At 44.6% G+C, this 57671-nt stretch carries 49 protein-coding genes and 1 tRNA gene (2 of these 50 cut by a window edge); 25 read left to right on the plus strand and 25 right to left on the minus strand.

All coding sequences use genetic code 11. The annotated features are described in order from the left end of the window. Window positions 1-194: the 5' end (the start) of a tRNA (adenosine(37)-N6)-threonylcarbamoyltransferase complex transferase subunit TsaD gene (tsaD, locus tag AB4329_RS05810; protein WP_372137808.1), read on the minus strand. It extends 823 nt beyond the left edge of the window; the window shows 194 of its 1017 coding nt (coding positions 1-194); its start codon is at window positions 192-194; its stop codon lies beyond the left edge, outside the window. 258 nt (window positions 195-452) lie between these two features. Here tsaD and rpsU point away from each other — a divergent pair, with 258 nt between their 5' ends. The 6 genes from rpsU to AB4329_RS05840 all read left to right on the plus strand — a co-directional run bounded on the left by rpsU (window position 453) and on the right by AB4329_RS05840 (window position 6664). After that, window positions 453-668 (plus strand): 30S ribosomal protein S21, encoded by a 216-nt coding sequence (rpsU, locus tag AB4329_RS05815; protein WP_004396009.1) that lies wholly within the window; start codon window positions 453-455, stop codon window positions 666-668. A 25-nt stretch (window positions 669-693) separates the two neighbouring features. Further along, window positions 694-1137 carry a GatB/YqeY domain-containing protein gene (locus AB4329_RS05820; protein ID WP_017069475.1) on the plus strand — a complete coding sequence of 148 codons (444 nt, stop codon included), beginning with the start codon at window positions 694-696 and terminating at the stop codon, window positions 1135-1137. Window positions 1138-1256: 119 nt separating this feature from the next. After that, the gene (gene dnaG, locus AB4329_RS05825) at window positions 1257-3008 is read left to right on the plus strand and encodes a DNA primase (protein ID WP_372054842.1); all 1752 of its coding nucleotides are present in this window, start codon (window positions 1257-1259) and stop codon (window positions 3006-3008) included. Between the two features lie 99 nt (window positions 3009-3107). Continuing rightward, on the plus strand, window positions 3108-4952 hold the full coding sequence (rpoD, locus tag AB4329_RS05830; RefSeq protein ID WP_017061407.1) for an RNA polymerase sigma factor RpoD: 1845 nt from the start codon (window positions 3108-3110) through the stop codon (window positions 4950-4952). Between the two features lie 163 nt (window positions 4953-5115). After that, window positions 5116-5191 (plus strand) — tRNA-Ile (locus AB4329_RS05835). Between the two features lie 204 nt (window positions 5192-5395). Next, window positions 5396-6664: an O-acetylhomoserine aminocarboxypropyltransferase/cysteine synthase family protein gene (locus AB4329_RS05840; RefSeq protein ID WP_136973934.1), complete on the plus strand. Its 1269-nt coding sequence runs from the start codon at window positions 5396-5398 to the stop codon at window positions 6662-6664. A gap of 102 nt (window positions 6665-6766) precedes the next feature. Here the strand turns inward: AB4329_RS05840 and glmS are convergent, their stop codons facing one another. Further along, a complete protein-coding gene (gene glmS / locus AB4329_RS05845) occupies window positions 6767-8599 on the minus strand; it encodes a glutamine--fructose-6-phosphate transaminase (isomerizing) (RefSeq protein WP_017061405.1) in 1833 nt (610 codons plus the stop codon). Window positions 8600-8705: 106 nt separating this feature from the next. Continuing rightward, window positions 8706-9476, minus strand: a complete 771-nt coding sequence (locus AB4329_RS05850) for a DeoR/GlpR family DNA-binding transcription regulator (RefSeq protein ID WP_017061404.1) — start codon at window positions 9474-9476, stop codon at window positions 8706-8708. 429 nt (window positions 9477-9905) lie between these two features. Between AB4329_RS05850 and pykF the strand changes: the two genes are divergently transcribed. Continuing rightward, window positions 9906-11318 (plus strand): pyruvate kinase PykF, encoded by a 1413-nt coding sequence (pykF, locus tag AB4329_RS05855; RefSeq protein ID WP_017061403.1) that lies wholly within the window; start codon window positions 9906-9908, stop codon window positions 11316-11318. A 176-nt stretch (window positions 11319-11494) separates the two neighbouring features. Next, window positions 11495-12166 carry a GntR family transcriptional regulator gene (locus AB4329_RS05860; RefSeq protein ID WP_102332761.1) on the plus strand — a complete coding sequence of 224 codons (672 nt, stop codon included), beginning with the start codon at window positions 11495-11497 and terminating at the stop codon, window positions 12164-12166. A 580-nt stretch (window positions 12167-12746) separates the two neighbouring features. Here the strand turns inward: AB4329_RS05860 and AB4329_RS05865 are convergent. From AB4329_RS05865 to AB4329_RS05910, 10 genes are all read right to left on the minus strand, one after another. Further along, the gene (locus AB4329_RS05865; protein ID WP_372137810.1) at window positions 12747-14630 is read right to left on the minus strand and encodes a diguanylate cyclase; all 1884 of its coding nucleotides are present in this window, start codon (window positions 14628-14630) and stop codon (window positions 12747-12749) included. A 113-nt stretch (window positions 14631-14743) separates the two neighbouring features. Continuing rightward, entirely contained in the window at window positions 14744-15238 is a 495-nt protein-coding gene (gene ilvN, locus AB4329_RS05870; protein ID WP_008219984.1) for an acetolactate synthase small subunit, read from the minus strand. Between the two features lies 1 nt (window position 15239). Further along, window positions 15240-16997: an acetolactate synthase 3 large subunit gene (locus tag AB4329_RS05875; RefSeq protein ID WP_017062926.1), complete on the minus strand. Its 1758-nt coding sequence runs from the start codon at window positions 16995-16997 to the stop codon at window positions 15240-15242. Between the two features lie 460 nt (window positions 16998-17457). Continuing rightward, complete coding sequence (locus tag AB4329_RS05880; protein WP_372137812.1) at window positions 17458-19266, minus strand: long-chain fatty acid--CoA ligase; 1809 nt, start codon at window positions 19264-19266, stop codon at window positions 17458-17460. Window positions 19267-19468: 202 nt separating this feature from the next. Further along, window positions 19469-20428, minus strand: coding sequence for a transcriptional regulator LeuO (leuO, locus tag AB4329_RS05885; protein ID WP_017061397.1), 960 nt, complete (start codon window positions 20426-20428; stop codon window positions 19469-19471). 346 nt (window positions 20429-20774) lie between these two features. Then, window positions 20775-21830, minus strand: a complete 1056-nt coding sequence (locus tag AB4329_RS05890) for an MJ1255/VC2487 family glycosyltransferase (protein WP_372137814.1) — start codon at window positions 21828-21830, stop codon at window positions 20775-20777. A gap of 54 nt (window positions 21831-21884) precedes the next feature. Continuing rightward, window positions 21885-22409 carry a phosphatase PAP2 family protein gene (locus AB4329_RS05895; RefSeq protein ID WP_372137816.1) on the minus strand — a complete coding sequence of 175 codons (525 nt, stop codon included), beginning with the start codon at window positions 22407-22409 and terminating at the stop codon, window positions 21885-21887. A 208-nt stretch (window positions 22410-22617) separates the two neighbouring features. Next, on the minus strand, window positions 22618-25725 hold the full coding sequence (locus AB4329_RS05900; RefSeq protein ID WP_372137818.1) for an efflux RND transporter permease subunit: 3108 nt from the start codon (window positions 25723-25725) through the stop codon (window positions 22618-22620). Beyond that, the gene (locus AB4329_RS05905) at window positions 25722-27059 is read right to left on the minus strand and encodes an efflux RND transporter periplasmic adaptor subunit (protein ID WP_050053092.1); all 1338 of its coding nucleotides are present in this window, start codon (window positions 27057-27059) and stop codon (window positions 25722-25724) included. Before AB4329_RS05905 ends, AB4329_RS05900 begins: the two co-directional genes overlap by 4 nt. After that, window positions 27059-27718 (minus strand): TetR/AcrR family transcriptional regulator, encoded by a 660-nt coding sequence (locus tag AB4329_RS05910; RefSeq protein ID WP_017062933.1) that lies wholly within the window; start codon window positions 27716-27718, stop codon window positions 27059-27061. The genes AB4329_RS05905 and AB4329_RS05910 overlap by 1 nt, the downstream gene beginning before the upstream one ends. A 568-nt stretch (window positions 27719-28286) precedes the next feature. On the opposite strand from AB4329_RS05910, the gene leuA reads away from it, so the two are divergent. The 5 genes from leuA (at window position 28287) to AB4329_RS05935 (ending at window position 34109) form a co-directional block, all read left to right on the plus strand. After that, window positions 28287-29834, plus strand: a complete 1548-nt coding sequence (gene leuA, locus AB4329_RS05915; RefSeq protein ID WP_171732369.1) for a 2-isopropylmalate synthase — start codon at window positions 28287-28289, stop codon at window positions 29832-29834. A 97-nt stretch (window positions 29835-29931) separates the two neighbouring features. Further along, on the plus strand, window positions 29932-31023 hold the full coding sequence (leuB, locus tag AB4329_RS05920) for a 3-isopropylmalate dehydrogenase (RefSeq protein ID WP_017061390.1): 1092 nt from the start codon (window positions 29932-29934) through the stop codon (window positions 31021-31023). Between the two features lie 117 nt (window positions 31024-31140). Continuing rightward, on the plus strand, window positions 31141-32553 hold the full coding sequence (leuC, locus tag AB4329_RS05925; RefSeq protein WP_017062936.1) for a 3-isopropylmalate dehydratase large subunit: 1413 nt from the start codon (window positions 31141-31143) through the stop codon (window positions 32551-32553). A gap of 14 nt (window positions 32554-32567) precedes the next feature. After that, a complete protein-coding gene (leuD, locus tag AB4329_RS05930) occupies window positions 32568-33170 on the plus strand; it encodes a 3-isopropylmalate dehydratase small subunit (RefSeq protein WP_017062937.1) in 603 nt (200 codons plus the stop codon). Window positions 33171-33326: 156 nt separating this feature from the next. Next, window positions 33327-34109 (plus strand): DUF547 domain-containing protein, encoded by a 783-nt coding sequence (locus tag AB4329_RS05935; protein WP_137001752.1) that lies wholly within the window; start codon window positions 33327-33329, stop codon window positions 34107-34109. A gap of 95 nt (window positions 34110-34204) precedes the next feature. Here the strand turns inward: AB4329_RS05935 and AB4329_RS05940 are convergent, their stop codons facing one another. Together AB4329_RS05940 and djlA are read right to left on the minus strand one after the other, a co-directional pair. Next, entirely contained in the window at window positions 34205-34750 is a 546-nt protein-coding gene (locus AB4329_RS05940; protein WP_017061386.1) for a DUF924 family protein, read from the minus strand. Window positions 34751-34807: 57 nt separating this feature from the next. Then, window positions 34808-35662 carry a co-chaperone DjlA gene (gene djlA / locus AB4329_RS05945; protein WP_017061385.1) on the minus strand — a complete coding sequence of 285 codons (855 nt, stop codon included), beginning with the start codon at window positions 35660-35662 and terminating at the stop codon, window positions 34808-34810. A gap of 149 nt (window positions 35663-35811) precedes the next feature. On the opposite strand from djlA, the gene lptD reads away from it, so the two are divergent. The 6 genes from lptD (at window position 35812) to AB4329_RS05975 (ending at window position 42569) form a co-directional block, all read left to right on the plus strand. Continuing rightward, on the plus strand, window positions 35812-38136 hold the full coding sequence (gene lptD / locus AB4329_RS05950; RefSeq protein WP_372137820.1) for an LPS assembly protein LptD: 2325 nt from the start codon (window positions 35812-35814) through the stop codon (window positions 38134-38136). A gap of 43 nt (window positions 38137-38179) precedes the next feature. Then, a complete protein-coding gene (gene surA / locus AB4329_RS05955) occupies window positions 38180-39478 on the plus strand; it encodes a peptidylprolyl isomerase SurA (protein ID WP_372137822.1) in 1299 nt (432 codons plus the stop codon). After that, the gene (gene pdxA, locus AB4329_RS05960) at window positions 39465-40457 is read left to right on the plus strand and encodes a 4-hydroxythreonine-4-phosphate dehydrogenase PdxA (RefSeq protein WP_372137824.1); all 993 of its coding nucleotides are present in this window, start codon (window positions 39465-39467) and stop codon (window positions 40455-40457) included. The genes surA and pdxA overlap by 14 nt, the downstream gene beginning before the upstream one ends. Next, entirely contained in the window at window positions 40454-41269 is an 816-nt protein-coding gene (gene rsmA / locus AB4329_RS05965) for a 16S rRNA (adenine(1518)-N(6)/adenine(1519)-N(6))-dimethyltransferase RsmA (protein WP_017062942.1), read from the plus strand. Before pdxA ends, rsmA begins: the two co-directional genes overlap by 4 nt. Before the next feature lie 88 nt (window positions 41270-41357). Then, on the plus strand, window positions 41358-41738 hold the full coding sequence (gene apaG / locus AB4329_RS05970; RefSeq protein WP_004735899.1) for a Co2+/Mg2+ efflux protein ApaG: 381 nt from the start codon (window positions 41358-41360) through the stop codon (window positions 41736-41738). Window positions 41739-41765: 27 nt separating this feature from the next. Then, window positions 41766-42569 carry a symmetrical bis(5'-nucleosyl)-tetraphosphatase gene (locus AB4329_RS05975; RefSeq protein ID WP_017062943.1) on the plus strand — a complete coding sequence of 268 codons (804 nt, stop codon included), beginning with the start codon at window positions 41766-41768 and terminating at the stop codon, window positions 42567-42569. 74 nt (window positions 42570-42643) lie between these two features. Here the strand turns inward: AB4329_RS05975 and folA are convergent, their stop codons facing one another. From folA to rplU, 6 genes are all read right to left on the minus strand, one after another. Further along, window positions 42644-43123 (minus strand): type 3 dihydrofolate reductase, encoded by a 480-nt coding sequence (folA, locus tag AB4329_RS05980; protein WP_017062944.1) that lies wholly within the window; start codon window positions 43121-43123, stop codon window positions 42644-42646. 36 nt (window positions 43124-43159) lie between these two features. After that, window positions 43160-43633, minus strand: coding sequence for a threonine/serine exporter family protein (locus tag AB4329_RS05985; protein WP_017062945.1), 474 nt, complete (start codon window positions 43631-43633; stop codon window positions 43160-43162). Further along, window positions 43633-44400, minus strand: a complete 768-nt coding sequence (locus tag AB4329_RS05990) for a threonine/serine exporter ThrE family protein (RefSeq protein ID WP_017061378.1) — start codon at window positions 44398-44400, stop codon at window positions 43633-43635. The genes AB4329_RS05985 and AB4329_RS05990 overlap by 1 nt, the downstream gene beginning before the upstream one ends. Window positions 44401-44564: 164 nt before the next feature. After that, window positions 44565-45737, minus strand: a complete 1173-nt coding sequence (cgtA, locus tag AB4329_RS05995; protein ID WP_017061377.1) for an Obg family GTPase CgtA — start codon at window positions 45735-45737, stop codon at window positions 44565-44567. A gap of 323 nt (window positions 45738-46060) precedes the next feature. After that, a complete protein-coding gene (gene rpmA / locus AB4329_RS06000) occupies window positions 46061-46318 on the minus strand; it encodes a 50S ribosomal protein L27 (RefSeq protein ID WP_004735905.1) in 258 nt (85 codons plus the stop codon). A gap of 19 nt (window positions 46319-46337) precedes the next feature. After that, a complete protein-coding gene (gene rplU / locus AB4329_RS06005) occupies window positions 46338-46649 on the minus strand; it encodes a 50S ribosomal protein L21 (protein ID WP_004740823.1) in 312 nt (103 codons plus the stop codon). Window positions 46650-46917: 268 nt separating this feature from the next. Between rplU and ispB the strand changes: the two genes are divergently transcribed. Further along, complete coding sequence (gene ispB, locus AB4329_RS06010) at window positions 46918-47889, plus strand: octaprenyl diphosphate synthase (protein WP_017061376.1); 972 nt, start codon at window positions 46918-46920, stop codon at window positions 47887-47889. 124 nt (window positions 47890-48013) lie between these two features. On the opposite strand, the gene AB4329_RS06015 is transcribed toward ispB, so the two are convergent. Further along, a complete protein-coding gene (locus AB4329_RS06015; RefSeq protein ID WP_017068805.1) occupies window positions 48014-48205 on the minus strand; it encodes a hypothetical protein in 192 nt (63 codons plus the stop codon). A gap of 124 nt (window positions 48206-48329) precedes the next feature. Further along, on the minus strand, window positions 48330-49265 hold the full coding sequence (gene mdh, locus AB4329_RS06020; protein ID WP_009847834.1) for a malate dehydrogenase: 936 nt from the start codon (window positions 49263-49265) through the stop codon (window positions 48330-48332). A gap of 332 nt (window positions 49266-49597) precedes the next feature. Here mdh and argR point away from each other — a divergent pair, with 332 nt between their 5' ends. The 4 genes from argR to AB4329_RS06040 all read left to right on the plus strand — a co-directional run bounded on the left by argR (window position 49598) and on the right by AB4329_RS06040 (window position 54755). After that, a complete protein-coding gene (argR, locus tag AB4329_RS06025) occupies window positions 49598-50068 on the plus strand; it encodes a transcriptional regulator ArgR (RefSeq protein ID WP_004740827.1) in 471 nt (156 codons plus the stop codon). 341 nt (window positions 50069-50409) lie between these two features. Further along, window positions 50410-51378 carry a TAXI family TRAP transporter solute-binding subunit gene (locus AB4329_RS06030; RefSeq protein ID WP_017061374.1) on the plus strand — a complete coding sequence of 323 codons (969 nt, stop codon included), beginning with the start codon at window positions 50410-50412 and terminating at the stop codon, window positions 51376-51378. A gap of 255 nt (window positions 51379-51633) precedes the next feature. After that, window positions 51634-54213 carry a TRAP transporter permease gene (locus AB4329_RS06035; RefSeq protein ID WP_065584689.1) on the plus strand — a complete coding sequence of 860 codons (2580 nt, stop codon included), beginning with the start codon at window positions 51634-51636 and terminating at the stop codon, window positions 54211-54213. Window positions 54214-54317: 104 nt separating this feature from the next. After that, window positions 54318-54755, plus strand: a complete 438-nt coding sequence (locus AB4329_RS06040) for a universal stress protein (RefSeq protein WP_017061372.1) — start codon at window positions 54318-54320, stop codon at window positions 54753-54755. Window positions 54756-54840: 85 nt separating this feature from the next. Here the strand turns inward: AB4329_RS06040 and AB4329_RS06045 are convergent, their stop codons facing one another. Both AB4329_RS06045 and rluA read right to left on the minus strand, forming a co-directional pair. Further along, a complete protein-coding gene (locus AB4329_RS06045; RefSeq protein ID WP_372129595.1) occupies window positions 54841-55803 on the minus strand; it encodes a D-2-hydroxyacid dehydrogenase in 963 nt (320 codons plus the stop codon). 36 nt (window positions 55804-55839) lie between these two features. Next, window positions 55840-56574 carry a bifunctional tRNA pseudouridine(32) synthase/23S rRNA pseudouridine(746) synthase RluA gene (gene rluA, locus AB4329_RS06050; RefSeq protein ID WP_372129594.1) on the minus strand — a complete coding sequence of 245 codons (735 nt, stop codon included), beginning with the start codon at window positions 56572-56574 and terminating at the stop codon, window positions 55840-55842. A 158-nt stretch (window positions 56575-56732) separates the two neighbouring features. Between rluA and AB4329_RS06055 the strand changes: the two genes are divergently transcribed. Beyond that, window positions 56733-57671, plus strand: partial view of an NRAMP family divalent metal transporter gene (locus AB4329_RS06055; RefSeq protein ID WP_372110149.1) — the 5' portion only. It continues 339 nt past the right edge of the window; only the first 939 of its 1278 coding nucleotides appear in the window; its start codon is at window positions 56733-56735; its stop codon lies off the right edge, out of view.

A 57671-nucleotide genomic window follows, 5' to 3' on the forward strand; every position in this document is an offset into this window, starting at 1 on the left:
TCAGCTAATGCCGCTTTAATAAGAGGAATTGTTTTTTTCACGTGGTCACGTGAAGCTAGCTCAGGTACCACACCACCGTAATCGGCGTGCAGCTTTACTTGGCTATATAATTGATGAGAAAGCAGCCCTTGCTCATCATCATAAATCGCGATTCCTGTTTCATCACAAGAGGTTTCAATACCAATAATGCGCATAATTTTCTCGGCACGCTTTCGTCTAAAATGGGAAATTAGCGCAATATTACCCTGCCTAAGCTCTTCAAACAAATATTGTACAGACTATAATCGACAAAGTGCTTTACAAAGCCACTGTGATCGGATTAAAATTCCGCACCATTTTTGATCAAGCTGGTTAATGGCCAAACGCGAATAGAGAGTTAGCTCGATGGGTAACTTCTCTGATTTGGTACTGAGTAGCCAGCGATAATGAATAACCCCTGAGGTGAAAGGCATATGCCAATAGTTAAAGTACGTGAAAACGAACCGTTCGACGTTGCACTACGTCGTTTCAAGCGCTCTTGTGAAAAAGCAGGTATCCTTTCTGAAGTTCGCCGTCGCGAGCACTACGAAAAGCCAACTACAGTTCGCAAACGCGCTAAAGCAGCAGCTCAAAAGCGTCACGCTAAGAAGCTAGCTCGCGAAAACGCACGTCGCGTTCGCCTGTACTAATAACTTAATCCATAAGGACTGAGTTATGGCTCTTATTGAACAACTCAAAGAAGAGCAAAAATTAGCGATGAAAGCCAAGGACAAACCGCGCCTTGGCACTATCCGCTTAGCTCTTTCAGCAATTAAGCAACGTGAAGTTGACGAACGGATCACTCTGAACGACGACGACATTCTTGCTGTATTAGTTAAAATGGTTAAGCAACGTCGCGATTCTGTTGCTCAATATGAATCAGCAAATCGTCAAGATCTTGCTGACGTGGAAAAAGCAGAAATTACGGTACTTGAAGGCTTTATGCCTCAACCGCTAACTGATGAAGAAGTTATTGCACTACTTGATAGCGCAATCGCCGAAGCTCAACCAGCGGGCATGCAAGACATGGGTAAAGTAATGGCTATCTTGAAACCACAAATTCAAGGGCGTGCAGATATGGGGAAAGTTAGTGGTTTAGTTCGTTCTAAACTCGCTTAATCCCAAATCAAATTGCAACAAGCCGTGCAATCCTTCGGAACGCACGGCTTGTTTGTATCTGTAACCTATTCAAACTATTATTATCCACACTCTCAGTTAGTGCATTTTTCTAAGGTTTTATGGCAGGACACATCCCGCGTAGTTTCATCGATGATCTCCTAGCGCGTCTCGACATTGTCGACATTGTGGACGCACGCGTGAAACTTAAGAAAAAAGGCAAAAACTATGGTGCTTGTTGCCCATTCCACAACGAAAAGACCCCTTCTTTTAGCGTAAGCCAAGAAAAACAGTTTTATCACTGCTTTGGTTGTGGCGTACACGGTAATGCTATCGACTTCATTATGGAGTTCGAACGTCTCGATTTTGTTGAAGCTATTGAAGAGCTAGCCTCTTTCTTAGGGCTCGATGTTCCTAGAGAGCAACGTAGCGGCGAGATATCAACAGCACCAAGAGCCAACAGCGAACAAAAACGTAACCTCTACGATTTGATGGGCGGCATCAGTAATTTTTACCGCTCTCAACTGAAAATATCAGCCAACAAACCTGCGATTGATTACCTAAAGAATCGTGGCCTTTCGGGCGAGATCGTCCAGAAGTTTGGCATTGGTTATGTGGCCGATGAGTGGGACTTAGTTCGTAAGAACTTTGGCCAACAGAAAGAAGCCCAAGACATGCTCGTAACTGGCGGCATGTTAATTGAGAACGATAAAGGTAACCGATACGACCGATTCCGTGGACGCGTAATGTTCCCAATTCGTGATCGTCGTGGCCGTGTGATTGGTTTTGGTGGTCGTGTATTAGAAGACGGCACACCAAAATACCTCAACTCACCAGAAACGCCTATCTTCCATAAAGGTAAAGAGCTTTACGGCCTTTATGAAGTGCTGCAAGCCTACCGTGAACCGCCGCAAATACTTGTGGTTGAAGGTTACATGGATGTCGTGGCACTCGCGCAATATGGTGTCGATTACTCAGTAGCATCACTGGGCACCTCGACAACCGGCGACCATGTTCAAATGTTGTTCCGTCAAACCAGCACTGTGGTTTGTTGTTACGATGGTGACCGAGCAGGTAAAGAGGCCGCATGGCGCGCACTAGAAAACGCACTTGAGTACCTGAAAACCGGTAACACACTCAAGTTTCTATTCTTGCCCGACGGTGAAGACCCAGACAGCTATATAAGAGAACACGGCAAAGCCGCTTTCGAACAGCTTGTTCAAAATGCGACACCGCTTTCGACCTATTTGTTCGATAACCTGATAGAAATACACAAGTTAAACTTGGGAACAACCGAAGGGAAATCGGCACTGCGCGCACACGCTAGCGCATTGATTAACAAAATCCCTGACAGTTACTTCCAAGAGTTGCTCGAAAAATTGCTCGATGAGCGCACTGGATTTGATAACCAATTGAGGCGAGCGCGTGTTCATACACAGAACCCGATACCTCAACCGCATAAAGAGCTGAAACGCACTCCAATGCGTGAAGTTATCGCTTTGCTTATCCAAAATCCGAGCTATGCTGATATGGTACCGGATTTATCAAGTGTCAAAGGCTTACAGCTGCCTGGACTAAGTTTATTCGTCGAAGTACTTGATAAATGCCATGCGCATCCCCATATCAACACAGGCCAATTATTAGAGCATTGGCGACACAATAAACATGAGGCTCTTCTGTCTCGTCTCGCGAGCTGGGAAATCCCCCTCGACGAAGACAATCAAGAAGACATATTTTTAGACTCATTGGACAATATACTTGCCCAGTGCGTTGAAAAACAAATTGAAAACCTGCAGGCCAAAGCAAGAAGCGTCGGTTTATCAGCCGAAGAAAAAAGGGAGCTACTAGCTTTAATGCTAGATCTAAAAGCGTAACCCTGTTTGATTAGTCAGCATTTAATAAATTTGTTAACATAATTGGTTTGCATTTGAGAATGCAACGTCCTTCACCAGACCTGAAGTTGGATATCATCTATGGATCAAAATCCGCAGTCACAGCTTAAATTACTTGTTATTAAAGGCAAGGAACAAGGCTATCTGACCTACGCCGAAGTAAACGACCACCTACCTGCAGAAATCGTGGATTCTGAACAGGTAGAAGACATCATTCAAATGATCAACGACATGGGTATCAAGGTAGTTGAAACTGCACCTGATGCTGATGATCTAGCACTTAATGATGACGATGCCAATATAGATGAAGATGCAGCCGAAGCTGCAGCTGCTGCGCTTTCAAGCGTAGAAAGCGAGATTGGCCGTACTACTGACCCAGTTCGTATGTACATGCGTGAAATGGGTACGGTTGAACTACTGACTCGTGAAGGCGAAATCGACATTGCGAAACGTATTGAAGATGGTATCAATACAGTTCAACTATCGGTTGCTGAGTACCCAGGCACTATTCCATACATCTTGGAACAGTTTGACCGCGTACAAGCAGAAGAGATTCGCTTAACAGACCTAATCAATGGCTTTGTTGACCCAGACGACGATGGCACAGCTGCGCCAACGGCGACTCACATCGGTTCAGAACTTGCTGAAACTGATCTGGAAGACGAAGACAAAGAAGACGCTGAAGACGACGAGGAAGAGGAAGAAGAAGATACAGGTATCGATCCTGAGCTTGCTCTTGAGAAGTTCACAGCGCTTCGTACTAGCTACCAGAACCGTCAGCTAGCGATCAACGAGTACGGCCATGAAAGCCCGAAAGCAACGCTTGCAACGACAATGATGCAAGACGTATTCAAAGAGTTCCGTCTAACACCAAAACAGTTTGATTACCTAGTAAACGAACTGCGTAACTCTATGGATCGCGTACGTACTCAAGAACGTCTAATCATGCGTCAAACGGTTGAGTACGGCAAAATGCCGAAGAAATCTTTCATTGCTCTATTTACTGGTAACGAATCTAGCGAAGCATGGTTGGATGAAGTTCTTGCTTCAGACAAGCCATACGCAGAAAAGATTAAACGTAACGAGCACGACATCCGTCGCTCTATCCAAAAACTGGATATGATCGAACGTGAAACGTCTCTTACTGTTCAAAGCATCAAAGATATCAGCCGTCGCATGTCTATCGGTGAAGCGAAAGCTCGTCGTGCGAAGAAAGAGATGGTTGAAGCGAACTTACGTCTAGTAATCTCGATTGCTAAGAAGTACACAAACCGTGGTCTACAATTCCTGGATCTAATCCAAGAAGGTAACATCGGTCTGATGAAAGCGGTAGATAAGTTTGAATACCGTCGTGGTTACAAGTTCTCTACTTACGCTACTTGGTGGATCCGTCAAGCAATCACTCGTTCGATTGCCGACCAAGCTCGTACTATCCGTATTCCGGTTCACATGATCGAAACGATCAACAAACTAAACCGTATCTCTCGTCAAATGCTACAAGAGATGGGTCGTGAACCACTGCCGGAAGAACTGGCTGAACGCATGCAAATGCCTGAAGACAAGATCCGTAAAGTACTGAAAATCGCTAAAGAGCCAATCTCAATGGAGACACCAATCGGTGACGACGAAGATTCGCACCTAGGTGATTTCATCGAGGATACAACGCTAGAACTTCCTTTAGACTCTGCAACGGCAACCAGCCTACGCGGTGCAACTAAAGACGTTCTTGCTGGCCTAACACCTCGTGAAGCTAAAGTACTGCGTATGCGTTTCGGTATCGACATGAACACTGACCACACTCTTGAAGAAGTGGGCAAGCAGTTCGACGTAACTCGTGAACGTATCCGTCAGATCGAAGCAAAAGCACTGCGTAAACTTCGTCACCCAAGCCGCTCAGAAACTCTGCGTAGCTTCCTAGACGAGTAATCACACACTTTAGTGCGGTTAGCTTTTAAGCATAAATAAGAAAAGGTGAGCGTTGGCTCACCTTTTTTTTATCCGTGTGATTTAAGTGGCTAAGATGTAAGCGGAATTGCCCCTTATAGTGTCTAGACACCACTGAATGCTTCCCCTATAATCTATGCCCTACGGCCCCTTAGCTCAGTGGTTAGAGCGCACGACTCATAATCGTTCGGTCCCCAGTTCAAATCTGGGAGGGGCCACCAAATTAGAAAAGCCAGAACAGTTCACGCTGCTCTGGCTTTTTGCTTTTCTGATTCAGTACCAATCACACCCTGCACTTCCGAACCAAAAACGAATCGTCCCGCACACAATTCCAATTGCCTCTCTGTGACTAAACATACTTTTCTTTTATAAAAAAATCGGCAATATGAGAGTACATAAATCGCTCAATAGTTCAGGGAAGAAACATGAAAGACGAAACACTCTCGATTCACTTCGGCTACGAAACTGATCCAACAACCAAATCGGTTGCCACACCTATTTACCAAACCGTCGCTTACGAATTCGATGACGCACAACATGGCGCCGACCTGTTTAACCTTGCGGTGCCAGGTAATATCTACACACGGATAATGAATCCAACCAATGATGTGTTAGAAAAACGCATGGCAGCCTTAGAAGGGGGGATTGCAGGCTTAGTGGTAAGTGCGGGCAGTGCTGCGATCAACTATGCGATTCAGACGTTGGCGCAAATCGGTGACAACATTGTTTCAACACCTCAGCTTTACGGTGGTACTTACACCCTATTTGCTCATATGCTGCCAAACCAAGGGATCGAAGTTCGTTTTGCTAAAGACGACAAACCAGAAAGCTTAGCGGCACTGATCGATGAAAAAACCAAGGCGGTTTACTGCGAAAGTATCGGTAACCCAGCAGGTAATATTATCGACTTAGAGCGTGTTGCTGAACTTGCTCACGCACAAGGTGTACCTGTGATTGTTGATAACACGGTGGCGACGCCTGTACTGTGTAAACCTATCGATTTTGGTGCTGACATCGTGGTGCACTCACTAACTAAATACGTGGGTGGTCACGGTACAACGTTAGGTGGCGTGATTGTCGACTCAGGTAAATTCCCATGGGCACAGCACAAGGACCGCTTCCCTGTGTTTAATCAGCCAGAGCCTTCTTATCATGGCGTGGTTTATACCGAGGCCTTTGGTGAGGCTGCGTTTATTGGTCGTGCTAGAACGGTTCCCCTACGTAATACAGGTGCAGCACTGTCACCAATGAATGCTTTCATGTTGATGCAAGGTTTGGAGACGTTGTCGCTACGCATGGAGCGACACACAGAGAATGCCTTGAAAGTAGCGGAATACCTCAAGCAACACGAGAAAGTCAGTTGGGTAAGTTACGCTGGCCTGCCTGATTCAGAATTCTATCCACTCGCTGAAAAGTACATGCAAGGTAAGCCATCGGCCATTCTATCTTTTGGTTTAAAAGACGGTTATGAAGCCGGTGTTCGCTTCTATGATGCACTGCAAATCTTCAAGCGCTTAGTTAACATTGGCGATGCGAAATCTCTCGCTTGTCACCCAGCTTCGACGACACACCGTCAACTAAGCGAAGCTGAACAGAAACAAGCCGGTGTATCACCGGAGATGATTCGCCTATCAGTAGGTATCGAGCACATTGACGATATCTTGGCTGACCTAGAGCAAGCACTGAGCGCTTAATGACGCTACAGCTAGCTCTAACACTGATCGTTAAGTAACAGACATAAAAAAGCCCATCACAGGATGGGCTTCTTATTATCTATATCTTAGGTAAGCTATCGATTACTCAACTGTTACCGCTTTCGCTAGGTTACGAGGTTGGTCAACGTCGGTACCTTTTATTAGTGCGACATGGTAAGACAGCAGCTGCATCGGTACTGTGTAGTAGATAGGCGCTGTTACTTCACTTACGTGAGGCATCTTGATGATCTTCATGTTCTCATCGCTTTCAAAGCCCGCATCTTCATCAGCGAATACGTAAAGTAGACCGCCACGAGCACGCACTTCTTCAACGTTCGATTTCAGCTTCTCTAGCAAGTCGTTGCTTGGTGCAATAACGACTACAGGCATATCTGCATCGATAAGAGCCAAAGGACCGTGCTTAAGCTCACCAGCTGCGTATGCTTCTGCGTGGATGTAAGAGATCTCTTTCAGTTTAAGAGACGCTTCCATCGCGATTGGGTAGAACTCACCACGACCCAAGAACAGTGTGTGATGCTTATCAGCAAAATCAGGTGCCAGTGCTTCAATTTCTTTATCGAACGCTAATGCTTTCTCGATATCAGCAGGCAGTTGGTGAAGTGCTTGAACGATTTCCGCTTCTTTTTCTTCATTGATACGACCTTGTAGACGACCAATTGACGTTACCATCATCAGCATCGCTGCTAGTTGAGTTGTGAAAGCTTTAGTAGAAGCAACACCGATCTCTGTTCCTGCGCGAGTCATAAAGGCAAAATCAGATTCACGAACCAGTGAAGAACCCGCAACGTTACAGATAGTCATTGCAGACATATAACCCTTCTCTTTTGCAAGACGAAGTGCAGCAAGCGTATCCGCCGTTTCACCAGATTGAGACAGAGTCACCAATAGGCTGTTCGGACGAACAACGAAATCACGGTAACGGAATTCAGAAGCAATCTCTACGTCACAGCTTACGCCAGCTAGAGATTCAAACCAGTAACGCGCTGCCATGCCTGAGTTGTAAGACGTACCACATGCGATGATCTGCACGTGTTCAACCTTGCTTAGGATCTCTTCAGCTTTAACGCCGATCGCGTTAGTGATAACCGAAGTGTCAGAGATACGGCCTTCCATTGTATTGATCAGCGCTGTTGGCTGCTCGAAGATCTCTTTCTGCATGAAGTGGCGGTATTGACCTTTGTCACCTGCGTCGTGTTCAGCGTTTGACTCAACGATTTCACGCTCAACACGCTCACCCGCTACATCAAATACCGTAACATCACGACGAGTTACCTCAGCAACATCACCTTCTTCTAGGTACATGAAGCGACGAGTTACGCTTAGCAGTGCAAGTTGGTCAGAAGCAAGGAAGTTCTCGCCGACACCAAAACCGATAACGATTGGGCTACCAGAACGAGCGACTACAATGCGGCTAGGATCTTTGCGATCAACCGCAACCGTGCCGTACGCGCCATCTAATTGTTTTGCTGTTTTCTGTAGCGCTTCAACCAAAGAAGCTGAAGTGCGAAGTTCCCACTCAACTAAGTGAGCAATAACTTCTGTATCCGTTTGTGAAGTAAATACGTAACCACGCTCTTGCAGCATAGCGCGCAGTGCTTCGTGGTTTTCGATAATGCCATTGTGTACAACAGCAATATCACCAGACATGTGTGGGTGTGCGTTCGCTTCAGATGGCTCACCATGTGTCGCCCAACGTGTATGAGCGATACCTGTACCGCCAATCACTTGTTGCTCTTCTACTGCGTCAGCTAGCTCTTGTACTTTACCTAGGCGGCGTACACGAGTTAGGTTAGATTCAGTATCGACTACAGCGACACCCGCTGAGTCGTAGCCACGGTACTCTAGGCGGCGAAGGCCTTCTACTAAAATCTCGGCTACATCACGCTGTGCTACTGCACCAACAATTCCACACATAGTTTGACTCCATCAATTTCGTTTATTCCTATTGGCAGCAAGCAAAGGCCAGATCTTCATTAAGATCAATTATAGGAAGGTAAATGCATAATACTTAAATTTGTTTTTACGCTGGATCGGTCAGGATCACTCGAACATCATGTGATTCGATACTTGCTTTGGATTCTTCGCCTAAGTCTGTATCGGTAATTAAGATGTCAATGTGTTCCCATGCCAGCTCTAAGTTCGGGATCTTTCGTCCCACTTTTTCCGACTCAACCATCACGATCACTTCTCGTGACACTTCAGCCATTACTTTGCTCAGGCCAACCAGTTCATTAAACGTGGTTGTGCCTCTATCAAGGTCGATACCATCAGCCCCAATAAATAGTTGGTCAAAATCGTAAGCACGAAGCACCGACTCTGCAACTTTGCCTTGGAAAGAGTCCGAATGGGTATCCCAAGTGCCGCCAGTCATTAATAACGTCGGCTCGCTTTCAAGCTCATTAAGCGCATTAGCAACGTGCAATGAGTTGGTCATAACAACCAAGCCACGCTTAGCATTAAGCTGCTGAATTAGAGCACCGGTCGTACTGCCACTATCGATCACGATGCGGTTATGGTCGCGAATTAAATCTGCAGCGGCTTTTGCCAATGAAATCTTTCGAGTCGAAACTTGTTGACCCAGCTCTTCGTTGACAACCTCTTTCGGTAACGAAATCGCACCACCATAACGGCGTAAAAGCTGACCGTTTTTCTCTAAAGACGCCAAGTCCTTTCTAATAGTGACTTCTGAGGTTTCGAACTTAGCGGATAATTCATCAACACTAACCTCCCCTTTTTCATTCACTAGGTTAGAAATTGCATGTCTTCTGAGCTGGGTGTTTCGTTTCGACATTTAAAAAAGGCCATTAAGTTTCGATATGAAACATATTATAGTTACAACGAAACTATTTAGTCCATTTATTTTGATCCAAAAAATTAATAAATAGCGATAAAACCTTGTCCTAAGACAATTGTTAAGCAGTGATATTGAACTCATTAGGTGGTAGAATCCGCACCCGAAAAGAAAAAAAATTACAAAACTGACTGTTATTTTTTTGCAACCTACCCCCTATATAGTGGGGTAAGTCACAGAAAACCGATATTGAATCAAAATCTTTTAGTCATAAAATGACTAAAATTGATGAAAGACTTACAACTCTGAAGGACATATTGGAAGTCCCGCGCTTTTACACAACAGGCACAAAATGTTGATGTAGCGGACCAATCTTCAGAACTTAAATAAATTTCAAATTGTAACAATACTTACCGGAGAGTACCTTCCATGAAAAAGACCAAAATCGTATGTACGATTGGCCCTAAAACTGAATCTGTAGAGAAGCTAACTGAACTAGTAGATGCTGGCATGAACGTTATGCGTCTTAACTTCTCTCACGGTGATTTCGCAGAGCACGGCACTCGTATCGCGAACTTCCGTAAAGTAATGGAAAACAAAGGTGAGCAACTTGCTATCCTTCTAGATACTAAAGGTCCAGAAATCCGTACTATCAAACTTGAAGATGGTAACGACGTAGATCTAGTAGCTGGTCAAGAGTTCACTTTCACAACTGACGCAACAGTTGTTGGTAACAAAGACGTAGTAGCAGTAACTTACCTAGGTTTCGCTAAAGACCTAACAGCAGGTAACACTATCCTTGTTGATGACGGCCTAATCGAAATGGAAGTTATCGCAACAACAGAAACTGAAGTTAAGTGTAAAGTTCTTAACAACGGTGCTCTAGGCGAAAACAAAGGTGTTAACCTTCCTGGCGTTTCTGTTCAACTTCCTGCTCTTTCTGAGAAAGACAAAGCTGACCTTAAGTTTGGTTGTGAGCAAGGCGTAGATTTCGTTGCTGCTTCTTTCATCCGTAAAGAAGAAGACGTTAAAGAAATCCGTGAGCTTCTAAACGCTAACGGCGGCGAGAACATCCACATCATTTCTAAGATTGAAAACCAAGAAGGTGTAGATAACTTCGATTCAATCCTTGAAGCTTCTGACGGCATCATGGTTGCTCGTGGTGACCTAGGTGTTGAAATCCCAGCTGAAGAAGTAATCTTCGCTCAGAAGATGATGATCGAGAAGTGTAACCGTGCACGTAAGATGGTTATCACTGCAACTCAAATGCTTGACTCTATGATCAGCAACCCACGTCCAACTCGTGCTGAAGCGGGTGACGTTGCGAACGCAATCATGGATGGTACTGATGCAGTAATGCTTTCTGGTGAAACTGCTAAAGGTAAGTACCCAGTTGAAGCTGTTACTATCATGGCTCAAATCGCGAACCGTACTGATTCAGCTCTTAAAGCTGAGCTAGGTTCTCGTCTAGACAGCCCACGTCTACGCATCACTGAAGCAGTATGTAAAGGCGCTGTAGACACAGCAGAGAAGCTAGCTGCTCCTCTAATCGTTGTTGCAACTGAAGGCGGTAAATCTGCACGTTCAGTACGTAAGTACTTCCCAACTGCAAACATCCTAGCTCTAACAACTAACGAAAAGACAGCTGCACAGCTAGTTCTTACTAAAGGTGTTAAGCCAGTTCTTGTTGACTCTATCGAGAACACAGACGCGTTCTACATCAACGGTAAAGAAATCGCTCTACAATCTGGCCTAGGTAACAAAGGCGACATCGTAGTTATGGTTTCTGGTGCTCTAGTAGCTTCTGGTACTACAAACACGGCATCTGTTCACGTTCTATAAGAATGAACCGATTCGCATAAAATATAAAAGAGGGCTTCGGCCCTCTTTTTTTATGAAACAAAATCTTGCCTAACTTTTCAGTACGCTGTATTATCAATAACAATAGAACTACGTACTGTTAACCTCCAACTGACTCTTTCTAAGAGGCGGATTAGCAGACTAGAAATCATATATAGATGAGGTTTGTAATGTCTAGTCCTACGCTCACTGACAAAGTATCAAAGATGATTCGCCAAGATATTCTTAATGGTGAGTTAACCCCAGGCCAAAAGCTTGTTGTTGCTGATCTAAAAGCACGCTACAACGTTGGCGCATCCCCTATTCGCGAAGCCTTGGTACAGTTATCTTGGAGCAAATACGTAAAGCTAGAGCCACAAAAAGGCTGCTGGGTATCTCCTGTATCAAAGAAAGAACTGAATGACCTATACGAAAGCCTTCGTGTTGTATCATCGGTTCTGCTTAAAAAAGCGATTGCAGCAGGTGATGAGAGCTGGGAACTGGATGTACTAACGTCTTACCATAAACTATCGCGAGTACAGTACGTATCTGAAGAGTTTGACTGTGTAGAATGGGAAGAGCGCCACCAGCAATTCCATGTCGCACTGCTTGAAGGTGCAGGTTCAGAGAACATGTTTAAGTTCTTTGATGACCTAATTAACCAAGTGAAACGTTACCGCTTCCTCGCTATGTCTGCAGAAAGCGCATCTGATGATCTGTTCAATATTGATGAGCACGAAATGATAATGAAACTAGTACTCTCTAAGAATGTAGAACAAGCAACAGAACTGCTTGATCAACACTTACTAGGTTCAATGAAACGAATTGAAGAAGTTATCGAAGCGGCATAACGCTAAAGTAGCTTCTAACCAAATAAAAACGGAGCCCAATGGCTCCGTTTTTTGTTTCCAGTATTACGACTGAACTACCACCCAAAAAACTCTTTGTGATGAGTATTGAGTAGCACAACCATAGGTAAAAAATACAAAGCACTCAATTGAAAGCCAAGAATGGCTAATGTGCCTATGGTTAACCTCACTAAAAAATCGACAAACATACCACGCCTCTTTTAACCAGACTGTATGATCCCCAAACTCTTGCTCCAGCTAACCTAATTCTACTGCTGCCTTTCAAACCATTGAAAAGGCTAGCTAATCAGTTGAATTAAGTTAACGGTGTCATCCTTTTACATCTGGTAAACACTCTATTTATTACACCGTTAAGCACGATGTAATCTGAAGCAAGGTAGTTTACTTATTGTTCATTTTAGCTCAAATTTCCACCAGCATTAGACTTTAGTCTAACTGTATAGATTTTGTGACATAGGTCGCTCAAAAGTGAGATTCCTATAAAAAGGGGGAGAGATAAAGTGAGTCGGGGCCAGCTTGAAGAGGTGAAGCAAAGAGAAGACAGGACTAGATAGAAGCGAACCTAAGCGACATCATCGTAGCTAGGACACATAGAGACCGCATTACGACCAGACGATTTAGATTCGTAAAGCGCAACATCGGCACACTTGTATGAGCGAGTACTGTTACTTGTTAAATCAGTAAAGCCAACACTCACCGTTACCTTAGTTCCGGCTGCCAGTTCAATCTCTATTCGCAAGCGATCCAATACGCGCTTTGCTTCTGGCAGAGACGTGTGTGGCATCAAGAGTGCAAACTCTTCTCCTCCGACACGTGCAACAAAGTCCGTCCCACGAAGGCTATCTTGCAGAAGTTTAGCAACACCAGCGATCACACGGTCACCTTCGTCGTGGCCAAGCTCATCATTGATTCGCTTGAAGTTATCGATGTCCACCAAGGCTAAGCAGGTGGTCGCTTCGATCGGGTAACGCTCAACTAAGCGAGAATAGTAGGCCAGCTGCTCTTCGAATTTTCGTCGGTTCCAGAGGTTACTCAAAGAGTCACGTTCACTTAAGATCCTCAAACGCACCTCAAGCTCCTTCCTTACGGAAATATCAACCAACGAGGTGATGTAGTAACTGACTTTGCCTGAATTGTTTTTGACCGCATGCACTCGCATGATCGCAGTAAAAGGAATACGCAGCTTGTTCTTACACTGAACCTCCCCTTCCCATACTTCTTCTTGCTCTAAATGACTCCAAATAGCCGAGCTTGAGAGCACTTGGTCGGTATTCTCAAGCAGCAACTGCAATGCATTTTGACCGATCACCTGTTTTTTGCAGTACCCAGTCATGTTCTCAAATTCGTTGTTGATCATCATTGTGCGGTGCTGCTTGTCAGAGATCATCACTGCCGACATACCATTCAATGCGGCGCGTGCCAATTTACTCTCTAGGCGTCGGCGTCGGCAGTGCGTCACCAGGTAAGCAAACGGGAAAGCGAATATCAGCACCGTAATCAGAACAATGATCTCTTCATGGGCCAAATCATCTAGATCACGCTCAGCCCGATCCATCAGTTGCTTTTGATTAAGTTGAATCAATAAATGGACCTTTTGACTGTTCGCGAGCATAACCGTGTTAAAGGCAAACAAATTACCATCTTCAAAAACGTATCCCACCTGATCATTGGAGATCGCATCCCACGTCTTCGGCGCGATATTTTTCAGGTTATAGCCTTTTCTTTCAGGAATAGAGTCTCCGAACAACTTACCGCTGTTGTTACTCGCGATGAAGTAACCCGCGTCATTGAGAACTTCTGCTCTAAGATCGTTATCTGGTGAAAAGCTCAGACGCGACGATAAGCCCCATACATCAAGATTGATGACGAGGTAGCCTACTCTTTCGTCAGGGGTTTCTACTGGGGTAAAGACACGGATTACCGGCGAATAAGGGAAGGTGACTTCACCATGCTCAGTTTCAAGCTCAATACCCCAACCGCCAATCTGTTCGGCTTCTAGTTTTTGAGCGTATTGGAAGTAGTTAGAATCCGACCTATCTTGCAGCTGTTGAGGAAACGTCACTCTACCGGTATCAGAGGAATAGTTAACACGCACCAATTCTTTGCCAGTGACATCTAACAGATGGATTTGTGTATACCACTTCTGGTTCACGAGAACAGATTGCCAGACCTCTTCAAGTAGATGTTTGGTTTGGTCTGAGGGAGAGGAAGCAAAGTTAACCAAGCTCTGGCTATGACTGAGTAGCTCCATGACCGAGACTAACTGAGTCTTGAGAAGATCATAATCTCGCTTGGCATACACTAACTGATGAACGGCTTGCTTAGCTGAGTAGTCAAAGCTCTGCTGTTTTACTTCTTTGTAGCGCTGCAAATAATACAGACATACTGCAGAAGACAATATGATAGAGATAATCAGCAATGTAATTATTGATTTTTTATTTCGCATTGCTAACTCAGATGAATGGAAGTGCAGCGCGGGATTATAGCACTCTAAAAAATTAACAAAATAAAAGCCGCTTAAAAAAGCGGCTTTAAAGTTATTTTTTAAAGACTTATCGTCTAGGCTTTCAACGCACGTTCGCCTCGTGCGATGCCAACAACACCACTTCGAGCTACTTCAAGCACTTCCGTCACTTCAGACAGCGCCTGAATGAAGGCATCCAGTTTCTCGCTAGTACCCGCCATTTGAACCGTATATTGAGAAGCCGTAACATCAACGATCTGACCACGGAAGATATCCGCTGTGCGCTTCACTTCCGCACGAGCAAAGCCGCTCGCACGTACTTTTACCATCAACAGCTCACGTTCAATGTGTTCAAGTTCAGACACTTCTTGTACTTTAAGTACGTCGATTAGCTTATGCAGTTGTTTCTGAATCTGCTCAAGCTGCATTTCGCTCGAGTTAGTAGTGACGTTCAAACGAGACAGCGTCGGATCATCGGTTGGAGATACGTTCAAAGACTCGATGTTGTAGCCACGCTGAGAAAACAAGCCAACCACACGAGAAAGCGCACCAGGTTGGTTTTCCATTAGTAGTGAAATAATGTGTCTCATATTATGTTCTCTCCGTTTTGCTTAGCCACATGTTATCCATACCCTCGCCTTTGATCTGCATTGGGTATACGTGCTCGGTGTCATCCACACTAATATCGACAAATACCAAACGGTCTTTCATCGCCAGTGCTTTTTCCAAACCTGATTCCAATTCATCCGGAGATGAAATGCGCATACCAACGTGGCCATAAGCCTCAGCGATAGCAGCAAAATCAGGAACAGAGTCCATATATGAGTTAGAGTAACGGCCTTGATAAACAATGTCTTGCCACTGTTTTACCATGCCTAGGAAACGGTTGTTAAGGTTAATAATCTTAACCGGGATATTGTATTGCAGCGCAGTCGACAGCTCTTGGATATTCATTTGAATACTGCCGTCACCGGTTACCACAACCACCTCTTCATCTGGCTTAGCAAACTTAACGCCCATACCAGCAGGCAGGCCAAAGCCCATCGTGCCTAGACCACCAGAGTTAATCCAACGACGTGGCTTGTTAAACGGGTAGTATAAAGCAGCAAACATTTGGTGTTGACCTACGTCAGAAGCAACATAGGCATCGCCATTGGTTACTTTATGCAGTGTTTCAATTACTTGCTGTGGTTTGATGCGCTCAGACGATTTCTCGTAAGCTAGGCAGTCACGCTCTTGCCACTGCTTGATTTCACTCCACCAGCTTTCAATCGCTTCTGCATCGTTAGTGCCGCCTTGCTCAACGAGCAAGTTCACCATGCTCTCTAGAACCTTTTCAGCAGAACCTACAATCGGTAGATCCACTTTTACGTTCTTAGAGATCGAAGATGGGTCGATATCAATGTGCATGATCTTCGCATCAGGGCAGTACTTATCTAGGTTATTAGTCGTTCGATCATCGAAACGTACGCCAATACCAAAGATCAAATCCGCATTGTGCATCGCCATATTGGCTTCATATAAACCATGCATGCCTAACATACCCAAAGAGTTCTTATGGGTGCCAGGGAAAGCGCCAAGCCCCATTAGGGTGCTTACCACAGGTAAATTCAGTGCCTCTGCTAATTTTAACAGCGGCTTATCTGCCTCAGAAATAACCGCACCACCACCGACATAAAGTACCGGCTTCTTCGCTTCAAGAAGGGCTTTTAGCGCCTTTTTGATCTGACCTTTATGACCCGTAACCGTTGGGTTATACGAACGCATTTTGAGCGTTTCTGGGTATTCATAAGGAAGCTTGATTTGTGGGTTTAAGATATCTTTCGGCAGATCAATAACCACAGGACCGGGACGCCCTGTCGTTGAAATATAGAATGCTTTTTTAACGACTTCAGGGATATCTTCCGCTTTCTTAACTAAGAAGCTGTGTTTAACGATCGGGCGTGATACACCCACGATGTCACACTCTTGGAAGGCGTCATTACCAATGAGGTTATTTGGTACGTTACCAGAAATAACAATCATTGGGATTGAGTCCATGTAGGCGGTTGCAATACCAGTAACGGTATTGGTCGCACCTGGACCAGAACACACAAGTACTACACCCGGTTTACCGGTAGAACGAGTATAGCCATCTGCCATGTGGGTAGCGGCTTGTTCGTGTCGCACTAATACGTGTTTAATTTCAGCAGTTTTAGCATGCAACGCATCGTAGATATCAAGTACAGAACCACCTGGGTAACCAAAGATTTGTTCTACACCCTCTTCAATTAGAGACTGCACCACCATCTCAGCGCCGGATAACATTTCAGCGCCGGATGACATGGCTGTTTCAGGTTTTGTTGTCATATTGCTCTCCTCACCAGTTTCCAATCATATTTGGTGAACATGTTGGGCTGGTTTTTCATAGTCTAGGGCTTATTCGTAGCCTAATTCGAAATACTTCCACTTTTTCGGCTATGGCTGTCTGTCGTGATAACAACAAACAGTAATACGAAACAACTTTAACGCTTTATTATCATCTGGTCTAACACCTGTTATTCGGCAACTGTGCCAAAAAACCAACTATTAGCTCAAAGCATTAAATAAAACCCAACTCAGCCCCCCACGCCAGGTTTAAACACTAGTTAGCAAACAAAAAAAAGCACTTAATATTTTAATAGATCGCTATTTATCGATAAACCGCGAGCTTGCTGGTGTGCGCTTTCGCACATTGTGCTGTGTCATTAGATACAAAAAATCCCCCTAAAAATGCAATCACATTCGTAGGGGGATTTTTAAACAACTGAAAATTTATCTAAGCAGAAAACTACTTATCTTTAGGCTTTTCGTTGTACATTTCTTCGATTTCGTCTTGATACTTATCGTTGATAACTTTACGACGCAATTTTTGAGTTGGTGTCAGTTCACCATCATCCATAGAGAATGCTTTTGGTAGCAGTTTGAATTTCTTTACTTGCTCAAACTTAGCCAGTTCTTGCTGTAGGTCATTCACACGCTTTTCTAGCATCTCGACGATTTGGTGATGCTTAACCAGCTCAACGCGATCGTGATACTTGATGTTCAGTTCTTTTGCATACTCTTCTAGCGAGTCATAACAAGGAACAATCAGCGCAGAAACGAATTTGCGTGTATCAGCGATAACAGCAATCTGTTCGATAAAGTGATCTTTACCAATCGCGCCTTCAACCACTTGCGGGGCAATATACTTACCACCAGAGGTTTTCATCAGCTCTTTGATACGATCAGTAATGAACAGGTTACCATTTTCATCAAAATGACCCGCATCACCGGTTTTCAAGAAACCGTGCTCATCGAATGTCTTTGCGGTCTCTTCTGGCATCTTGTAGTAACCGCGCATCACCATTGGACCACGAACAAGAATCTCGTCCTTCGCACCAATTTTCACTTCTGCGCCCGGCATCGACATACCAATCGAATCTGGGTTAAAACAGCGGTCATCCCAACAAGATACTGTTGCTGTAGTTTCTGTCATACCGTAGCCAAGTTTTACGTTGATGCCGATAGCATGGAAGAAACGACCAATCGTCTCATCAAGCTTCGCGCCACCACAAGGCATGAAGTTGATATTACCGCCCAGCAGCGCACGCAATTTAGAGAGTACTAGCTTATCTGCTAATGCATGGCTCTTCTTCAGCATTAGCGAAGGAGCGCGACCTTCTTGGTGACAAACAGAGAGTTTCGCTCCCATGTTCACCGCCCAAGTAAATAGAACCTTGCGGATAAACGGCGCTTTCGAAACCTTCTCGTGAATCGCAGAGAAAATCTTCTCGTAGAAACGTGGAACCGCACACATTACGGTTGGCTTCACGTCGCTCAGCGCGTCACGCACCTGCATGGTATCTTGCAAGTAACAGTTGGTTGCGCCTTTATAGAGAACGTAGAACGTCCACGCACGCTCAAATACGTGAGATAGAGGTAAGAAACACAATGAGACATCGTCTTTGCTTAAACTTAGACGCTCGTCATGGCCTTCTAATTGATAGCCAATATTGGTGTAATCAAGCATTACGCCTTTCGGCTGGCCAGTAGTACCAGAGGTATAGATAAGAGTCAGTAAGTCGTCCATGCTTGCATCTGCAAGACGAGCATCAAGTTCAGCTTGCTGAGCTTCAACACCGCGCGCCATGAAATCAGCCCAAGATACCGCAAAGCTATGGCCTTGAAGATCGATATCATCAGACATCGCGACAACCACTTCTAGCTGTTCACACTCTTCGAATAGGCTCACCGCCGCGTCAAATTGAACTTGCTCACCAACGAATAAGATCTTCACATCCGCATTTTGGATGATGTAAGACGACTGTGCTGCTGTGTTGGTTGGATAAATCGGCACAGTCACAAGACGAGCTTGTAAAGATGCAAAATCTGCCACGGTCCATTGAGGCATATTATTTGAATAGATACCGATCTTATCTTGAACTCTCAGTCCCTGAGCCAATAGTGCTAATGAAAGCGTATCGATTTGTTGTCCAAACTGTTCCCAGCTAATGCCTTGCCATACATTGTCTACTTTGTGCTTCAAAGCTGTACGGTTGCCGCCTTGGGCAATTTGGTCACGAAGTCTTTTTACGATATGAAAATCTAAATTGGCCATCTCTTTACCTTTAGGCTTACACCTGTAAGCTTTTTTGAGCGCACAAGTGTACCTCTGATCATGGAAAAGGCAACTGATGAAGCTCAAAGTTATAAGTAATAGTACGTCTAACGCTTAGTTTTCTACCTACTAAAATAGCGCGCATAAAAAAGCCCTAAGCCAGTCTCCTAGCTTAGGGCTTATAAATCATAGGGATTAGTGTCTAGTTAAGTGCCACTACTTCGCCACAGATCATCATTAACTGATCTCGTAACCAAATGTGTCCTTTATCCTTTTCACTTGATTCGTGCCAGCTTAGGAAGCCAGAAATCGCCGCATTATCGAATGGGAAATCTAGAATCTGAAGCTGCTCTTTGTTTGCTGCATGTTCTACCATCCAACGAGGAGCAATTGTTACTAGTTCAGATTGGCCTACAACGTAAAGAACGTTGCTTAAGCTCGTGCCTTCGTAGAAAGGCGTGCAATCTAGGTCACGGTAAGCTTGCTCAGAGAAGCTACGTTGACCATGGATGCGAGACAGTTTTGCGTGCTTTTCGTTAAGCAGCTCTGCCGCAGAAACTTCACCGTTGATACGTGGGTGAGAAGCAGAAGCAACCACAACTAATTCGTCTTGGAAGATTTCAGTGCTTGAGAAGCCTTGCTCATCAAAACGAGCGTAATCAATAACGAAGTCGATTTCTTGGTAGCGCATACGCTCAGAAAGTTGACGATCGAATTCAGCATCCATGTGCAGTTTAACGCTAGGTGCTTGCTCATTGATAGTCGACATAATCTTAGGTGCAAAACGCATGTCACAAGGGCTGCAAATCGCAAGCTTGAACAGGCGAGAAGAAGACTCTGGAGAGAACACAGAACTTGGTAATTCGTTGCGTACTAATTGTAGCGCTTGGCGGATAGGACCAAACAACTGACGTGCACGTTGAGTCGGTTGAATACCACGACCTTGGCGCATGAATAGTTCGTCGTTAAACATCACTTTTAGACGAGCAACAGCGTTACTTACAGCAGGCTGAGACATACCCAGATTGTGAGCTGCACGTGTAATGTTTTGCTCTTGCATAACTGCATCAAATACAGTCAAAAGATTTAAGTCGACTCCACGAAGTGTGCTTTCCATTCTGTAGCTTGCAATAGCACTCATTGCGTCTTTCTTATCTAACATTCAAGTTGCCTCTTGTCGGTTCGACAGCGTTAAATTGGTAATGGTATGAGAATAGATAACCACTAATTCTTATATTTATCAGACCGATGTTTTTCGGATTGACATTACTATTAACCAATGCATCTCGAGCTACCAACAAGATTGATAAAGAATAATTTTATTTTACCTTAATGATTAAACAACATCTAAAAATCAATTATTTATAGAGTTATAAAAAAACATAAAATGCGTCACTTATGAGTTTAATTTCGACTTATTTAGCTGTTCTATCGTTTGGTTACATTTGTTACAATTTATTGAGCTCGTGAATTGTTCAACCGGTCAATTCAGAAATAGCACTTATGAGTTAGGTGAGCGATGCATAACTTGGAAAGTCGACCTTGTCCCAAAGTTGCTTTCTTAAATCATCTTGATTAGACCAATTCCCTGCTAATACCCACTCAACGAGTGCACTTGCCACGTCTGGATAGGTGACCACTTCGGCCTGTTTTTCACTGAGCCAAGCGCGCAAGATAGCCGCATCTAAAAACGTCATGGTTTGAGCTAACCCAAGGGCCTCTAGCGTCGCCACATTGCTCTGTTGTTCGAACTGTCCTTCGAGTGGTTTGAGAAGCAATTTCTTCCCCAAAGTTAGGGCTTCAGATGGCAATTCAAAGCCGCCATTTGCGACCACACCAGAGCACTGATTGAGGTCGAATTGAAAGCCCGCATGACTCAGTGGTTTGAACTCAATATTTTCAACTCGGCTATGCTCAATCACATCCGGGTGGTAACAGACAAAGTTTTGCGAAATGAACTTCATCAGCAGCTCTGAGATCGACTCAAGATCCTCAAATGGCAAATAGACCAACGTAAAATCTTGTGTTGTTTTTATTTGTTGATCACCAACCAGCGTGTGAACGATAGGCGGCAAAATCGGCTGTTCAAAGTGATACCAGTGCAAGCCAATAGAGTGCTCGGTTGAGGCGAAATGTTGAATCACTGAATGTTCAATCCAGTTGCCCCCTTCTTTGGGTACATCATAACGAAACGCATTCTGGTGGCTTATCCCAATGCATGGCACACCTTGTCTCTTAGCCGCCCATGCAGTGACAGGCTCAAAATCATTAATCACTAAGTCATAAGGCGTAAGATCGATCTGGTTAATCTCACGGAGAAATCGCCAGATGTTGTTCTTCATGAATGTTTTGCCGTATTTAACCTGCCCCTGCTCGCTGTAAAAAGTTAAGCCGCTGCGGGTCTGATAGTTGCCAAACGCTTCCATCGAAAAGTATTTGCTCTCGTCTCGCCCTGAGAACAGAAAGTCGACATCAATATTTTGCTGACGAAAAGCGACGGCCATTGCTCTCGCTCGAGCAATGTGCCCATTCCCTGTGCCTTGTACGCCATATAAAATTTTCATGCATGTTCCTTTAAATTTACCACTTAAGCTCGGCAGTGGTTACCAACAAAATGATTACGGGATGAAGCTGATAGCGAGGCTGGTACAAGCGATGCCCAAGGCTGCGCCAATCAGTACGTCCGTTAAAAAGTGCACACCGAGCAAGATTCGAGAGCCTGCAATCGCAGTTGCCCACACCAAGCTAAAGAGGTACAAGCTCGGATAGAAATGTCCGATTAGGGTCGCCATAACAAAAGCAGCAGCGGAATGCCCTGAAGGCAGACTGTATTTATCGGATGGCACAATATGAGAGTGAAGTAGTGAAGAGAATTCAGCTGGTCTGCGACGTTTGAGGGTATTTTTCGCGAGCCAGTAGATAGGCAACTCGATGGCAAAGGCGGTTAAACCGACCAATAGAAAATCTCGGCCAGTACTGCTATCAGCCAACAAAGCAATCAATGCAACTAACACGTAAAGGTGTCCATCTCCAGTATGAGACACCGCTTTACTGAGCGTTGCATGTTGCCCGCTATAACGGTTTTTTAAACAGAAAACAGAAAATGCCACATCCCAACGGACAATAGGTTCGATTGTACGCATACGATCTCCTTAACAATCCTTATTCAGTTAAGGCTCAAGTTATGCTCAACAAATGACAGTTAAGTGACGTTTTGAATGAACTAAAATGAAATTTCCTTGGGATGCGCAGTGCAGCCGCTCGGGCCAAGGATATGAAAAAACACCCTATAAAGATAAAGCGGCACTAGGCCGCTTTAGTGTTTATTACTTATTTTCTTGCTTCCAATGTCTATAGCGAGAGAGGCTCGTGCTTTTTAACCAAACCGAAATCCGCCAATATCGCGTAGGCCGCTGGGATCATAAACAATACTAATAAGGTCGAGGCAAATATGCCGAATACGATCGAAATAACCAGTGGCTGGATAACCTGAGCCTGTAAGCTGGTTTCCGTCAACAGCGGTAGCAAACCTGCCGCAGTCGTCATTGAGGTCAAGAATACCGCTCGGAAACGCTCGCGACTGGCTTTCACCACCGAGTCATGCACGCTATCTCCCTCATCGACATGGTGACGAATGTACTGCACCAACAAGATGGAATCATTAACCACAATACCGGCAAGCGACACAAAGCCCATCATGCTTGGCATACTCAAAGAATGGCCAAGTATCCAGTGACCAACGACCACCCCAATAAAAGCGAGTGGAATCGCTAACATCACGACCACAGGCTCTAAATAGCTTCTGAACTGATAGCTAAGAATCGCAAACACGCCGAATAAGCCGAGCAAGAATCCTTTGCCCATCGAAGCGCCAGTCTTGGCTGCATCCTTGGCCTCCCCTTCGAAATCAAAGCGTAAACCTGGGTACTTCTGAATAAGCTTAGCTGCTTCATCTTTTTGGAACTGAGCCAAAATTGCGGACGAACTCGCCTTCTTATTATCAATATCACCAAAGATACTGATGGTTCTTAAGCCATCGATGCGCTGGATTCGCACGTAGTTACGTTGGAAATCTAATGTCGCCAATGTTGCTAGCGGGATCTGACTGCCATCTGCGGTAATGATCGGGAAGTTAGCCAGCTGCTGTATGTCGCCCGCTTGTTCCTTATCAAGACGTACCTCAATCGAGATATTCTCAACACCGATTTGAATCTCATCCGCAGTTTGCCCAAAGAAAGCCGCTCGTAATTGGGACGCAATCATCTGCCCATTCACATTGTAGGTTTCAGCTCCAGGGCGAAGTTTAACTAAGATCTCTTCCTTACCCATGCGCATGTCATCAAGCACACCATGCACTCCGTCAAACTGATTGAGGTACTCCTGAATCTCCAGAGAAGCAGACTTCAATTCAGCCAGATCATCATGCTTGGCACGGATCTCGATGGCACGACCACCCGGCCCCATCGTGGGCTGCTTGAACACTAATGAAATAGGATCCGCTAAATCGCCAATATCTTCACGCCACGCATCAATGAAGTCATCGATAACCGTATTACGGCTCTCTGCTCCGCGTAAGTCTAAACGCACAGTGGCTAAATGTGGGCCTGATTCATTGGCGTCTGCGTTGGCATTGAATTGGCTGGTGATATGCTCAACCAATTTATTACCGTCCTCAACCTCTTCGCTCCATTGCTCATTCAAACGCTCAGCAGAAGCGACAATTTTGTCGACGACTCTCTCGGTTTGAGACAATGATGCGCCCGGCGGAAGAATGATACGCGCCTCGGCAATATCACCATCCAGCTCAGGGAAAGGTTGGAACTTAACAACGCCACCAGCAATCAAAGCTACCGAAAGCAACAACAGGGTCAGCACTCCGCCCATAAATGCGTAGCGGAATGTCACCACTTTCTCGACCATGTTCATCAAGGTGGTATTACGAAAGTTCTCAAACTTCTCTAACAACACAACTTTGAAGCGCAGCGCTGGCTTATCATTCTTTTCTTTGTGTAATGAATGAGACAAGTGATTAGGCAGAATCAGGAAGGCTTCAATCAAGCTCAACGACAGCACTAATATCAATACTTGAGGAACAGCCTTAAGCACCGCGCCCATCTCTCCATCGAGAAACAGCAAGCTACCGAAAATACACACCGTAGTTAAGAAAGAAGACAACACTCCGGGAAGCACTTTCTTAACGCCGTTGTACACCGCATCATCAACGTTTTGCCCCCGATCTAAATGGGACGCTATCGATTCGGCTATCACTATGGCGTCATCCATCATGATACCTATCGCCATTAGCAAGCCGACCAATGACATGATGTTAATCGATAAACCAAGGTTAGCCATTAAGAATAAGCCACCTAGGAAGGCAACCGGTAAGCCAGCCGCAACCCAGAATGAATAGCGTAAACTGAAGAACAGCCACATGGTGGCAAATACCAGCACAATACCTTGCCAGCCATTGCGAACCATCATGGTAAGGCGATCCCACAGCACAGAGGAGAGATCGTTGGTCATTTGTAGCGTCACACCATCAGGGGCAATCGCGCTCTGATCTTCAACGAAACGCGTCACGTTCTCTTTGATTCGTAGCGCATCATCTTCTTTGTTTTTACTGATTTTCAACAGAGCCGATGGCTTGCCATCAAACAACACCTTCTGTTCATCAAGCTCAAAGCGGTCGGTTATTTTTGCAATGTCCCTCAAACGGATCACAGAGCCATTGGGCGCAGATCCAACCACGATACTTTCAAGCTCAACAGGTGTAATTCGTCTTTCATCAAAACGAATCAGAAAATTCTTGTCTGGTGTTTCAACGTTACCGCTTGGCAGTTTTACATTCTGACGGCCAATCTGGTCTGCGATATCACCGACACTCAAACCCAGCTGGCGAATCGCTTGAGTATCCAGTTCAACGCGGTATTGATGATCAGAGAAGCCGCTAACATCGACCAGTGAAACATCATAATCAAGCTTCATGATACGTTTGAGGTCTTCAGCGTAGGCCTTAAGCTCCGGCCACGACGTTTCTGCTGTGATGGCGATATCAACAACTGGTTCATTCCAATCCAGTTCTTGAACAACAGGCGATTCAATCTCAGTAGGGAAATCATTGATCGAGTTGATTTGAGTTTGCACATCCACCAGCATTCGACCGATATCCGCTTTCTCATTCAACTTCAGGATTAGACGTGCACTACCTTCTATGGCTTCACACTGAGTCTCTTCAATGTTAGCTAGGCCATCGACGGCATCTTCCATTCGTACACACAGGCTTTCTTCTACTTCTTGTGGGGATGCACCGGGATAAACGATGGCAGCCATAATATAAGGCGGATCATAAGCGGGGAAGGTTTCACGCTTGATGGTTGATAATGAGCTTATACCCATGATCAATAACCCAAGCATCAACAAGTTTGCCGCTGTTGGGTGCCTAGAAAAGAACTTGATCATGACGCACTCTCCTGAGTATCTGATTCAAGCTCAGCCTCTTCAGAGTTGGACTCTCTCAGTAACATGCCTTCTATTGCTGGCAGGACATCATTGAGAACCAGTTTATCTCCAGTTTGTAGCTCTCCACTCACAACCACTTGATTGTCTCTGCGATAAAGCACTTCAACATTGACCACTTGCAAACGCTGGTTGTCATCCATCAGGTAAACCTTATCACCATGCAGTGCTCGCTCTGGAACCACCCAACTTAGATTGGCGACACCCTCAATCTCAGCTTTGACAAACATACCGTTAACCAAAGGCGTCGCGCTGTCTGGTTGCAATTGTGAGTAATCTTGAGCGATCTCGAGAATAATCCCCGCCGTCGCTTGGTTTTCATCAACTGTTTCGCTGATTCTTGCCACCTTCGCTGGCCAACTGAGGTTCAGGTTGCCGCTGTTAAGTTGAATGCTTGCTTTGATTGGCGCTTCATAAGGATTAGGGATTCCTGCAGCATCGCGAGGAAATTGGTTAAAGCTGGAGGCTAAGGTTTGCATATCGTGAATAGAAAGTTGCGCCTCTACTTCCATGACATTAATCCCGTGAGCAATAAACATCTCCTGCTGAAGGTTAACTACTTGATTTTGTTCGATATCAACCTGAGCAATTCGCATCGCTCTTGGCAAAGTGATCGTGGTCTTATCGAGAGAGCGCTGCGCCTCTTTTACCTTAGACACGTTGACCTTAATCACCGCTTCCGCAACACGCTTTTCATCTGGCATCAACGCGATTTGGTTCGCGATATCTAATACCAACTTCTGCTGAGACAATGCGCTTTGTTGTTGCAGGTCGACATCCGATTGAGAGGTGAGCCCTTTCTTACGCAGATCCTGTTTACGTTGTAGCTCTTTATTGCTGATCACCAAACGATTCTTTTCGATCTTAAGAGTCTGATTAAGGTTATCTTCTTCTTGATTCAATTTCGCTAATGAGGTTTGGCTTGATTTTAGATCCGCCTCTGCTTGTATCAGTTTCAATTCGTAATCCAATGGATCAACCTTGAGCACGACCGTTCCTGCAGGGATCACCTGGCCTTTTTCAAGATCTGGATGTCGATACACGATCTGTCCTGTCACCTCAGCAATCGCTTTCCATTCAACTTTAGGCACTACTTTGCCAAAGCCGACCGCTAACGGCGCTATCAGTTGTTGTTCTAGGCTCACAGTATCAACTAAGCGAGCCCTATCACCCGCAGGTTTGGTTGGAAGATCCGGCTTCAAGTTAATCGCGGCGACAAGGCCAATAACACCAACCGCAAGTGCTGGAAAGAAGAGTAGTTTTTTATTTATTTTCATTATCTTTGGTCCTGCACGGAAGAAGGGCTCGGTGCGTTAATAAAGCCTTCAGTCATCAATTGAATGTTGTGTTCGATTAAACGATTAAGAAATTCTTCATTAATCTCAATCCCATGAATTGCCAATAAAGGCGGCGGAGCGATGAAAGGAAACACCATCAAGCTTACATACGAAATACGGCACAATTTTGGATCCATGTTCTGTTTTAAGATGCCTTGTTCAACCAACTTTTCAAAAATGACATCTTGGGCTGGCTTTGCAACATCGAGGAAAACCTTTTCGAGCAACTCTCTTTGCACTTCAGAGGGAGGCATATTCATCACTTGGGCTATCAAGCGAGGAAACTTCGGCACTTTGACCATCTCTTTGTAGTAAGTCCGCATTAAATCAAGAAAGTTCTCATGACTGCTTTCATCAACGAGTCTCTGCATTTGTAATTGCATAGGGCGTAATGTTTCACGCAGCATCGCCTCAAACAATCCGGCTTTACTGCCAAAGTAATAGCGAATCATCGCAATATTCACACCCGCTCGCTCAGCAACTAAGCGAGTCGATACCTTGTCGTACGGTTGAACCACGAACAGATCTCGAGCGTGCTCAATGAGTAACTGCCGTACATCTAGATTCTGTTGAGGTCGCCCTGCTTTACGCGCTGCCATCACTGAGACCTATCCCTATAATTAATCACACGATTAATTATAGGGATAAATCGACATGGTTGTAGAAGATTAATTACTCACTATTTAATCAAATGATTAATTAATTTAGCCACCCTTTTAATTTTATTGGTGAATCGTTCCATCAAAAAGATTTACTACAAAGTTTTAACCTACACATCAGCCAAATGATAAACTAACCGCCCAGTACAAAATACTCAATCAGCTGATAACACCAGCAAACAACACGCAAGCAGCACAAACCAAAAAAAAACACCGCCAAAGCACGCTGATATTGGATTTTCTTGTTTGACGCTCAGAATAAATTGCGGTAAATATGGTGTTAACAGTTTATTTACGGATATTTGTGTAATGATTTTTTCTTCTTCTCGACTGCTGAAACTTCTCCTTATCGTGAACCAATCGCGCGGGTAAGTTGTGGGTCAAGAACTACACAAATATTAAAACCCGCGCTGAGCGGGTTTTTTTGTAACTGGCACTTTTAAAAGAACATCATTCTTAATAATAATTTGGATAGCAATCGATTCATTATCGATATAAGGAAGCACCCATGAACGATCAAGTGATAATTTTTGACACGACCTTACGTGATGGCGAGCAAGCGTTGGCTGCAAGCTTAACGGTAAAAGAGAAATTACAGATCGCTTATGCACTTGAACGACTGGGTGTAGATGTTATTGAAGCGGGCTTTCCGGTGTCATCACCAGGCGACTTTGAGTCAGTACAAACCATCGCAAAAAATATTAAAGACAGCCGAATCTGTGCACTTTCTCGTGCTGTAGCGAAGGATATCGATGCCGCTGCAGAAGCGTTAAAAGTCGCTGAGCAGTTCCGTATTCACACCTTCATTTCTACATCAACGGTTCACGTGCAAGATAAATTACGCCGTAGCTACGACGATGTTGTCGATATGGCAGTAAAAGCGGTAAAGCATGCGCGCAACTACACAGACGATGTTGAGTTCTCTTGTGAAGATGCAGGTCGTACGCCTATCGATAACCTATGTCGTATGGTTGAAGCGGCAATCAACGCGGGCGCGAAAACCATCAACATTCCAGACACAGTGGGCTACACAGTACCTAACGAGTTTGGTGGCATTATCAAAACGCTATTTGATCGCGTTCCCAACATCGACCAAGCAATCATCTCTGTTCACTGTCACGATGACTTGGGTATGTCGGTTGCTAACTCAATTGCTGCGGTACAAGCCGGTGCTCGTCAAGTTGAAGGTACTATTAACGGTATCGGTGAGCGTGCGGGCAACTGTTCTTTAGAAGAAATCGCAATGATCATCAAAACTCGCCAAGAGCTATTAGGTGTTCATACCGGTTTAGACCACAAAGAGATTCACCGTACCAGTAAATTGGTTAGCCAGCTTTGCCATATGCCAATTCAAGACAACAAAGCTATCGTCGGTGCAAACGCGTTCAGCCACTCTTCAGGTATTCACCAAGATGGCATGCTAAAGAACAAGAACACTTACGAGATCATGACTCCTGAGTCTATTGGCTTGAAAAACAAAGCATTGAACCTAACCAGCCGCAGTGGTCGTGCAGCCGTTAAGAGCCACATGGACGCAATGGGCTACAAAGACAATGAGTACAACCTAGATTCATTGTACGAAGACTTTTTGAAACTGGCTGACCGTAAAGGCCAAGTATTCGATTACGACCTAGAAGCACTAATGCACTTCGCAAATCTACGTGACGAAGATGACTTCTATAAACTTAACTACCTAAGCGTACAATCTGGTAGTGTTATGTCTACCACCAGCATCAAGCTGCAATGTGGTGATGAAGAGAAATGCGAAGCGGCTGTCGGTAACGGCCCGGTTGATGCTTTATACCAATGTATCTACCGCTTAACGGGTTACGAAATTGCATTGGATAAATTCGACCTTACCGCGAAAGGTGAAGGCGAAGATGGCTTAGGCCAAGCTGATATTATTGCGAACTACAAAGGCCGCAAGTACCACGGTACAGGCGTTTCAACGGATATCGTTGAGGCCTCTGGTCAGGCGCTACTGCACGTTATTAATAGCATTCAACGCGCAGACACCATTGCTGAAATGAAACAGCAAAGAATCGCAACAGTTTAAACACCCAATAACAGAGCCCTAGAGCCGATGTTATTGGCTTTAGGGACAAAATTTAAAACGAGCGAAAGAGCTCAGTAACAAGAATTAAAGGATTAACATGACTGATAAATCATACAAGATTGCCGTACTACCTGGTGATGGCATTGGCCCAGAAGTAATGCAGCAAGCACACAAAGTGCTAGACGCGATCGAAAAGAAGCATGCGATTAGCTTTTCTCGTGAAGAGTATGATGTTGGTGGTATCGCAATTGATAACCACGGCTGTCCACTTCCAGAAGCGACAGTAACAGGCTGTGAAGAATCTGACGCAGTACTATTTGGCTCGGTTGGCGGCCCTAAGTGGGAACACCTTCCACCGAACGACCAACCAGAGCGTGGTGCCCTACTTCCTCTACGTAAACACTTCCAACTGTTCTGTAACCTACGTCCAGCTCAAATCCATAAAGGTCTAGAGTCTTTCTCTCCTTTACGTGCTGACATCTCAGGTAACGGTTTCGACATCGTGGTAGTCCGTGAGCTAACAGGCGGTATCTACTTCGGCCAACCTAAAGGCCGTGAAGGCGAAGGCGCAACTGAAAAAGCTTTTGATACAGAGGTTTACCACCGCTACGAAATCGAACGTATTGCAAAGATTGCGTTTGAATCGGCACGCCTACGTAACAAAAACGTTTACTCAATCGATAAAGCGAACGTTCTACAGAGCTCTATCCTATGGCGTGAAGTCGTTGAAGAGATCGCAAAAGATTACCCAGATGTAACGCTAAACCACATGTACATCGACAACGCGACCATGCAGCTAATCAAAGACCCATCTCAGTTTGACGTAATGCTATGTTCAAACATCTTTGGTGACATCATCTCTGATGAGTGCGCAATGATCACTGGTTCTATGGGTATGCTTCCTTCTGCAAGTTTAAATGAAAGCAACTTCGGCCTATACGAACCAGCAGGTGGCAGCGCACCAGATATCGCAGGTAAGAACATCGCAAACCCAGTCGCGCAAATCCTTTCTGCAGCCCTAATGCTTCGTTACAGCCTAGGCGAAGAAGCGGCAGCACAAGACATCGAAGCAGCGGTTTCTAAAGCACTTTCTGCAGGCGAGCTAACGGCAGACCTTGCTGGCAAAAACCAAGCGCTGACTACCTCTGAAATGGGTGATAAGATCGCTGAGTACATCTTAGCTTCATAAGCTAAAGGCTCCGATTAGAAGCAAGTACATAAGAATAATATCAAGCCAAGTCAGCGTAAACCGCATGACTTGGCTAGAAACAAACACTGGGACTGATGCTCCCAAGGAAGAAAAGCTATGTCGACAAACCAGCACGCAAAAACCTTATACGAAAAAGTTTATGACGCTCACGTTGCGGTTGCAGCGAAGGGCGAAACACCAATTCTTTATATCGATCGTCACTTAGTTCACGAAGTAACGTCACCTCAAGCATTTGATGGCTTGCGTGAGAAAGGCCGCAAAGTTCGCCAAGTTGGCAAGACTTTCGCGACCATGGATCACAACGTATCGACACAAACTAAAGACATCAACGCTTCTGGTGAGATGGCTCGTATCCAAATGGAAACGCTATCGAAGAACTGTGAAGAGTTTGGTGTCACGCTTTACGACCTAAACCACAAATACCAAGGTATTGTGCACGTAATGGGCCCTGAGCTAGGTATTACTCTGCCGGGCATGACCATCGTATGTGGTGACTCGCACACGGCTACACACGGTGCATTTGGTTCACTAGCATTTGGTATCGGTACTTCAGAAGTGGAACACGTTCTAGCTACGCAAACGCTAAAACAAGCTCGCGCTAAAACCATGAAGATCGAAGTAAAAGGCAAGGTTACTCCTGGCATCACTGCAAAAGACATCGTGCTAGCGATCATCGGTAAAACAACGGCTGCTGGCGGTACTGGCTACGTAGTTGAATTCTGTGGTGAGGCAATTACCGACCTTACGATGGAAGGTCGTATGACAGTATGTAACATGGCAATCGAGCTTGGCGCTAAAGCAGGCTTAATCGCTCCAGATGCAACAACATACGAGTACATCAAAGGTCGTAAGTTCTCTCCAGAAGGCGAAGACCTAGAAGCAGCAATCGAATACTGGGATACGTTAAAAACCGATGCTGATGCAGAATTCGATGCAGTTGTTACATTAGAAGCGGCAGACATCAAACCACAAGTCACTTGGGGTACCAACCCAGGTCAGGTTATCTCAGTAGACACACCAATCCCTGCACCAGAAAGCTTCGCAGACCCTGTAGAAAAAGCATCAGCTGAAAAAGCGCTGGCTTACATGGGTCTTGAAGCCGGTAAATCTCTATCTGATTACAACGTAGATAAAGTGTTCGTGGGTTCTTGTACTAACTCTCGTATCGAAGACATGCGGGCAGCAGCAGCAGTAGCGAAAGGTCGCCAAGTTGCAAAACATGTGCAAGCGCTTATCGTTCCGGGTTCAGAGCAAGTTAAAGCACAAGCTGAGGCTGAAGGCCTAGATAAGATCTTCATCGAAGCAGGCTTTGAATGGCGTTTACCGGGTTGCTCTATGTGTCTTGCGATGAACAACGACCGTCTAGGTCCACAAGAGCGCTGTGCTTCTACATCAAACCGTAACTTTGAAGGTCGCCAAGGCCGTGATGGTCGTACGCACCTAGTTAGCCCAGCAATGGCAGCCGCAGCGGCTATCGCTGGTCACTTTGTCGATATTCGTGAACTTTAATTAGAGGATTTAACATGTCAGGTTTTCAACAACACACCGGATTAGTCGTTCCTCTAGATACGGCCAACATCGATACTGATGCGATCATTCCAAAGCAGTTTCTACAGAAAGTAAACCGCATCGGTTTTGGTAAGCACTTGTTCCACGATTGGCGCTTCCTAGACGATGCAGGCCAACAGCCAAACCCTGATTTTGTAATGAACGAAGCTCGCTACCAAGGCGCTTCAATTCTTTTAGCTCGTGAAAACTTCGGTTGTGGTTCATCTCGTGAACACGCACCGTGGGCGCTTGCCGATTACGGTATCCAAGTAATGATCGCACCAAGCTTTGCCGACATTTTCTACGGTAACTCGATCAACAACCAAATGGTGCCAGTTCGATTGACTGAGCAAGAAGTGGATGAGCTATTCCAATTCGTTGAAGCGAATGAAGGTGCAGAAATTACGGTTGATCTAGAAGCAATGAAAGTCAGCGCGAACGGCAAAGAGTACTCGTTTGAAATTGATGAGTTCCGTCGTCACTGCTTACTGAATGGTTTAGATAATATCGGCCTTACACTTCAACATGCCGATAAGATCTCAGAGTTTGAAGCTAAGATTCCTAGCTTCCTAAAATAATGAGACGTTTCTGAATAAATCTAAAGGTTGGCCAAGTGCCAACCTTTTTTATTTGGCTAAGCTTTTAACTTAACTTCATATGTTTATTTAAATGAAGAGCAATGAAAGAAAATGGTAAGCCTTAAGGTCTTAGTAGTCAGTCATCAGGAGAATGCCATGAAACAACTACTTTTTATTGTCAGCCTACTTTTCTCAACCTTAGCTTGGTCTGCGCCTAAGTCCGATCTTTGGCCATACTGGAACCAAAGCGACGAAACCAAACTAGAACAGGTATCTCATCAAGATTGGCAGCAATTCCTCGATAGCTACTTGGTTAAACAGGGGCAAAATACGTTAGTTCGCTATAAAGCAGTGAACACCGCCGATAAAACAAAGCTTAAACAATACATCAAGCAACTCGAACAGGTGAATCCGCTCGACTATTCAAAAGCGGAGCAGTATGCCTATTGGGTTAACCTATACAACGCCGTGACTGTCGATTTGATTCTTGATGCCTACCCGATCAAATCCATAACTAAACTTGGCGGACTATTTAGTTTCGGTCCGTGGGGAGATGATGTGGTAGTCGTTAATGGGAAATCACTGACACTCAATGACATTGAACACCGAATCCTAAGACCAATTTGGCAAGATCCTCGCACGCATTATGCAGTGAACTGTGCCAGCCTAGGTTGCCCTAACTTACAACCTGACGCTTTTACCTCTAAAAATACTGAAGCCTTGCTAGAGCAAGCTGCAACTGAGTTTGTAAGCAGTGACAAAGGCGTGATGGTTACAAACAATAAGCTTCAACTATCATCGATTTACGAATGGTTTGCTGTGGATTTTGGTACGAAGAAACAGCTTATTCAGCACTTAGAACAATATCGAATTGAAGCAGTAACCAATACTCAAAACATCAGTTATGAATACGATTGGTCGCTCAACCAAGCAAACTAGCTCTAAGGCTAAAGTTGATCACTAAAGTAAAAAAGAGGCGAGAGGTTTTTATTAACCTCTAGCCTCTTCTCAATTCTTTGACCGTATTTCTACAATTAAAAGCTTGAGCCCGGTTGCTGCAAGAACTCAATCTCTTCGGGAGTCGAAGCTCGCCCTAACACCTCATTACGGTGCGGATAGCGACCAAATCGCTCAATGATAACCTTGTGCTTAAACTCAAAGTCCAGATTATGCTCTAATCCCGTTTGAGAAAAGAGTTCCACGGCTTGTTCATGGACTAACAAAGATTCACTGTGCATATAAGGCATATACAGGAAGCTTTTCTGTTGCTCGTTAAGCTGGTGATCAAAACCACCCGCTACCGCCTCTTGGGCTAGAGCCAACGCCATCGGATCAGCAGAAAATGCTGTCGGACTTTTTCTACCAATATTTCGAGAAAACTGATCAAGTACGATAATCTCAGCCAATCGTCCTTGCGCAGTTTGGCGCCACTCAAATAGCTCGCCTTGAATGGCTGCTTTATGCAATTCAGAAAATCGAGACTCTATCAAAGTGTCAATCTCGGCGCCGCCAGTAAACCAATCTTTAGGCGTCAACTCATCGAACCAAAACTCTAGAACATCCTGATACGTTACCGTCATATAATTCCCTTTAATAAAAAACCGAGTAACTTTGTTATTACTCGGTTTAGTGTTCAATTACTTAAAACCTTTTACTTTCTTTATCAGGTCATAAGCATTCTGAATTTCTTGCGATTTCTCTTTCGCAACATTCATCATCTCAGGCGGTAAGCCCTTCGCCATCAGTTTATCTGGGTGATGTTCATTCATCAGCTTGCGGTAGGCTTTCTTCACCTCTTTACCGTCAGCACTTTCACTCACACCAAGAACCTTATATGCGTCGCCAAGTTGGTTCTGTTGCGAAGCCTGTTGCCAACCTGATGATTGCCCATGACCCTGATGGCCACCAAAGCTTCCACCTTGCTGTTGGAAACGGAACGCAGCTTCTTGCATCTGCAAGCGGCGTTCTAGTTGTGCTGCCGAAAACCCAAGCCCTTGCGCTATTTTATGCAGAACTTGACGTTCACTCGGGTGCAAACTTCCATCCGCAAATGCGGCAGATACCTGAAGCTCTAGAAAGAACTGCAGAAGATCAAAACGACCACCCGATGAGATTTTAACTCGCTCAAGTACGTCGTTCAGAGGGAAGTCGCTCTCTTTGCCGTCACGGAATGCATCTTGCGCTGCTTTACGCTGTTCGCCATGCAGGTTCATACGCTCCATCATGGTAGAAGCGAGTTGAATCTCTTCTGGCGTTACCTGCCCTTTCGCTTTAGCAACGTGCCCCATAACCGCAAAAGCGGATTTAAAAAACTCGTTCTGTCTTTCTGCTTGGCTTGGACCTCGACCAAAACCAGAGCTATTGAAGCCTGATTGGTTCAATCCGCGAGCTTTATCGAATTGGTGTCCTAAAAACAGACCAAAAACTAAACCGAGTGGCCCTCCAAATAAAAAGCCAAAAAACGCGCCCAAAATTTTGCCAAATATTTGCATTATGTGTTCTCTATCTATGAATTTTATCTGAGTAATGCTGTCTGATGATGCTGAATGCTATTATTTCCTTTATCATAAGGAAAATGCTTTATTAATTGGATTGATACTAGATCAACCCTTCATCTAGTGACACAGGATAGTTCAACTTCATGCAATCTTTTTCCCGCACCTTGTTAGCCGCGTCTATAAGTACGGCGTTATACGTGTCGACAACTCAAGCTGAAACAATCACCGATAGTAGTGTGCAGGAAATGCCCTCTATAGATCAATGCTTGATCGAGCCCGCTGCAGAAAACGAGACACAGCTACCCGCTCATGTTGAGTCAGATCGCTTAGAAGCTATCAATGGTGACAAGGCAATATACTCAGGTGACGTAGTCGTTACGCAAGGGAACAAGACCATCCTTGCAGATAACGTAACCCTGCACCAACAAGAAAATATCGTTGTAGCTGAAGGCAACGTAAACTTTAGTGATGGTCAAATCAAATCTATCTCAGACAGAGCGACCAATAATCTGACTACAGATGAAATGACGCTTGAGAACACCGATTACGAATTCCTTTGCGAGCCCGGTCGCGGAGATGCTGTTTATATAGCAAAAACAGGTAAAGCGGTTTATGAGATTGAAGATGGCTCCATTACCTCTTGCCCTATCGGCGATAATGCTTGGCGTCTAAGAGCATCGAGCATCAGTGTCGACCAAGACGAAGAACAAGCCACTTTTTATAATCCACGTTTTGAAATCCAAAGTGTTCCCGTCTTTTACTTACCTTACTTAACAGTACCGGTGGGTGATACACGTAAAACCGGTTTCTTGTACCCAACAGTTTCGTATGGTTCAAGCGATGGTTTTGAAGCTGAAATCCCAGTTTATTGGAACTTAGCACCAAACTACGACTTGGAAACCACCTTCAAGTACATGCAAGAACGTGGCACTCAACTTAATAGTAAATTCCGTTACTTGAGCGATTTTGGCTCAGGTAGTATCGAGTCTGAATATTTGCCGGATGACAAAAAATACTCAGAAAAAGGTGACCGTTGGGGTGCTCAACTCCAACATTCAGGGATATTCCAGCAATCGTGGTTGTTTGAAGTCGACTACTCGAAAGTCAGTGATATCGACTATTTCACAGACGTTAGTGGAAGTAGTATTGGTAATCGTGAAGATGGCCAACTATTACAAGAAGGAAAAGCTACCTACCGTTCTCAAAACTGGGATGCTTCTGTGTTGGTTCGAGACTTCCAAGTACTGACTAAAGACGACAATCTACCTTATCGTCTAATGCCTCAATTGGAGTATAATTACTATGCTCCTGAGGTGATGGAATACTTAGACTTCGACATGATCAGTCATGTTTCACTCTTTGATACCGACGCTTCAGGTAAACCTTCTGCGACTCGTGTCCATGTTGAGCCTGGCATCACCATCCCTGTAGGCAATACTTGGGGGACTTGGACAACAGAAGCTCGACTACTTGGTACATACTACCAACAGGATCTGAATGACATTGATAGTGAGTATGAAGATTTAGAGGAATCAGTAACACGTGTAATACCTGAGTTTAGAAGCCACGCAGGTATCGTTCTTGAACGTGATACAAAAATTGTAGGTAATTACACTCAAACACTCGAACCTCAAGTTCAGTACCTTTACGTACCAGAAGAAGATCAAAGCGATATTGGTCTTTATGATACTACGCTGTTACAAACCGACTATTATGGCTTATTTAGAAGTCGTAAATACAGTGGCGTAGACCGCGTTGCTGCGGCAAATCAAATCAGCTATGGCGCCTCGTCTCGTTTCTTTGATGATGAATATAAAGAACGTCTCAATATTTCTTTTGGCCAAATTTTTTATATCGACAAAGATACAAAACAGACTTTAGACAACGACGACTCTGATAAGAAAACTAATTATTCGTCTTGGGCTATCGAAATGGACTTCAACTATGATGACTACCTGTTCTACCATGGTGGTGTGCAATACGACATCGATACCACTGCGATGCAACTTGCCAACAGCACATTAGAATATCGCTTCGCAGGCGGTTACATACAGACCAACTATCGCTATGTAACAGAAGAGTACATAAATGAAACTGTTGATTTTGACGTATCAGGAATAACTAGAGATGGTATCTCACAAGCGGGTTTACTTGGTGCCTACCAAATTTCACCGAAATGGAGCACAAGTGCTCAATATTTCTATGACTTAACCACACAAGAGGATCTAGAGTGGTTAGCTCGACTAAATTATAAATCGGACTGTTGGTACATCGGCTTTACCTATAGCAACCGTTTGACGAACAACATTAGTGATCCAAGTATCACTCCTGAATATGAAAACAACTTTAGTGTGAACTTCGGTATTATCGGCTTTGGTACCAACATTGGTTCTGACTCAGGAGCCGTTGGGGATAGCAGCTCTGACAACTCTCTAAGCTATGGTCGCCCATTCTTCTTAAACAACTAATTTTCTTTATTGATAAAACGTCAGTAAATTTAAAGGATTACACATGACATTGTGGAAACGCACATTAATTGCTATTGCAGCGACTTGTACTTTATCAACAAGCTTTGCAGCACCGGTTGAGCTAGACAGCGTAAAAGTTATCGTTAACGAAGGCGTTATCTTACAAAGCGACATCGATGCTTCGATGAAGACACTGCGTGCCAACGCAAAAAAAAGCGGTCAAACACTGCCATCGCAAGATGTGCTCAATGAGCAAGTACTAGAAAAACTGATCATCGATACTATTCAAACTCAAGAAGCAGAACGTATCGGTGTTCGTATTGATGATGCTCGACTTGATCAAGCAATTGAAGGTATCGCTAAAGACAACAACCAAACGGTAGAACAACTTACCGCATCGGTTGCTGAAGAAGGCCTTAGCTACAATGCATTTCGAGAGCAAGTAAGAAAAGAGATTGCAGCAAGTGAAGCTCGTAACGCCTTAGTTCGTCGCCGTATCAATATTCTTCCTGCGGAAGTTGATAACCTAGCAGATATCTTAACGCAAGAGACTAACGCGACCGTTCAATATAAAATTGGCCACATTCAACTGCGCTTTAATGATGACCAAACCAAAGAAGAGTTAGAAGCTCAAGCTACTGAACTGGTTGAAGAACTGAACTCAGGCAAAGATTTCAGCACCATGGCATATACTTACTCTAAGGGTCCTAAAGCGCTGCAAGGTGGTGATTGGGGTTGGATGCGTAAAGAAGAGATGCCAACCATTTTTGCTGACCAGATCAAAATGCAAAATAAAGGCAGCATCATCGGTCCTTTCCGTAGCGGTGTAGGTTTCCACATTCTAAAAATTGAAGATGTGAAAGGCTTAGAAACCGTAGCAGTAACGGAAGTGAATGCTCGTCATATCTTGATTAAGCCAACCGTAATCTTGAGTGACGATGGCGTGAAAGAACAACTTGAAGAGATCACGCGCCGCGTAAACACAGGTGAAGCGAGCTTTGGCGACCTTGCACAGCAATACAGCCAAGATCCAGGTTCTGCAGTACAAGATGGTGAGCTAGGCTACCAAACACCAGATTTGTATGTACCAGAATTCAAACACCAAGTAGAAACGCTACCAGAAGGCAAAATCAGTGCGCCATTCAAAACCGTACACGGTTGGCACATTGTTGAAGTACTAGACCGTCGCGAAGTCGACCGTACCGATTCAGCTTTGAAAAACAAAGCTTACCAAATTCTATTTAACCGTAAATTCAACGAAGAAGCTGGTGCTTGGCTACAAGAAGTAAGAGCAAGTGCCTTTGTTGAGATGGTTGAGGACGACCAAGATGGCAACAACTAAACGTATTGTCATAACCGCAGGTGAACCAGCAGGGATAGGCCCAGATTTAACTTTGGCTCTATCTCAAGAAAGTTGGCCTCATCAACTCGTGGTTTGTGCTGATAAAACACTGCTATCCGAGCGAGCTAAAATTCTTGGTATCGAAGTCGATCTGCTAGATTATGACGCAAACGCAACTAAGCAACCGCAACGCGCTGGCACACTGGTAGTGAAACACGTTCCACTTGCTGAAGCGGCAGTTGCAGGTCAACTCAATGAGGCTAATGGTCATTACGTATTAAATACTTTAGAAACCGCAGCAATTGGCTGTATGAATGATGAATTTGATGCTATTGTCACCGGCCCCGTTCACAAGGGTGTAATTAACCGAGCTGGCGTTGCTTTTAGCGGCCATACCGAGTTCTTTGCAGAGAAGTCCAATACACCACTGGTGGTGATGATGTTGGCAACTGAAGGGCTGCGTGTTGCGCTAGTCACAACGCACATCCCACTAGCTTATGTATCTCAAGCAGTGACCGAAGACAGATTAGAGCAAATTATTGCTATTCTGAATAAAGATTTGGTTGAGAAGTTTGCTATTGAGAAACCAACTATCTACGTATGTGGCTTGAATCCACATGCTGGTGAAGATGGTTGTTTAGGGCGTGAAGAGATTGAAACCATCACCCCGACGCTAGAAAAAATTCGCCAAGAAGATGGCATCAATTTAGTTGGCCCATTGCCAGCAGACACCATCTTTAATGAAAAATATTTGCAAGATGCAGATGCTGTTTTAGGTATGTATCACGACCAAGTACTCCCGGTATTGAAATACAAAGGGTTTGGTCGCTCAGTGAACATCACGCTTGGCTTACCGTTTATTCGCACATCAGTCGACCACGGTACCGCCTTAGACTTGGCAGGGAAAGGCCAAGCCGATACAGGGAGCTTTAGAACAGCGCTCACGCACGCCATTGAATTAGTAGAGAAAAAGCAATGAGAAATGATGTCCACTTAGGGCACAAAGCGCGTAAACGTTTTGGTCAAAACTTCCTTAACGATCCATACATTATTGATGGCATCGTATCGAGTATTAACCCACTACCAGGTCAAAACTTGGTAGAGATCGGTCCTGGTCTAGGCGCAATTACTGAGCCTGTGGGTAAGCTTGTCGATAAATTTACTGTTATCGAATTGGATAGAGACCTTGCAGAACGTCTTCGTAACCATCCAGATCTTGCGGACAAGCTAACGATCCGTGAAGGCGATGCGATGAAGTTCGATTTCCAAGAACTGGTTAAGCCAAACAATAAGCTACGCATCTTTGGTAACTTGCCATATAACATCTCTACACCATTGATGTTCCACCTTTTTGAATTCCATAAAGACGTGCAAGACATGCACTTTATGCTTCAAAAAGAAGTGGTTAACCGTCTAGCTGCTGGCCCTGGCAGTAAAGCTTACGGTCGTCTTACTGTAATGGCTCAATACTACTGTAAAGTAACGCCTGTGTTAGAAGTTCCACCAACGGCCTTCGTTCCGCCACCGAAAGTAGACTCAGCAGTCGTGCGCCTACAGCCATACGAAGTGCTGCCTTATCCGGCAAAAGATCTGAAATGGCTAGATCGCGTCTGTCGTGAAGGCTTTAACCAACGTCGTAAAACAGTTCGTAACTGCTACAAGAGCTTAATCGATAAGGAAGTGCTTGAAGAGCTAGGTATCAACCCAAGCATGCGTCCTGAGAACTTAACGCTCGAGCAGTTTGTCGACATGGCAAACTGGTTGTACGACAGTCATAACGCTGACAAATAAATAAAAAAGGCTCCTACACTTCGGTTAGGAGCCTTTTTTATGTAATACTTTAATTACATTAAGTATATCAACAACAAAAGGTGCGAATATGGATATATCTACGCCTTGTATCAAATGCCAGGTTCACTCTAAGTACATAGAAGAACAATCTGAGCCAACGAAGAATCGTTATGTCTTCGCCTACATTATTACCATCAAAAATCTAAGTAAAACAACGGTGCAACTTATGTCTCGCCGCTGGTTAATTACCGACTCTAACGGCAAGCAGCTCACCATTGAGGGTGATGGTGTAGTTGGCCAACAACCCGTGATTGAAGCCAACGACGAGTACACCTACACAAGTGGTACGGTCATCGAAACCCCTGTTGGCGTTATGCAAGGTCACTATGTGATGACCGATAACAAGGGCATTGATTTTATTACCGAAGTTGACCCATTCAGACTCGCAATCCCTAATATTCTTAATTAGCCGTACATCCGTATACAGGAAATTATTGTGTCGAATTACATTGTCGGAGACATCCAAGGGTGCTTCGACGAACTTCAAGGACTACTTGAAAAAATTAACTTTGATAAACACCAAGATACTTTATGGGTCGCCGGAGACTTAGTTGCTCGAGGCCCTAAATCATTGGAGACGTTACGCTTTATTCGTAACCTTGGTGACGCAGCTAAGGTTGTATTAGGCAACCACGACTTACATCTTCTGGCGGTGTCCTTAGGACTATTTCCAGCGAAACCAAAAGATAAGACTCAAGCGATTCTTGATGCTGAAGATCGTGAACTGCTAATCGAATGGTTAAGACAACAGCCTTTGCTTCAAGAACACCCAGAGTTCGTGATGTGCCATGCGGGTATCTCACCGCAGTGGAATCTAGAAAGAGCACGTGTTGAAAATCGAGAGATCGTATCCTTGTTAAAGTCCGATAAATGGCAATGGCTAATCGAAAACATGTACAGCAACGCGCCTGATTTATGGCATCAGGATTTACATGATATTGAGCGCTATCGCTATGCGATCAATAGCCTGACAAGAATGCGTTTCTGTTTTGAAGATGGCCGTCTCGACATGGCATGTAAGCTACCACCGAATGAGATTACCGATGAACCATTAGTGCCATGGTTTGACCTTCCGCAACGCATAAAGCTCGATAAAACCGTTGTTTTTGGACACTGGGCTGCGCTTGAAGGCTATAACGGAAAAGACGTAATTGGACTTGATACTGGATGCGTCTGGGGAGGTGAATTGACAATTCTTCGCTGGGAAGATAAACAGTTTTTCACTCAGAAAGCGCTATAAAGATACGAGAAACTTGCGCTACCTTGGTAGGGTAACGCAAGCATTTTTCAGAGACTAGCTATTGATAACCACAGTTAACGCTCGAGAATCACAAACTCCATGTTGTGTTTGTTTTTCTCGTCAGCTTGATAGCTCTCGTTAAAGCTCTGCTTCCAACCTTCACCCCAGTCAGGAAATTGTGTATCTCCATCGACGGCGAAATCGATGTAAGTCAGATACAACTTGTCCGCTTTAGGTAAGCAGCTCTCATAAATAGAGCCGCCACCAATGATCATCACCTCTTCAACATCACTGAGTAGCTCTAGAGCCTGTTCAATAGAAGTTACCGTCGTTACACCTTCAATCTTTAAACTCTCATCACGGCTGATTACGACATTCAGCCGACCCGGCAAAGGGCGTCCAATAGAATCGTAGGTCTTACGTCCCATCACGACTGGTTTACCCATAGTCGAGCGTTTAAACCATGCAAAATCCGCAGGTAAATGCCAAGGCATCTGATTGTCTTTACCAATTATACGGTTGTTTGCCATTGCCGCTATCATGCTGATGATCATAAATCGAAAGTCCTGTCCCTAAAAAGAAAATTAACGCTAAACGATAGGTCTACGGCGATAGAATAACAGCCCTGGCACAGCTAAGCCAACCGCCAACCCTGCGATAATGAACATCGATTTTAAAAAGTTCTCCATCAACATTGCCAACAACTCAGGCGTGTAGCCTGCCCTGTTAATCTCCACCATCGCAATCATCGCCTTGAAGGCGAACACACCTGGCACCATAGGAATTAGAGCTGCAACCGTAAACACCTTCGGATGTGCTAACAGTTTATGTGACCAATGAACCCCTATCATACCAACCACGGTTGCGGCGAAGAACGTCGCCCATTCGATTGGAATACCAAAGTGCATCATCAGATACCGGCTACCATGACCGATAGAACCACCGAGTGCACAATAAATTAAAGCACGTTGCGGAACGTTAAACACCAATGCAAACCCAACCGCAGGAATAGCGGCGAAAAACATATCGTTGAGCAGACCTAAAAACAGTTCGAAAATACTCATTAGCTTGCCCACCCCCAAACATCTGATAGACTCATCGCCGCGACAATGCCCAAGCTCGTCGCCAGAGTTAATAAGCTGGCCATGGTAAAGCGCGCTAACCCCATATTAATATGGCCTTTAAGCATATCAGCGACGGAGTTAATCAGAGGAAAACCAGGTACTAACATTAATACAGATGAAGCCATCACGATCGTGGGTTGGCCGCCAATATTGTAAAGTACGGCTTGAGCTGAAATGGTCGTGGTAACGAATGCTGTGATAGCAAAGTTTAATAGCGGATTGAAATGGCGGTGCCCAATCTCTTGCCTGACGATCATACCGCAAGCTGAAGCAATAAAAGTCATCATGAAGACTTGCCAGTCTCCGCCCGCAAGGTGGCTAAAAGAGGCGCACGACAACCCTATCATCACAACCACTAACCAACGGTTGTAGCGCTCGGGGCTGATGTTTTGAATCTTTTTATACGCCAAATCATAATCGAGAATTCCCTTCTCCATCATGATGCAAATGCGTTGAATGTCGGTGATAACCTGCATGTTAATGCCACGATCAGCACAACTTCGAGTAGTGGTAATACAGTGATCATCCATTACGGTAGTTACAACAAGCGCATTGGCTGACAGTGCGACTTCAACCTCATTCACCCCACAAGCAATACCGATGCGACGCATGATATCGCCGACCAGTGTGCTCTCTGCCCCGTGCGCCAATAACATTTGTCCTGATTGAGCGACGAGTCTTGAGATCGCTCTTTGCTTTGATGCCATGATTTCCTTCCCATAGGCGTTAATTATCTAAAGATAAATTTTGCATAAAAAACAGTAAGACGTCATGATTTAGATACAAAAAAACCGCAATTTTCATTGCGGTTTAATAAAACTATCAGTGTACTCGTAAGAAGCGACCGATGCGTTATGAGAAACTAAGAGGATTAGTCACGAACATAGATAACATGGCCGTCATCCTCTTCGTCATCCCAATCGTCCCAATCGTCGTCATCTTCAGTAACGACATTCTTACCGCTCATCGCATCTTTATGGTAGTCATCCCACATAAAGTCTACTTTTTCTTCTTCTTCAACTTCTACAACTTCACGAGGTAGGTTTTCCATAAACTCACCTAGTTTGAAGCAAAGATCTTTGGTGCCGATTTTATTCACAGCAGAGATCTTGAAGTACTCGCCTTCCCAGCCCAAAGCATCGATGATTTCTTGAATCTTTTCGTCTGCTTCGTCTTCTGGCATTAGGTCAACTTTATTGAACACTAACCAGCGAGGTTTTTGTGAAACTTTTTCACTGTATTGCTCAAGCTCATCGATGATCGTTAGTGCATTCTGAATAGGATCAGATTGATCGATCGGCATAATGTCGATCATATGCAGAAGAACACGACAACGCTCAAGGTGCTTAAGGAATCGGATACCAAGGCCAGCGCCATCAGCTGCGCCTTCGATTAGTCCTGGGATATCGGCAACAACGAAGCTCTTTTCAGGGACAACACTTACCACACCCAAGCTTGGGATCAAAGTAGTGAACGGGTAATCAGCCACTTTTGGTTTCGCAGCAGATACTGAACGAATAAAAGTAGATTTACCTGCGTTTGGTAGGCCAAGCATACCAACGTCAGCTAATAGAAGAAGCTCTAAACGCAGTTCACGAACTTCGCCTTTAGTACCCATTGTCTTTTGACGAGGAGCGCGGTTAACAGACGATTTAAAACGCGTGTTACCAAGACCGTGCCAACCACCTTTACCAACCATTACTTTCTTGCCGTGTTCAGCAACTTCAGCAACGATTTCGTTGGTGTGGATATCAACTGCACGCGTACCAACTGGTACTTTCAGCGTAATGTCTTTACCACGTTTACCAGTACAGTTACCGCCGCGACCATTCTCGCCACGCTCTGCATTGTAAAAACGTTGGAAACGGTAATCGATCAGTGTGTTTAAGTTCTCATCCGCTTGGATGTAAACATCACCGCCGTCACCACCGTCGCCGCCATCAGGACCACCTTTAGCGACGAATTTTTCGCGCCAAAAGCTAACTGTACCATTACCGCCATCACCGGCTTCTATTTTTACTACCGCTTCATCAACGAATTTCATTTTTTAACTCCGCACTTACGTTGCGTTACCACTCATCAAGGAGTGATATAAATTCTAGCAGATCCGTGTTTAGATCGATCACCTAAGATCTAGGCCGACCTGCAACCAAGGAACAAATAAGGAGAGGTTCTTTGCTTCTTATTTCTTAAAAACAAACGGCTTCTTAAAAACTAATCTGTTTATCAAAAAATAAAACGGCTTCTCAAAACCAAAACAAGAGCGTCTGCTTTTTTATTCTTGCTATAAATAAAAAACCCTGCCGAATCGGCAGGGCTTTTGAATTCAGCTTGAAAGCTAATAAAATAATCTAGTTAAAGATTAAATTACTCAGCTTCGATGCTTACAAACTTACGGTTTTTAGGACCTTTAACAGCAAATTTCACTTTACCTTCAGTAAGAGCGAAAAGAGTGTGGTCTTTACCGATGCCAACGTTTGTGCCAGCGTGGAACTTAGTACCACGTTGACGAACGATGATGTTACCTGCAAGAACAGATTCACCACCAAAACGCTTAACACCAAGACGTTTGCTTTCTGAATCGCGGCCGTTATTAGTAGAACCGCCAGCTTTTTTATGTGCCATTGTTAAACTCTCCTAATACTTAAGCGTTAATGCCAGTGATTTTCACTTCAGTGAACCACTGACGGTGACCAGCTTGCTTACGCGAGTGCTTACGACGACGGAACTTAACGATTTTTACTTTATCGCCACGACCGTGTTGTACTACTTCTGCAGTAACCTTGCCACCTTCAACAAGAGGTGCACCAACAGCGATTTCTTCGCCGTTAGCAACAAGAAGAACTTTATCAAATTCAACAGTTGCACCAGTTTCAACGTCTAATTTCTCTAAACGAAGTGTTTGACCTTCGCTTACTCGGTGTTGTTTGCCACCAGATTGGAAAACAGCGTACATATTTTACTCCGCTTTTTCCGCACAGCCTATGGTTGTCAATTGTACAACTCGGGTGTGCGCTAAACTAATCAATAGGGCGCAGATTCTACGGGAATCATGGCGCTATGACAAGCCATATTTTTAAAAAATTGGCGAAAACCTGTTCGCCAAAGAAAAGTGTGGCAATCATGCCCTTTAGCGATGTATTAATCAACGTTTTTTAGTGTATTATTCAACAATTGAATACAACGTATAAGCCTTACAGGGTCTAACTTCAGCCGGATGAACAATGGATTTTAAAGCTATCCAAACGCTTACTGCCAATGATATGGCAAAAGTGAATGAAACAATTCAAGCCCAACTTAATTCTGACGTAAGTTTAATCAACCAGCTTGGTTTTTATATCGTTAGCGGTGGTGGAAAGCGCCTACGCCCTTTGCTTGCTCTTTTATCTGCCCGCGCACTTGGTTACCAAGGTGAAGCTCATATCACCTCTGCAGCCTTTATCGAGTTTATTCACACCGCAACCCTGCTTCATGACGACGTTGTCGACGAATCGGACATGAGACGTGGTAAAGCGACGGCCAATGCCGCTTTTGGTAATGCCGCTAGCGTTTTGGTGGGTGACTTTATCTACACACGCTCATTCCAAATGATGACAACGCTAGGATCCTTAAAGATCCTTGAGTTAATGAGTGAAGCGGTAAACGTGATTGCCGAGGGTGAAGTTCAACAATTAATGAACTGCAATAACCCAGACACCACAGAAGAAAGCTACATGCAGGTGATCTACTCTAAGACTGCTCGTTTGTTCGAAGCTGCGACCCAAATCGGCGCGATTCTTACTGAGTCATCACCAGAGATCGAAACAGCAATGCAGAACTATGGTAAATACCTAGGCACCGCATTCCAACTGATTGACGATGTGATGGATTACACTGCAGATGGTAAAGAGATGGGTAAAAACGTTGGTGACGATCTTGCCGAAGGCAAACCAACGCTTCCTCTACTTTACGCAATGCATAATGGCTCTCCTGAACAAGCAAGCATGATTCGTGAAGCGATTGAGAAAGCGAACGGCATGGAACGTCTTGACGACATTATGGCTGTAATGAAAGAGACAGGCTCTTTAGAGTACACAACAAATAAAGCCTACGAAGAGGCCGATAAAGCCATCGCTGAGCTTTCTGTACTTCCTGACTCTGAATATAAGCAAGCGCTAACCACGCTCGCACACTTAGCTGTTAAACGCAGTAAGTAAGCAGGTTAATAGACAACTCGCTTCTAGCTTCTAGCTTCTAGCTTCTAGCTTCTATATAAATAACAAAAAGAGCCTCAGGGCTCTTTTTTTTGGTTTTCAACAAATATTTGTAGGTGAGCCAAATTCAATATCGACTGGCTTCTAATGATAACGGCAGTTGTGCTTCAATCTCTTCAAGCTCTTCCATTGGCACCGCGTACTGCTCTTGCCCGTTGTAAGTCTCTACTAGCGCGTACTGCTCTTGCTCATCAATTACCAATACTTTTCCTAAGTGCCCCAAATATTCGACATTCATACCCTTCTGAACAGTAGCCATAACATTTACCTTCACATTAATTGTAAAGCTAAATACGAGTAGCTTGAACTTCAGGATCAAAAAAGCCGATCATAATGACCGGCCCTTATTAATTAGCTTAAGTCTGAGTTAAATAGCGTTTCGCTTATTTAGCGAATTCAACACCAATCTCGATGTCACCATTTAGCGTTTCAAGCATGCTATCTAAAGCGTTACGTTCGAAGTCACTTAGCTCACCGTAGCTAAGGATCGCTTCAGCGCCCTCTTTGCCTAGTTTAACTGGCTGTGCGAAGAATGGAGCGTGCTCGCCTTCACCTTCAACGTATGCACATTCAATCACGTTTTCTTCACCTTGAAGTGCTTTAACTAGTGCAAGACCGAAACGACAAGCCGCTTGACCCATAGACAGTGTCGCACTGCCGCCGCCAGCTTTAGCTTCTACTACTTCAGTACCTGCATTTTGGATGCGAGTCGTTAGCGCTGCAATTTCTTCATCAGTGAACTCTACGCCTTCAACTTGAGAAAGTAGAGGAAGAATCGTTACGCCTGAGTGACCACCGATAACAGGAACACGGATGTCGCCTGGATCTTTGTCTTTTAGTTCAGCAACGAACGTTTCAGAACGAATCACATCAAGAGTCGTAATACCGAATAGACGACGCTTGTCGTAAACGCCCGCTTTCTTCAGTACTTCAGCCGCGATTGGCACTGTTGTGTTTACTGGGTTAGTAATGATACCAACACAAGCAGTCGGACAAGTAACTGCGATTTTCTCTGCAAGAGACTTAACAATGCCAGCGTTCACATTGAAAAGATCCGCACGATCCATACCAGGCTTACGAGCAACACCCGCTGAAATAAGTACAACATCCGCACCTTCTAGTGCTGGTGTTGGATCTTCACCCGCGTAACCTTTGATCGAAACAGGCGTTGGGATATGGCTAAGATCGGCAGCAACACCCGGTGTTACCGGAGCGATGTCGTAAAGTGCAAGATCTGAACCAGCAGGTAGGCGGTTCTTAAGTAGTAGGGCTAGGGCTTGACCGATGCCACCAGCGGCACCAATAACAGCTACTTTCATTGTTATTCTCCTTGAGAGCTTTCTCTTATAGATTCTTTGTAGGGTAATTCTTGAGCTAAATCTAAGTTAAAAAACTATATTAATCACAAAGTGATTACAATCAATTAACGCTAGCTTTGCGACTTCGCGCAAGTCAATAAAACCGTGCTACACAGCAAGTTCGCATTATGGCGATAATCGACTGAAATAACAAAATAAGTCGTCGCAAATAACACATTATTCTATTAAATATTTACAGTGATATGACTAACAAATTACAGGGATGTTTTGGCTAAAATTGAATATGTATGCGAGAATATGCAAACATCTTTGTTAATGAATAAGAATGACATATGCGCAATACAGAAAAGCAAGACAACTTAGTTCGTGCATTTAAAGCCTTACTAAAAGAAGAACGTTTTGGCTCACAAGGCGAAATTGTTGATGCTCTAAAACACGAAGGTTTTGAAAGCATCAACCAGTCTAAAGTCTCGCGTATGTTAACCAAGTTTGGTGCCGTTCGAACTCGTAACGCAAAAATGGAGATGGTTTACTGTCTTCCTGCTGAGCTAGGTGTTCCGACCGTTTCTAGCTCTTTACGAGAATTAGTACTAGATATTGACCACAACAATGCATTGGTGGTGATACACACAGGTCCTGGTGCGGCGCAGCTGATTGCTCGTTTATTAGACTCACTAGGTAAGTCGGAAGGTATACTGGGCGTAGTCGCAGGTGATGATACTATCTTCATTACCCCAACGTTATCGGTTACCACTAAGCAACTGTTTGATTCAGTGTGTGAACTGTTTGAATACGCAGGATAATTGATCGCTGTTTCATAACTATCAGCCTTATTAATGGATCACGAGTATCTATTTGCTTCGTGATCCAAATCACATCCTAGAATATCCATACCTCCCTTCCAAAATCACACTAAACCATTGATTTTAAAAACTCAGTAGCAAATCAAACACGAGATCAAGACATCATTTGTTAGATTTTTTAGCTATATCTTTTAACATTCGAGTAATTTTCTGCCAATTTTTGATATTATTCAGCCACTTTTTCATCACATGGATTGAAAAAGGTGCCGTTTCCAAATAGGAAACTCCTGAAGCAACTACACTTGTTTCAGGGTTAATAATGAATAAAGGAAGGGAAATTCATGGCATTTACCAAACTTATTAAAGTTGGTGCTATTGCAGCTGCTGTAATGGGCGCTGGCGCTGTTAACGCTCAAGAGTTCATCACGATTGGTACTGGTTCAGTTACGGGTGTTTACTACCCAACTGGTGGTGCGATTTGTAAGCTAGTGAACAAGGGCCGCAAAGACCACAACATTCGTTGTTCTGTAGAGTCTACTGGTGGTTCAATCTACAACGTTAACACCATCCGTGCTGGTGAACTAGATTTCGGTGTTGTTCAATCGGACTGGCAATACCACGGCTACAACGGTACAAGTAAGTTCAAAGATCAGGGCGAATACAAGAAACTTCGCGCGATGTTCTCTCTACATACAGAACCGTTCAACATCATCGCTCGTACTGATGCTGGCATCAACAATGTGTCTGACCTAGCAGGTAAGCGTGTAAACATTGGTAACCCAGGTTCTGGTGACCGTGCAACGATGGGTGTTGTAATGGACGCTATGGGCTGGACTAACGACAGCTTCAAGCTTGCTTCTGAACTTAAAGGTTCTGAGCGTTCACAAGCACTTTGTGATAACAAGATTGATGCATTCATCTACATGGTTGGTCACCCGAACGGATCAATCAAAGAAGCAACAACGTCTTGTGATGCAAAACTGGTTTCAGCAACAGGTCCACAGATCGACAAGATCGTAGCTGAAAACCCATACTACGCTTACAGCACAGTTCCTGCTGGTATGTACCGTGGTACTGACGCTGACGTAAACAGCTTCGGTGTTGCAGCTACTATGGTAACAACTTCAGACGTTTCTGAAGAAGTTGCATACAACGTTGCTAAGGCAGTATTTGAAAACTTTGACACTTTCAAACGCCTACACCCAGCATTTGCTAACCTGAAAAAAGAAGACATGGTTAAAGCGGGTATCTCTATCCCTCTTCACCCAGGCGCAGCAAAATACTACAAAGAAGTGGGCCTTCTAAAGTAACTCTACTTTAAGCCTACTACACCAATAAGGAGGCTAGCCCTCCTTATTGGCTTTTCACGTTTTATAAAAATAATTTAAGTGAAAAGAACAGCCCTTTAAGTTTCTCCAATTTGGAGGACTTACCTTCGTATCAAGCCTAAGACAAAGACGAACAAAAAACGCATTTCCCTATCCATTCACTACACTAGATAGGAAATAAATAACGTTTGGTTGTTCGTAAGAAAAGGCAGACCATCAATAATAAGGATAGAGTACATGACGCAGACAACATCACCGTCTCCAGATGTGCAAGAAATGGTGGCACAATCAGATACTGGTGCGCGTAGCCCTCGTGGTATCCAAGGCCGTATTTTATGGTTTGTGCCTCTATGTTGGTCACTGTTCCAACTTTGGTATGCATCTCCGCTGCCGTTCATTTTTAACTTCGCAATTTTAAACGACACTGAAGCTCGAGCAATTCACCTTACGTTTGCTATTTTCCTAGCCTTTACCGCTTATCCAGCCATGAAGAATTCGCCTAGGGATCGCATCCCCGCAGTCGATTGGATATTAGCGCTTGTAGGTAGCTTTTCAGCTTCTTATATCTATATTTTCTATACTGAACTCGCTGAGCGATCGGGCGCACCAACAACATTCGATATTGTTGCGGCTGTATTCGGTATGGTTTTACTGCTTGAAGCAACACGACGCGCTTTGGGTCCACCTCTTATGGTTGTGGCAGCAGTATTCCTACTTTATACCTTTGGCGGCCCTCACATGCCGGACGTTATTGCCCACAAAGGTGCGAGCCTGAACAAGGCAATGTCGCATCTGTGGCTAACAACTGAAGGTGTATTCGGTGTGGCACTTGGCGTATCAACGTCATTCGTATTCTTGTTTGTACTGTTTGGTGCAATGCTAGAACGTGCTGGCGCCGGTGCTTACTTTATTAAAGTTGCATTCTCACTGCTTGGTCACATGAAAGGCGGCCCAGCGAAAGCAGCCGTTGTCGCATCAGGTCTGTCTGGTTTGGTATCAGGTTCATCTATCGCGAACGTGGTAACCACGGGTACCTTTACTATCCCGCTAATGAAGCGTGTTGGTTTCCCGGGCACTAAAGCAGGCGCAGTAGAAGTCGCGGCTTCAACCAATGGTCAATTAACACCACCTATCATGGGTGCAGCAGCCTTCTTGATGGTTGAGTATGTGGGCATCTCGTATGTAGAAGTAATCAAAGCCGCGCTACTGCCCGCTCTGATCTCTTACATCGCTCTGATTTACATTGTTCATCTAGAAGCATGTAAAGCAGGTATGACTGGCCTACCTCGTCGCCACACACCAACTATCGTACAAAGCTTACTGTCTTTCACGGGTACCATTTTAGGTCTGTGTGTTATCAGTGCCGCAGTTTACTACGGTGTCGGTTGGACGAAAGATGTCTTTGGCGATGCTGCAACACCAATCGTAACGGTGGCGCTATTAGTCGCTTATGTCGCTCTGGTTCGTGTATCAGCAAAATACGCATCTGAAGGCGGCATGGAAATCGATGCGGATCTCAAAGAAGTTCCGGATCCAGGTCCAACAATTAAGTCTGGCCTGCACTTCCTATTGCCTATCGTGGTGCTTGTTTGGTGTTTAACAGTTGAACGTTTCTCTCCAGGTCTGTCGGCATTCTGGGCGACCGTGTTCATGATCTTCATTCTGATCACTCAGCGTCCGTTAATGACTCTGATGAACAAATCAGACGATCTTGCAGAGCAAACTAAAGCTGGCTTCGTTGATCTCGCAGAGAGCTTGGTTTCAGGCGCACGTAACATGATTGGTATCGGTGTCGCGACAGCGGCTGCAGGTACGGTTGTAGGCGTGGTGACTCTAACGGGTATCGGTCTAGTAATGACGGACTTCGTTGAGTTTATCTCAGGCGGTAGCATCATTCTTATGTTGCTATTCACTGCAGTAATCAGCTTGATCTTAGGTATGGGCTTGCCAACAACGGCGAACTACATCGTTGTATCAACGCTGATGGCTCCGGTAATCGTGACCCTAGGCGCTGCGCACGGCTTGATCATTCCATTGATTGCGGTTCACTTATTCGTGTTCTACTTCGGTATTCTTGCGGATGATACACCTCCGGTAGGTCTCGCGGCGTTTGCAGCAGCGGCAATTGCGAAATCAGATCCGATTCGTACTGGTATCCAAGGCTTCACCTATGATATCCGTACCGCAATTCTACCTTTCATGTTCATCTTCAATACTCAACTACTACTGATGGGCATTGATTCTTGGTGGCACTTAGCACTAACGATTTTCTCATCTGTGACTGCGGTACTTATCTTCGCAGCTGCAACACAAGGTTGGTGGTTCACCAAGAACAAGTGGTGGGAAACGGTGCTGCTTATTGCATTAACCTTCACTTTCTTCCGCCCTGGCTTCTGGTGGGACATGATTTACCCAGAGAAAGTTCTTTCACCTGGAGTTGAGATTGCTCAAATCACGGAAAAGCTGGATGTGGGACAATCACTTGAACTTAGAGTGGGTGGCGAAAACTTAGAAGGTGACTATTCTGAAAAGACAGTTCGCCTGCCGTTTGAAGATTCTGCGACCTCAAGTGAAGATCGTATTGCCTCTATGGGTCTAATGCTGACTGAATCAGAAGGCAAGATGATTGTTGATATGGTTGAGTTCGGTAGCCCAGCAGAAGCGGCTGGTATTGATTTCGATTGGGAAATCAAATCCGTTATCCAAGATGCAGATCGACCAATGAAAGAGTGGGTATTCTTACCAGCTCTGATCATTTTGATTGGTTTAGCGATGAACCAAAGAAGACGTGCTCGTAAGGATGAGATTAGCGCGTAATGGATAAGGCTGAGTAGTGCTTAGCGCTATTTGGCTTTATTACATGGAAAGGATAATTACAGTGCTAAGTGAAAGCTTAGCGCTGATTAAAAAGAGACGAATACATGTATAAACAAATCCTTGTTCCTGTTGATCTTAATGACAAAGGCTTTTCTGATAAGGCAGTCGAACTGGCGGTATGGCACGCAAAACACAGCAATGCTGAAATCCACATTCTGAACGTACTACCAGGCATTCACATGTCGATGGTGGCGTCTTACTTCCCGAAAGATGCAGCGAACCAAATGAAGCTTGATGTTAAAAATCAGCTGAAAGAGTTTGCTGACAAGCACATTGACGATGAAGTGGTGTATAAAGTTCACGTTGCCGAAGGCAAGACTTACACAACGATTCTAGATTACGCAGAAAAACTGGGCGCTGACCTTATCGTGATGCCTAGCCATAAGCGTTCGAAAATCGACAAAGTTGTGCTTGGTTCTGTTGCAAGCAAAGTGGTACAGAACTCACCAATCAATGTATTGGTAGTTAAGCCGCAAGGCTAAATCACTTAATCGACACAACGATCTAAAAAGGTTGGCCTAAAAGCCAACCTTTTTTGTTTTTCGTTCACGCAATTTAATTCTTCAATCAACTCACTAAGTTCTGCGGATTACCCGCAACAAACCCATCAATATTGTCGATTAAGATATCAGACAGCTTTTGAATTGAACTGTCACTGCCCCACGCCACATGTGGAGTGAGTAATAAGTTCGGTAAGTGGCTATTAGCCAATAGTGGATTTGAGTTGTCGGCTGGCTCTTGTGTAAACACATCCATACCTGCGCCTGCAATCTCATGTTTTTTCAAAGCCTCAACTAGGGCTTGTTCATCTACTAGACCTCCGCGCCCGGCATTAATTAATACCGCGCTCGATTTCATCATTGTGAGCTCTCGCTCTGAAATCAGATTTTGGGTCGCATCAGTCAATGGGCAATGTAGACTGATCGCATCCGCTTGCTTCAATACCGTATCAAAAGGTAGATACCCTTCTCGACAAGACTCTGCTCCTTTTCGCTCGGCAAACATCACCTTCATACCAATCGCTTTGGCTAACATTGCGGTGGCTTGACCTAAGCTGCCACTCCCCATCAACCCCAGTGTGCTGCCAGCCACATCTTGAATCGGATGAGTAAAGAAGCAGAACTGCTTGTCCTTTTGCCACTCGCCCGCCTCAATGTCTTTATGATAACCAACAAGGTTTCGTTTAAGTGCAAACAGCATTGCGATGACATGTTCAGGAACCGATTGAATCGCATAGCCTTGCACGTTTGTCACTGCAATGTTTTTAGATTTGCAGTATTCCACATCGACATTATTAACACCGGTCGCTGAAACCGCGATCAACTTGAGTTTTTTCGCACCAGCGAGATTCGACTCATTGAGCACTACCTTGTTAGTGATCACCACATCAGCTTCTTCAACTCGCTCTGATACTTGCTCAGGAGCTGTGAAATCATACTCTACCCATTCATGCTCAAAGCTCAGAGGCTTTAAATGAATTTGAGATGGGATAGTCGCTCTATCGAGAAACACAACATTCAGCGTTGGCATTCTTCTTCCTTGGTTAGATCTATGAATCAGTCCATTCTAAGCTTTTAGCTTACTGTAGTCTGGAAGCTCAAGCGCAATTTCAAAGTGCTGTTCGATTTGTGGGGATGCTTGAGGATAAAAGTCACAGGGAACAAAGGCTTTAAACAACTGATTATTCGCTGGATGATAAAAGCTCAGCTCACACGCATGCAAAGCCAACCTATCACTGTATTCAAATGCTTCTGATGTTGCGTAAAACTCATCGCCCACAATCGGTGCGCCTATTTCCATGCAATGCACTCTCAATTGGTGAGAACGCCCGGTAATTGGCAGTAACTTAAGTAAAGTCGTTTGGAGTTCTTGCTGTTCTACCACATAACGAGTCTGTGATGATTTACCATCCTCGAAACACACTTTTTGCTTCGGCCGGTTTGGCCAATCGCAAATAAGAGGGAGGTCAATCAAACCTTCTGCTTCTTCTACTGAACCCCATACTCGGGCGTAATAGAGTTTGTGTGTCAGTCGATATTGAAATTGCTTCTTCAAATGACGCTCAGCTTGTTTGTGTTTAGCGAGCAGCATCAAGCCTGAGGTCGACATGTCCAATCGATGAACGACTTGAATCTCTGGAAATTCGACAATTAACCGACTCCACATGCTGTCGTAATGCTCAGGTAACCTACCCGGAACAGAAAGCAGGCCTGCAGGCTTGTTCACCACAAGAATATCGTCATCTTGATAAACAATATCAATCCACGGTTCACGCGGTGGTGTGTACTGTTCTAACGCCATTGAAGCCTCTTAATTGCTAGTGAATAAATAATTTACGGTTGATTCGTTTATAAATAAATACAACTTTCAACATTTTCGTACATAAAAGTTGACGATTTTACAAAACATGGTATTGATAGGGTAACGGATAATAAGAAGTCAGCATCAAAGGAAAAACGATGGACAGTACGGTTAAAACCACCAACACAAAAACACCAACCTCAGCTCCCCTATCAAGTTTAATTAAGTCTCTTGGCCCAGGCGTTATGATGGCCGCAGCGGCTGTAGGTGGTTCTCACTTAGTCGCCTCAACCAAGGCGGGTGCGATTTATGGTTGGCAGCTTGCCGCTCTCATTATCCTCGTTAACGTATTTAAATATCCATTCTTCAGAGCCGGCATCCAATACACGCTAGGAACGGGTCAAAGCTTGGTGGAAGGTTACTCTAACCTAGGCCGCCCATACCTTGTGATCTTTTCGATCTTGAGTGCCATATCTGCGGTCGTGAATACCGCTGCCCTGCTATTATTCAGTGCAAGCCTACTCAGTTACTTTGTTCCTTTCGATTTAGCCACTAGCACCTTGTGCATGATCGTTTTAGCGACCTGTTTGATCATTCTGTTTGCTGGCCATTATCGTGCTCTAGATACACTATCTAAAGCGATCATGGCGGTCTTAACCATCACAACCTTAGCTGCAGTCGCCATTGCTATCGGCTCTCCAGTCGAACCTGATGCTGCTTTTGTTCCACCGTCGCCTTGGTCATTGGCCGCTATTGGTTTTATCGTGGTGACCATGGGTTGGATGCCTGCGCCTATCGAAATATCAAGCATCACCTCTATGTGGCTAAAAAGCCAAAAAGAGAAGCAGGAAGTGACCGCACAATCAGCGCTGTTCGACTTTAACGTTGGCTACATTGGTACGGCGCTGCTTGCTTTAGTATTCGTTGCGTTAGGCGCGCTAGTACTTCACGGTTCGGGAGTTGAACTGTCTCGCTCCGGTGTTGGCTTTACTCATCAATTGGTCGGCATCTACGCTTCGACAATTGGTGAATGGTCTCGCCCGTTAATCGCTCTTATCGCTTTCTTCTGTATCTTTGGTAGCACCATTACCGTTATC

Origin of the sequence: Vibrio sp. 10N.261.54.A5 (genome assembly GCF_041471145.1) — a bacterium.
Taxonomy (GTDB): domain Bacteria; phylum Pseudomonadota; class Gammaproteobacteria; order Enterobacterales; family Vibrionaceae; genus Vibrio; species Vibrio crassostreae_C.

What these genes read in the sequence shown, in the direction of transcription:
- rpsU (WP_004396009.1), top strand. Translation starts at nt 453, where the DNA reads ATGCCAATAGTTAAAGTACGTGAAAACGAACCGTTCGACGTTGCACTA.
- AB4329_RS05820 (WP_017069475.1), top strand. Translation starts at nt 694, where the DNA reads ATGGCTCTTATTGAACAACTCAAAGAAGAGCAAAAATTAGCGATGAAA.
- dnaG (WP_372054842.1), top strand. Translation starts at nt 1,257, where the DNA reads ATGGCAGGACACATCCCGCGTAGTTTCATCGATGATCTCCTAGCGCGT.
- rpoD (WP_017061407.1), top strand. Translation starts at nt 3,108, where the DNA reads ATGGATCAAAATCCGCAGTCACAGCTTAAATTACTTGTTATTAAAGGC.
- AB4329_RS05840 (WP_136973934.1), top strand. Translation starts at nt 5,396, where the DNA reads ATGAAAGACGAAACACTCTCGATTCACTTCGGCTACGAAACTGATCCA.
- glmS (WP_017061405.1), bottom strand. Translation starts at nt 8,599, where the DNA reads ATGTGTGGAATTGTTGGTGCAGTAGCACAGCGTGATGTAGCCGAGATT.
- AB4329_RS05850 (WP_017061404.1), bottom strand. Translation starts at nt 9,476, where the DNA reads ATGTCGAAACGAAACACCCAGCTCAGAAGACATGCAATTTCTAACCTA.
- pykF (WP_017061403.1), top strand. Translation starts at nt 9,906, where the DNA reads ATGAAAAAGACCAAAATCGTATGTACGATTGGCCCTAAAACTGAATCT.
- AB4329_RS05860 (WP_102332761.1), top strand. Translation starts at nt 11,495, where the DNA reads ATGAGGTTTGTAATGTCTAGTCCTACGCTCACTGACAAAGTATCAAAG.
- AB4329_RS05865 (WP_372137810.1), bottom strand. Translation starts at nt 14,630, where the DNA reads ATGCGAAATAAAAAATCAATAATTACATTGCTGATTATCTCTATCATA.
- ilvN (WP_008219984.1), bottom strand. Translation starts at nt 15,238, where the DNA reads ATGAGACACATTATTTCACTACTAATGGAAAACCAACCTGGTGCGCTT.
- AB4329_RS05875 (WP_017062926.1), bottom strand. Translation starts at nt 16,997, where the DNA reads ATGACAACAAAACCTGAAACAGCCATGTCATCCGGCGCTGAAATGTTA.
- AB4329_RS05880 (WP_372137812.1), bottom strand. Translation starts at nt 19,266, where the DNA reads ATGGCCAATTTAGATTTTCATATCGTAAAAAGACTTCGTGACCAAATT.
- leuO (WP_017061397.1), bottom strand. Translation starts at nt 20,428, where the DNA reads ATGTTAGATAAGAAAGACGCAATGAGTGCTATTGCAAGCTACAGAATG.
- AB4329_RS05890 (WP_372137814.1), bottom strand. Translation starts at nt 21,830, where the DNA reads ATGAAAATTTTATATGGCGTACAAGGCACAGGGAATGGGCACATTGCT.
- AB4329_RS05895 (WP_372137816.1), bottom strand. Translation starts at nt 22,409, where the DNA reads ATGCGTACAATCGAACCTATTGTCCGTTGGGATGTGGCATTTTCTGTT.
- AB4329_RS05900 (WP_372137818.1), bottom strand. Translation starts at nt 25,725, where the DNA reads ATGATCAAGTTCTTTTCTAGGCACCCAACAGCGGCAAACTTGTTGATG.
- AB4329_RS05905 (WP_050053092.1), bottom strand. Translation starts at nt 27,059, where the DNA reads ATGAAAATAAATAAAAAACTACTCTTCTTTCCAGCACTTGCGGTTGGT.
- AB4329_RS05910 (WP_017062933.1), bottom strand. Translation starts at nt 27,718, where the DNA reads ATGGCAGCGCGTAAAGCAGGGCGACCTCAACAGAATCTAGATGTACGG.
- leuA (WP_171732369.1), top strand. Translation starts at nt 28,287, where the DNA reads ATGAACGATCAAGTGATAATTTTTGACACGACCTTACGTGATGGCGAG.
- leuB (WP_017061390.1), top strand. Translation starts at nt 29,932, where the DNA reads ATGACTGATAAATCATACAAGATTGCCGTACTACCTGGTGATGGCATT.
- leuC (WP_017062936.1), top strand. Translation starts at nt 31,141, where the DNA reads ATGTCGACAAACCAGCACGCAAAAACCTTATACGAAAAAGTTTATGAC.
- leuD (WP_017062937.1), top strand. Translation starts at nt 32,568, where the DNA reads ATGTCAGGTTTTCAACAACACACCGGATTAGTCGTTCCTCTAGATACG.
- AB4329_RS05935 (WP_137001752.1), top strand. Translation starts at nt 33,327, where the DNA reads ATGAAACAACTACTTTTTATTGTCAGCCTACTTTTCTCAACCTTAGCT.
- AB4329_RS05940 (WP_017061386.1), bottom strand. Translation starts at nt 34,750, where the DNA reads ATGACGGTAACGTATCAGGATGTTCTAGAGTTTTGGTTCGATGAGTTG.
- djlA (WP_017061385.1), bottom strand. Translation starts at nt 35,662, where the DNA reads ATGCAAATATTTGGCAAAATTTTGGGCGCGTTTTTTGGCTTTTTATTT.
- lptD (WP_372137820.1), top strand. Translation starts at nt 35,812, where the DNA reads ATGCAATCTTTTTCCCGCACCTTGTTAGCCGCGTCTATAAGTACGGCG.
- surA (WP_372137822.1), top strand. Translation starts at nt 38,180, where the DNA reads ATGACATTGTGGAAACGCACATTAATTGCTATTGCAGCGACTTGTACT.
- pdxA (WP_372137824.1), top strand. Translation starts at nt 39,465, where the DNA reads ATGGCAACAACTAAACGTATTGTCATAACCGCAGGTGAACCAGCAGGG.
- rsmA (WP_017062942.1), top strand. Translation starts at nt 40,454, where the DNA reads ATGAGAAATGATGTCCACTTAGGGCACAAAGCGCGTAAACGTTTTGGT.
- apaG (WP_004735899.1), top strand. Translation starts at nt 41,358, where the DNA reads ATGGATATATCTACGCCTTGTATCAAATGCCAGGTTCACTCTAAGTAC.
- folA (WP_017062944.1), bottom strand. Translation starts at nt 43,123, where the DNA reads ATGATCATCAGCATGATAGCGGCAATGGCAAACAACCGTATAATTGGT.
- AB4329_RS05985 (WP_017062945.1), bottom strand. Translation starts at nt 43,633, where the DNA reads ATGAGTATTTTCGAACTGTTTTTAGGTCTGCTCAACGATATGTTTTTC.
- AB4329_RS05990 (WP_017061378.1), bottom strand. Translation starts at nt 44,400, where the DNA reads ATGGCATCAAAGCAAAGAGCGATCTCAAGACTCGTCGCTCAATCAGGA.
- cgtA (WP_017061377.1), bottom strand. Translation starts at nt 45,737, where the DNA reads ATGAAATTCGTTGATGAAGCGGTAGTAAAAATAGAAGCCGGTGATGGC.
- rpmA (WP_004735905.1), bottom strand. Translation starts at nt 46,318, where the DNA reads ATGGCACATAAAAAAGCTGGCGGTTCTACTAATAACGGCCGCGATTCA.
- rplU (WP_004740823.1), bottom strand. Translation starts at nt 46,649, where the DNA reads ATGTACGCTGTTTTCCAATCTGGTGGCAAACAACACCGAGTAAGCGAA.
- ispB (WP_017061376.1), top strand. Translation starts at nt 46,918, where the DNA reads ATGGATTTTAAAGCTATCCAAACGCTTACTGCCAATGATATGGCAAAA.
- AB4329_RS06015 (WP_017068805.1), bottom strand. Translation starts at nt 48,205, where the DNA reads ATGGCTACTGTTCAGAAGGGTATGAATGTCGAATATTTGGGGCACTTA.
- mdh (WP_009847834.1), bottom strand. Translation starts at nt 49,265, where the DNA reads ATGAAAGTAGCTGTTATTGGTGCCGCTGGTGGCATCGGTCAAGCCCTA.
- argR (WP_004740827.1), top strand. Translation starts at nt 49,598, where the DNA reads ATGCGCAATACAGAAAAGCAAGACAACTTAGTTCGTGCATTTAAAGCC.
- AB4329_RS06030 (WP_017061374.1), top strand. Translation starts at nt 50,410, where the DNA reads ATGGCATTTACCAAACTTATTAAAGTTGGTGCTATTGCAGCTGCTGTA.
- AB4329_RS06035 (WP_065584689.1), top strand. Translation starts at nt 51,634, where the DNA reads ATGACGCAGACAACATCACCGTCTCCAGATGTGCAAGAAATGGTGGCA.
- AB4329_RS06040 (WP_017061372.1), top strand. Translation starts at nt 54,318, where the DNA reads ATGTATAAACAAATCCTTGTTCCTGTTGATCTTAATGACAAAGGCTTT.
- AB4329_RS06045 (WP_372129595.1), bottom strand. Translation starts at nt 55,803, where the DNA reads ATGCCAACGCTGAATGTTGTGTTTCTCGATAGAGCGACTATCCCATCT.
- rluA (WP_372129594.1), bottom strand. Translation starts at nt 56,574, where the DNA reads ATGGCGTTAGAACAGTACACACCACCGCGTGAACCGTGGATTGATATT.